The organism is Ancylobacter sp. (assembly GCF_965229075.1).
Taxonomy (GTDB): Bacteria; Pseudomonadota; Alphaproteobacteria; order Rhizobiales; family Xanthobacteraceae; genus Ancylobacter.
In genome coordinates, this window is the sequence record NZ_CBDDIO010000001.1 from 834,058 (window position 1) to 890,680 (window position 56,623).

Genomic DNA, 56,623 nt, shown 5'->3' on the forward strand with positions numbered 1-56,623 from the left:
GGTGAGGCCGGCCGAAGCGACTGACCGATGAGGACGATGAGGTGGAGTGTGAGACCGACGAGACCGATCAGGAGTTAAGACCGGTCAGGAGCCCTTGGCCGCCGGCAGCGCGTCCGTCCGGTGGCTCGGGGGCAGCGCCTCGCGCTCGGAATCGTTCGGATCGAATCCGTGCATGCGCACCGCCCACTGGAACCCGATCAGCGCCCCCTTCACGGGGGGCAGCAGCACCAGCGAGAGGATGAGGGTCAGCGGCAGCCACAGCACGAGGTGGATCCACACCGCCGGGTGCAGCGCCATTTCCACCGCCAGCAGCAGCGGCACGACGATGTGCCCGACAATGGTGATGACCATATAGGGAGGCGCGTCGTCGGCGCGGTGGTGCCACAGCTCCTCGCCGCATTCCGGGCAGTGCTCGTTCACCTTGAGATAGGAGCCGAACATCGCACCCTTGCCGCAGGCGGGGCAGCGCATGCGGAACCCGTTCATGATCGCGGGGCCGATCGGGCGGTCGGGCGGGGACTTCTGTGTCTGCATCGCGCTGCGCCTCCGGCGCTGTCTCTGAGGCGCCTGCGGCGCTGTCTCCATGCGCCTGTGGCGCACTCTCCGATGCGCCTCTCGGCGCTATCTCCGCTTGCCGAAGCGCTTGGGTCCGTGCGGACGCTCCGTGCTGCGGGCCGGTCGCCCGCGGCCGCCGGGGCGGCGCCGGTCGGGCGCTACGTAATTCCCCTCAGATAGTAGCTCGAAGCGCAGCGCGCCAGCCACGGGGGCGGCTTCGACAAGCTTCACTTCGACGCGGTCGCCGAGCCGGTGCATCTCGCCGCTGCGCTCGCCCACCAGCGCGTGGCGGGCCTCGTCATAGCGGTAATAGTCCTGCCCCAGCGTCACGGCAGGAATGAAACCGTCGGCCCCGGTCTCGTCGAGCGCGACGAAAAGCCCGGCCTTGGTCACGCCCGATATGCGGGCGCGGAAGGTGGCGCCGATCTGCACCGCCATGTGATGGGCGATCAGGCGGTCGATGGTTTCGCGCTCGGCGGCCATGGCCCGGCGCTCGCTGGCGGAAATGCGGGCGGCGATCTCGGCCAGCTGCTCGGGCGTCGTCGTCTCCGGCAGCCCGTCGGCGCCGAAACCCAGCCCGCGCACCAGTGCCCGGTGCACGATCAGATCGGCATAGCGGCGGATGGGCGAGGTGAAATGCGCGTAGCGGCGCAGATGCAGGCCGAAATGGCCGTAATTCTCATTGGCGTATTCCGCCTGCGCCTGGCTGCGCAGGATCACCTGATTGACCAGCGGCGCCATCTCCGTGCCCTCGACCCGGGCGAGGATGTCGTTGAACTGCGCCGGGCGCACGCTCTCGGTCTTCGGCAGCTTGATGTCGAGCGTCTGCAGGAACTCGCGCAGCGCCGACATCTTCTCCAGCGAGGGCTGGTCATGCACGCGGTAGATCAGCGGGATGCGCTTTTCCTCCAGCGTCTCGGCGGCGGCGACATTGGCGAGGATCATGAATTCCTCGATCAGCCGGTGCGCGTCGAGCCGCTCCGGCACCACCACCTTGTCCACCGTGCCGTCGGGCTTCAGCAGGATCTTGCGCTCGGGCAGATCGAGGTCGAGCGGGGCGCGGGCATCGCGTGCCTTCTTCACCGCGCCATAGGCGGCCCAGAGCGGGCGCAGGACGCCTTCCAGCAACGGATCGGTGACATCGTCCGCCCGGCCGTCGACCGCCGCCTGCGCCTGCGCGTAAGCAAGCTTGGCGGCGGAGCGCATCATGATGCGGTGGAAGCTGTGGCGCTTCTTGCGGCCATTGGCGCCCACCACCATGCGCACGGCGAGCGCCGGCCGGTCTTCCAGCGGGCGCAGCGAGCACAGATCGTTGGAAATGCGCTCGGGCAGCATCGGCACCACCCGGTCGGGGAAATACACCGAATTGCCGCGCGCCAGTGCCTCGCGGTCCAGCGCCGAGTTCGGCCGCACATAGGCGGCGACATCGGCGATGGCGACGGTGAGGATGAAGCCGCCCTCATTGTCGGGGTCGAGGTCCGGCGTCGCGTGCACCGCGTCGTCATGGTCCTTGGCGTCCGGCGGGTCGATGGTGACCAGCGGCAGATCGCGCCAATCTTCGCGCCCGCGCAGCGAGGCCGGCTGGGCTTCTTCCGCCTCCGCCAACGCCTCGCGGCGGAAGACGCTGGGAATGCCGTGGGCGTGGATGGCGATGAGGCTGATCGCCTTCTCCGTCGCCACCGAACCCAGGCGCTCCTTCACCTTGGCGGTGGGCAGGCCATAGGCGTGGTGGCGGATGATCTCGACCGAGACCAGATCGCCGTCCTGCGCCTCGCCGGTGAAATCCGCCGGGATGGCGAGCTCGCGCCCCATATTGCGCTTGTCGATCGGGGTGAGCCGCCCGCCGCCGGTCTGCAGGTCGCGGCGGAAAATGCCGAGCGTGAGCGCGCGGGCCTTTTCGATCACCTTGAGCACGGTGCCGTTATGGCGGATGCGTCCGTCGGCTTCCGGGATTTCCTCGGTCTTGAGCAGCACCCGGTCGCCGACCGTCGGCGCCGGGCCGGCGAGGCGGCCGCGCCGGGCGAGACGCACGAGAATGCGCGGCGCTTCCCCGCTCTCCTCCTCGTCCCAGTCCACCGGCGTGGCGATGAGTTCGCCGTCCTCGTCGCGCTCCACCACTTCCGACAGCACGACGGCGGGCAGCGCGCCGGGCAGATGCAGCTTGCGCCGCTTGCGCCCGAGCAGTCCCTCGTCCGCCAGTTCGCGCAGCAGCTCCTTCAGCGCGATGCGGTCGCTGCCGTCGAGGCCGAAAGCGCGCGAAATCTCCCGCTTGCCGACATCCCCGCCCTGCGAGGCAATGAAGGCGATCAATTCCTCGCGACCGGGCAGACCCTTGGTCAGGCCGGCGGGAAGGGCAGGGCGGGCGGGCTTGCGGCCCTTCGGCTTGATAGGTTTACGCACGATTCACCGCGTTTGGAGGGCTGTGCTGACGCTATCGCCTCCGGCGCGCCACGTCGACCGGGCGAGGGGGCTGACGTTGCGGCACGGGCGGCCGTTCGCTTGCAATTGACCGCCAACAGGCGGAATTTGCCGCGCTTTCGCGGCGCGCTTTTGGCGCCGAGCTGGATTCGTATCATGGATGCCCGCACGCCGGAGGCGACCGACGCGTCGCTGTCCCATAGCGAGATTCGCGTCATCGTCACCGGCGTGATGGTGGCGATGTTCCTCAGCGCCCTCGACCAGACCATCATCGCCACCGCCCTGCCGACCATTGGCGGCAGTTTCGGCGATCTGGAAAACCTCACCTGGGTGGTGACCGCCTATCTGCTCACCGGCACGGCCATCACGCCGCTGGTGGGCAAGTTCGCCGATATTCACGGCCCGCGCCCGGTGCTGCTGGCCTCCATCGGCACCTTCCTCATCGGCTCGGTGCTGTGCGCCACCGCGCAGAACATGCCGTGGCTGATCGTGGCGCGCGCCGTGCAGGGGCTGGGCGGCGGCGGGCTGATCGCGCTGGCGCAGACCATTATCGGCCTGCTCATCGCCCCGCGTGAACGCGGGCGCTACCAGGGCTATTTCGCCATCGTCTTCATCACCTCCAGCATTGCCGGGCCGATCCTCGGCGGCTTCTTCGCCGAGCATCTGCACTGGTCGCTGATCTTCTGGATCAACGTGCCGCTCGGCCTCATCGCGGCGCTGATGAGCGACCGCTCGCTGCGGCGCCTGCCGGCGCATCATCACCCGCACCGGCTCGATATTCTCGGCGCCTTCCTCATGTGCGCCGGCACGGTGGCGCTGCTGATGGCGCTGAGCTGGGGCGGCACCGAGTTCCGCTGGTTCTCGCTGCCCATTCTCGGACTGCTGGCGCTGGCGGTGCTGCTCTGGGTCGGCTTCGCCTTGAGGGTCGCCACCGCGGCCGAGCCGCTGGTGCCGCTCGCCGTGCTGTCCAACAAGGTGGTGCGCACGGGCGTGCCCGCCGCCGCCTTCGCCATGGGCACGCTGGTGGGCCTGTCGATCCAGATGCCGCTCTATCTTGAAGGGGTGATGGGGCTCACCGCCTCCGAATCCGGGCTGGCGCTGATACCGCTCATGGCGGGCGTGGTGGTGGGGGCGACCGGCGCCGGGCGGGTGATGGGCCATATCGTCCATTACAAGCGCCTGCCGATCCTCGGCCTGCTCGCCAGTATCGCCGCGCTCGGCGCGCTGGCGCTGTGGCCGCTCGGCCTGCCGATCGCGGTTGTGGGGGTGGCCATGGGCATTGCCGGCATGGGGCTCGGCACCGTGCTGCCGGTGACCACGGTGGCGGTGCAGAACGCCGTGCCGCTGCCGCAGATGGGCACCGCGACCGGGGTGGTGAACCTGTTCCGCTCGCTCGGCTCGGCGGTGCTCACCGCCGGCTTCGGCGCCATCGTCATCGGCCTGTCGGGCATCGAGACCAGCGCGCTGCTGGAGCGGCTGCTGGAAGGACGGGCGCAGGTGGCGCCGCTCGCCGGCGCCTTCCGCTGGGTGTTCGTGGCGGCGGCGGGGGCGCTGGGCGTGTCGCTGCTCGCCATGCTGGCGATGGAGGAGCGCCCGCTGCGCTCCGGCCATCCCCCCGCGCCGCTGCCGGAATAGGCGCCGGGGTCAGCCGGCTGCCGTCTTCTTCGCCGCCGCCTTCTTGGCGGGAGCCTTTTTCGCCGCCGGCTTCTTGGCGGTGGCGGCCTTCTTGGCCGGCGCCTTGTCAGTGGCGGGCTTCGCCGCCGCGCGGCGCGCGGGCTTGGCCGGGGCGGAGCCGGCCTTGGCGGTGATCAGCTCCACCGCCTGTTCCAGCGTCACCGCTTCCGGGTCCATGTCCTTGGGCAGGGTGGCGTTCACCTTGCCATGGTTGACATAGGCGCCGAAACGGCCCGGCCGCACGGTGATCGCCCCGCCGAGCGTGGGATGCTCGCCGAGCTCGCGCCCGCCGACCGCGCCGCGCCGGCCGGGGCCCTTGCTCTGCTTGTCGGCGATCAGCGCCACCGCCCGGTTGAGGCCGATGGCGAGAATGTCGTCGCCCGGCTCGATATTGGCGTAGGTCTTGCCGGTCTGGACATAGGGCCCGAACCGGCCGATGCCGGCGAGGATGGGTTCGCCGGTCTCGGGATGCAGGCCGATCTCGCGCGGCAGGGAGAGCAGCGCCAGCGCGGTGTCGAGATCGACATCGGCGGGCGCGAGGCCCTTGGGCAGGCTGGAGCGCTTGGGCTTCTCGCCGTCCTTGCCCTCGCCGAGCTGGAGATAGGTGCCGAAGCGCCCGGCGCGGATGGTCACTTCCAGCCCGCTCACCGGATCGGTGCCGAGCACGCGGGTGCCGTTGGCGTCGCCGCCATTGGCCTCGTCCGCCCCCTGCGCCGCCAGCGGGCGGGTGTACTTGCACTCGGGATAGTTCGAGCAGCCGATGAAGGCGCCGAACTTGCCGACCTTCAGCGACAGCCGGCCGGTGCCGCAGGTCGGGCAGATGCGCGGGTCGGAGCCGTCTTCCTTGGGCGGGAAGATGTGCGCGGTGAGCATGCCGTCGAGCGCGGAGATGACATCGGAGACGCGCAGCTCCTTGGTCTCGCCGACGGCGGCCATGAAGTCGCGCCAGAAGTCGCGCAGCACGTCCTTCCACTGCAACTCGCCATTGGAGATGCGGTCGAGCTTCTCCTCAAGGTCGGCGGTGAAGTCATATTCGACATAGCGGTCGAAGAAGCTCTCGAGGAAGGCGGTGACGAGACGGCCCTTGTCCTCGGGCACCAGGCGGCGCTTGTCGAGCTTCACATATTCGCGGTCGCGCAGCACGGCGAGCACGGAGGCATAGGTCGAGGGCCGGCCGATGCCCAGCTCTTCCATGCGCTTGACCAGCGACGCCTCGGAATAGCGCGGCGGCGGCTCGGTGAAGTGCTGGTCGGCCTTGATGCCCTTGCTGGCGAGCGCTTCGCCCGCCGCCATGGCCGGCAGGCGACGGCTCTCCTCGTCGTCCTCGTCGTCGTCGCTGCCCTCGCGGTAGAGGGTGAGGAAGCCGTCGAACTTGATGACCGTGCCGGTGGCGCGCAGTTCCAGCGCCCGGCCGCCGGCCTTGGCGTCGATATCAACCGTGGTGCGCTCCAGCTCGGCCGATTCCATCTGGCTGGCGATGGTGCGCAGCCAGATCAGCTCATAGAGCTTGGCCTGGTCGGGCTCCAGCTGGCGGATCACGTCCTTCGGCCGGCGCGACAGATCGGTCGGGCGGATCGCCTCATGGGCTTCCTGCGCGTTCTTCGCCTTGGCGGTGTATTTGCGCGGGGCGGAGGGCACATAGCGCTCGCCATAGTCGCGGGCGATCACCGAGCGGGCGCCGGCCACCGCTTCGGGGGCCATGTCGACGCCGTCGGTACGCATATAGGTGATGAGGCCGACGGTCTCGCCGCCGACATCGACGCCCTCATAGAGCCGCTGCGCGATGCGCATGGTGATGGCCGGGGCGAAGCCGAGCTTGCGGCTCGCCTCCTGCTGCAGCGTGGAGGTGGTGAAGGGCGGGGACGGGTTGCGGCGGGCCGGCTTGGCCTCCACCGAGCGCACCTTGAAATCCGCCTTTTCCAGCGCGGCGCGGAAATCGGCCGCCTCAGCCTCGGTGCCGACATCCAGACGGGTGATCTTCTTGCCGTCGGCGCCGACTAGGCGGGCCTCGAAGGTCTCCTGCCGGGGCGTCGCCAGCTGGGCGGCGATGGACCAGTATTCGCGCTTGACGAAGGTTTCGATCTCGCGCTCGCGGTCGCAGACGAGGCGCAGCGCCACCGACTGCACGCGCCCGGCCGAGCGGGCGCCGGGCAGCTTGCGCCACAGCACCGGCGAGAGGGTGAAGCCGACGAGATAATCCAGCGCGCGGCGGGCGAGATAGGCATCGACCAGCGCCGCGTCGATAACGCGCGGATGCTGCATCGCCTCCAGCACCGCCTGCTTGGTGATGGCGTTGAAGACGACGCGCGAGACCGGCTGCGCCTTCAGCGCGCGCTTTTCCTTCAGCACTTCCAGCACGTGCCAGGAAATCGCCTCGCCTTCGCGATCCGGGTCGGTGGCGAGAATGAGGCCGTCCGCCTCCTTCACCGCGCGGGCGATATCGGACAATCGCTTCTGCGCCTTGGGATCGACATCCCACAGCATGCGGAAATCGTCGTCGGGATTGACCGAGCCATCCTTCGCCGGAAGGTCGCGTACGTGCCCATACGAGGCGAATACCTCGTAGCCCGAGCCGAGATATTTGTTGATCGTCTTCGCCTTGGCAGGCGATTCGACGATGACGACCTGCATGTGCGCGCCACGTCCTTTGAGGGGTCCAGCCCCGAGAGGCCGGGAAAATGGGGTAGAGGCCCCGGTGTGTCAAATGCCAAGCACACGCCGTGCCGGAGACGGACGCGCGGGGCGCGGTTTAACCGTGGTTTCAGCCCGCCGTTCGGAGCCCTTGGCGGGGGCCTCGCGCCCTGCTCGGTAAGGTTGTGTAATATTCATGAATGCACGCATTTGGCGTGACAAGTCCCGGCGCTGTGGTACGGTGTTCCGTGCCGCCATCAGCAACGGGCGCCTGACGTGACCGACAATGTTCCTGCGCATCGGACGGTGAGGGAAGCGGCGGAGTACATCGCCGCCCTCTCACGGGAACTGGCGACCCTCGCCGCCCGCAACAAGCTGGACATGCTGTCTTATCTGCTTGAGATGGCCTATGCCGAGGCCCGTGACACGGCCCACCGCGAGACCGAGACGCGCCGGGTCGGGCGGCGAGGGGCAAGCTCCATCGAGGCACCCTAGAGCACGCTCCGATCTGATGGCGCCGCAATCAACTCGGTTAACGGTTCTCTGGGCATGACTTGGGGGCTGATTCACTGATCAGGGGGCTTCAACCTGGGCGGATAAGGCTTTAGGCGGGCGAGGGCGCGCAGGCCGCGGCTCAATTCAAAGCAGCAGCGAGACGCTGCCGTCGCGGTGGCGTTCCAGCCGGCCGGCGAGCTCCAGTTCCAGCAGCAGGATCTGCACCTCGCTGACCCGGGCGCCCGACAGCGCCACGAGATCGTCGACCGCCAGCGGCGAGGGGCCGAGCAGGCTCAAGATCCGCGAGCGCACGTCGTCGCTCGGCTCGGCCGCCTCCATGCCCGGCGTGTCTTCCTCCATATCCAGCACGGGCGGCCGGTCGCGCAGCGCGGCGAGCGCTTCCAGCACGTCTTCCGCCCCGGTGACCAGAGCGGCGCCCTGCCGGATCAGCGTATTGGTGCCGCCGGCGCGCGGATCGAGCGGCGAACCCGGCACGGCGAGCACCTCGCGCCCCTGCTCGGCGGCGAGGCGAGCGGTAATCAACGAGCCGGAGCGCTCTGCCGCCTCCACCACCACGACACCGAGCGAGAGGCCGGACACCAGCCGGTTGCGGCGGGGAAAATCGCGGGCACGCGGCTCCCAGCCCATCGGCATTTCCGTGAGGATCGCGCCTTCTTCGGCGATGCGCGCCATCAGCGGCTCGTTCTCGCGCGGATAGGGGCGGTCATGCCCGCCGGCGATGACGGCGATGGTGCCGGTGGCAAGGCTCGCCTCATGGGCGGCGGCGTCGATGCCGCGCGCCAGCCCGGAGGCGACGGCCCAGCCCGCCAGGCCGAGGCCGCGCGCCATGCGCGCCGTGATCATCCGGCCGGCGCCGGAGGCGTTGCGCGCCCCGACAATGGCGACGGTGGGCTGCGCCAGCACCTCCGCCCGGCCGCGCAGGGCGAGGAGCGGCGGCGCATCGTCGATAGTGCGCAGCAGGGCCGGGTATTCCGGCTCGCCCAGCGCGATGAAGCGCCCGCCCATCCGCGTCAGCGCCGCCATCTCCGCCTCAGCCTCGGCAATGGACGGCACGCGCGGGGGCAGCAGCCCGCCGCCGCGCCGGGCCAGGGCGGGCAGGGCGTCGAGTGCGGCGGCGGCGCCGCCGAAACGGTTGATCAGGCTGCGGAAGGCGCGGGGGCCGACATGCTCGGCGCGGATGAGGCGGAGCCAGTCGCGGCGCTGTTCAGGGTCGAGATGAACGCCGCGCCCGCTCACGCGCTACCCTTTCTTGCCGATGCGCCCTTCGGTGCCGTCGAGGAGGCGGCTTATGTTGGCCCGGTGCATGAACCACAGCAGCGCGGCGAGAAGGCTCAGCAGCACGCCGACCGGGGTGGAGGCGAGGAAGAACGCCGACAGCGCGGTGGCGACGCTCGCCACCAGCGCGGCGAGGGAGGAGTAGCGGGTGGCAAACGCCACGCCGAGCCACACGACCGCGAAGACCAGCGCCGCCGGCCAGGCCAGCGCCAGCGTCACGCCGAGAAAGGTGGCGACGCCCTTGCCGCCCTTGAACCCCAGCCAGACCGGGAAGAGATGGCCGAGAAAGGCGCCCAGCGCCGCCGCCAGCGCGGCCTCGGGGCCGAGCCACGCCAGCGCCAGCAGCACGGCCACGGTGCCCTTCAGCGCATCGCCCAGCAGCGTTGCCGCCGCCAGCCCCTTGCGGCCGGTGCGCAGCACATTGGTCGCGCCGATATTGCCGGAGCCGATGCTGCGAATGTCCTGCGTGCCGGCCATCCGGGTGAGCAGGAGGCCGAACGGGATCGAGCCGAGGGCGTAACCCAGCAGCAATGCGGCGAGGCTCGACAGAGCGGGCAGGGACGGGTTCATGCCTGCGACCTTACAGACTTCCGGGCGGTTGCACAGAGGGGCGCGGGCGCGCGGTGGCGCCCGTCACACATATTCATATACGGTGCGGCCGGCGACCAGCGTGCGCACCACCCGGCCTTCGAAACGCGCCTCGTCGAAGGGCGTGTTGCGGCAGCGCGATTTGAGCGTGAGCGGGTCGAGAATCCAGGCGTCGTCCAGCGCGAGCAGGGCGATATCCGCCCGCGCGCCGGGGCGCAGCGTGCCGGCGGGCAGGCCGAGGCGTTCCGCCGGCTTCGTCGACATGGCGCGGATCAGCGTCATCAGGTCGAGCCCGCCCGAGGTGACGAGGCGCAGGCCGGCCGCGAGCATGGTCTCCAGTCCCACCGCGCCGAAAGCGGCCTCGGAGAAGGGCAGGCGCTTCACCTCCACATCCTGCGGGTTGTGGTCGGAGACGATGATGTCGACCAGCCCCTCCGCCACCGCCTGCACCAGCGCGAGGCGGTCGTCCTCCGCGCGCAGCGGCGGGGTGAGCTTGAAGAAGGTGCGGTAGCCGACCACGTCGCGCTCGTTCAGCGTGAGGTGGTTGATGGAGGCCGAGGCGGTGACGTCGATGCCCGCATCCTTGGCCCGGCGCAGCACTTCCAGCGAATCGGCGCAGGTGAGCGAGGCGGCGTGGTAGCGCCCGCCGGTGATGGCGGCGAGCCGCACATCGCGCTCGAACACGATGGTCTCCGCCGCTTTGGAGAGGCCGGCGAGGCCGAGGCGCGAGGCGAGTTCGCCTTCATTCATAACGCCTTCGCCGGCGAGGCTGGCATCCTGGGTGTGATGGACGATGAGCGCGCCGAAATCGCGACCATAGGTCAGCGCGCGGCGCAGCACCTGCGCCGAGCCGATGGAACGGGTGCCGTCGGTGAAGGCCACCGCGCCGGCGGCACCGAGCAGGCCGATCTCCGTCATCTCCCGCCCTTCCAGCCCCTTGGTGAGGGCGGCCATGGGGTGGACATTGACGATGGCGGTGTCGCGCGCCCGGCGCAGGATGAAGTCGACGATGGCGGGATCGTCGATGACCGGATCGGTGTCGGGCTGGCAAATGATGGTGGTGACGCCGCCCGCCGCCGCCGCCTGGCTGGCGGAGGCGAGCGTCTCGCGGTGCTCGGCGCCGGGCTCGCCGATGAAGGCGCGCATGTCGACGAGGCCCGGCACGGCGACCAACCGGCGGCAGTCGACGATCTCCGTCTCCGGCGGCAGGCCGTCGGCGAGGTTCGGGGCGATGTCCTTGATCACGCCGTCGGCGATGAGGATGTCGCCGCGCGTGTCGAGGTCGCGCGAGGGGTCGATCAGGCGCGCCTTGGCGAGCAGGATGGGGCGAGGCTCATGCATTGGGCAAATTCCGCGACAGCGCGTCCAGCACGGCCATGCGGACGGCGACGCCCATCTCGACCTGCTCGCGGATGAGGGACTGGGCGCCGTCGGCCACCGCCGAATCGATCTCGACGCCGCGATTCATCGGGCCGGGATGCATCACCAGCGCGTCGGGCTTGGCGAAGCGCAGCTTGGCCTCGTCGAGGCCCCAAAAGTGGAAATATTCTTTCACCGAAGGCACATAGGAGCCGTTCATGCGTTCGCGCTGGAGGCGCAGCATCATCACGATGTCCACGCCGGCCAGCCCCTCGCGCATGTCGCGATAGACGGTGACGCCGAAGCGCTCGATGTCCTTGGGCAGCAGGGTCGGCGGCGCGATGACCCGCACCTGCGCACCGAGCGCCTGCAGCAGCAGCATGTTGGAGCGGGCGACGCGCGAATGGGTGATGTCGCCGCAGATGGCGACGGTCAGCCCTTCGATGCGGCCCTTGTTGCGGCGGATGGTGAGCGCGTCGAGCAGCGCCTGGGTCGGGTGCTCATGCGCGCCGTCGCCGGCATTGACCACGGCGCAGTCGACCTTGCGGGCGAGCAGTTCCACCGCGCCGGAGGCGCTGTGACGGACGATCAGCACATCCGGGTGCATGGCGTTGAGCGTCGCGGCGGTGTCGATGAGCGTCTCGCCCTTCTTCACCGAGGAGGTGGAGACCGACATGTTCATCACATCGGCACCAAGGCGCTTGCCGGCGATCTCGAACGAGGCCTGGGTGCGGGTCGAGGCCTCGAAGAACAGGTTGATCTGGGTGCGCCCGCGCAGGGTCGCCCGTTTCTTCTCCACCTGCCGGTTGAGAAGCACGAACTCTTCGGCAAGATCGAGCAGGCCGATGATCTCCTGGGGAGACAGGCCCTCGATGCCGAGCAGGTGGCGGCGCGGAAGGGTGAAGCTGGCAGTCGGGTTCGATGTCATATCGAAGTCGGCTGGATAGAGGCGGCGGGGGGCGACGGCAAGCAGTTTAGCGCCGCAGGGCGCATTTCTCCGCGCCTTTCCCTTAGAGATGAGCGACGGCGGCGATGACCAGCGGCATGGTGACGGCGGCGAGCAGCGTCTGCACGGTGAGGATTTCCGCCAGCAGCGGCGCGTCGCCGCCCATCTGCCGGGCCAGTACATAGCCGTTCGGCGCCGAGGGCACGGCGGTGCTCACCGCGACGACGAGCAGGTCGACCTCGCGCAGGCCGAGCATGAGGCCGATGGCCACGCCGAGGGCGGGCAGCACCGCCAGCTTGACGAGGCAGGTGAAGCCGGTGGCAAGGCGCGGGCGGCGTAGATTCTCCAGCCGCAGCCCGGCGCCGACGACCAGCAGGCCGAGCGCCAGCGAGGAACGGCCGAGAATGTCGCCGAAGGTCATCAGCACCGCCGGCACCGGCAGGTGCAGCGCGTTGATCAGCGCGCCGATGCCGCAGGACCAGATGAAGGGGTTGCGCAGGATCTGCAGAATCAGCGCGCGGTTGCTGGCGCCGCCGTTCTCGCCATGGCGCGCCAGCACGATGACGCTGAGCGTGTTGAGCACGGGAATCATCACCGCCAGCCCGACGGCGGCCACCGCCAGCCCGCGCGGGCCGGCGAGCGAGCCGGAAATGGCGAGGACGATATAGGTGTTCCAGCGCAGCGCGCCCTGGAACACCGAGGTGTAGCTCGGCCCGGCGAGGCCGAGCGCCCGGCAGAGGGTGGGGCGGGCCAGCGACAGCGCCACCCCGACGATGGCGATGGCGCCGAGCAGGGCGGTGGACACTTCCAGCACCGCCACCTCGCCAAGGTCCGCCCGGGCGATGCTGACCACGAGCAGCGCCGGGAACAGGATGAAATAGGTCAGCCGTTCCAGCGCGATCCAGTGCGAATCCTCGGGCAGCAGCCCGCGCTTGAGCACCGCCCCGAGCGCGATGATGAGGAACACCGGCACCAGCGCGCCGAGCACAGCGGACATGTCGGCGCAGCTCCCCTGAACGCCTCAGCCCGGACCGGCGAGGAAGCGCAGCCGGTCCAGCGCGCCCTGCAGGATGAAGGCGGCCGCCTGCTGGTCCACCACTTCGGCGCGGCGGGCGCGGCTCATATCCATGGCGATCATGTCGCGCTCGACGGCGGCGGTGGACAGCCGCTCGTCCCACAGGATGATCGGCAGCTCGGTCAGCCGGGCGAGGTTGCGGGCGAAGGCGCGGGAGGATTGCGCGCGCGGGCCTTCGCTGCCGTCCATGTTCACCGGCAGGCCGAGCACGATGCCCACTGCGCCCCGCGCGGCGCCGAGGGAAAGAATGCGCGCGGCATCGGGGGTGAATTGCTTGCGGGCGATGGTTTCCACCGGGGCGGCAAGGCGCCGGTCGGGATCGGACGAGGCGACGCCGATGGTCTTGGTGCCGAGGTCGAGCCCGATCAGCCCGCCACGGGGCGGCAGGAGCGGGGCGGCATCGGTGATGGTGAGGATCGGGGCGGCCATGGCGGCATCGCCTAGCATGGCCGCGCGCGCCGCGCCATCGCGGCCGGCGGCCCGGGCTTGTGCGGGCGGGTTCCTGCCCTATCTTCCCCGCGCTCCCTGCAATGAAAGAGGCACGGCGATGAAGATCACCTGGTTCGGCCACGCGGCGTTTCGGCTCGATTTCGCCGGCACCTCGGTTCTGATCGACCCCTTCCTGACCGGCAACCCGGTATTTACCGGCGATTTCGGCGCCGCCATCGCCGGTGTGTCGCATGTGCTGCTGACGCACGGCCATGGCGACCATGTCGGTGACACGGTGGCGATTGCCCGCACCAATGAGGCGACCGTGGTGGCGAATGCCGATCTCGCCAGCTGGCTTGGCCATCAGGGCGTCGCCAAGCTGGAGCCGATGAACACCGGCGACACGATCCATCAGGACGGCTTCACCGTGTCCATGGTGCGGGCCGATCATTCCTCGGGGATGATGGAGGAGGGGCGCACGGTCTATCTCGGCAACGCCAATGGCCTTATCGTCAAGGCGCCTGGCGAGCCCACCGTCTGGCACATGGGCGATACCGACATCTTCTCCGACATGGGTCTGATCGCCGAGCTGCACAAGCCGGATGTGGTGATCGTGCCGATCGGCGACCGCTTCACCATGGGGCCGGAACTCGCCGCCGTGGCGGTGTCGCGCTATCTCGGCGGGCTGACCATCATTCCCGCGCATTACGCCACGTTCGGCCTGCTGGAGCCGGGCGCCGAACGCTTCGTCTCGCTGGTGGGCGAAGAGGCGACCGTGGTGGTGCCGGACAAGGGCGTGCCGGTGACCCTGTCGCGGGGTTGAGCCGGCGTCAGGCGGCTTCGCGGCCGTCGAGGGCCGCGATGCCGGCGCGCACCGCCACCATCTGGCGGACCAGCGCGACGGCGATGAAGTGCTCCAGCGCGTCCATCAGTTTGGGTTCGGGCAGCACGCCCGGACCGCGCGCGCCTTGATCCTCCACGCGCCGCACCAGTTCCAGCGCGGTGGCTTCCTGCACGATACCGACGACATGCGAGCGGGAGATGCGGAAGGAGCGCGCCAGCTGCGAGATCGACAGCGGCGGGCCGTTGAGCCCGGTGCCGAACAGCGCCAGCGCGATCAGCAGCCCGCCATCGCGCTCGGCAAAATGGCCGATGGCGGGAATGTCGAGCGCCGGGCGCCAGCCCGCGCGCAGCGGCTGCAACAGGGTGCGCACGAACGGCACGAGGAAGACCGGGTCGTCGAGATGGCGCAGCCCGCGTTCGCCCTCTTCGGGCATGACGAGGGCGAGCGTCTTGAGCATGGTGCGCCAGCGCTCACGGTGGATCGCCATCAGCTTCTCGGTGACGACGAGCCGCCGCCGGCGCCCGTCCGCATCCGGCGCGGGGGCGATCATGCCGAACACCCGGAACGCCGCGAGGATGGCGCTGACGCGGCCGGGGCTGCACAGTTCGAGCGCCACCGCCTCGTTCTTCAGCCGGCCGGTGGTGAGGCCGGGCGCGCCGGGCTCCTCGAAATGCATGTCGAGAATCAGCAGTGCCAGCACGAATCGGCCGCGATCATTCAGCAGCCGGGTCAGCAGCACATTGCCGCGATAGGCATCGCTGAGCGAGACCGCCGCCTGCCGCGCGATCCAGGGAAAATCAGGGCGTGCCCTCAGCCGGGCGCGCTCCTGGACCTCGCCGGGCATCAGCGTCGCCCAACGGCAAACGGGGGAATCGACGGAGCGGGTCGTGGCCGAACTGCGCGCAACCATTCTTCTCCTCGTGGGCATTCGGTTCGACCAATAATCGACATTGCGGCAGGGCTCAAATGGACCAAAGTACCGTTCGGGTCTCCGGGCGAGATCCTGAACAGGATGTGATCATATGAGCCTCCCCTCTCGCTTCGTTCCGCTCGCGCGGCGCCTTGTGCCGGCTGCCTTCTGCGGCGGGTTGCTGGTCGCTCTCGCCGTGGGCGGTGCCGCCCCGGCCGAGGCTGCCGTCGTCTATTGCACTGGACCGGGCATCCCTGTGGGATGCGTGGTTCGTCCGACTCCTTATGCCGCGCCTGCGGCCCGCGCCGCCGTCGCCTGCACGCGCCCGGGATATCCCGTCGGTTGCACCGCCGGGGCGAATGTCAATGCGCGCGCTGTCGCCCGGCCGGGCCCGGGCGTCAACGTGAACGGCGGTGTCAACCGCGCGGGCGTGCGCTGATTATTAGTGTACCATGGAGACTGTCATGAAGCTTGCTTCCTTTGCGCGCCTCGGCGCGCTGTCCACCTCCGCCTGCGCCGCGCTCGTGCTGCTGGCCGGCGGCGTGGCCCAGGCCGACCAGGCCGCCGGCAATGCCTGCGCCGCCTCGCTGACCGCCGATGGCAAGGCGATCTATTCCGCTGTGATGGCGGCCGGCGACAGCGGTGACCTGCGCACCATCGTCACCGACACCACCAAGTCGCTCGCCATGTCCGGCCAGATCGACCGTGGCAATGCCCGCTCCAACGCGCAGGCGGCGGCGCAGTGCCTGGAGCAGGCGCGCTCCTGACGCCCGGCGTCACAGGCGAGGGCCGGTCGCCTCGCGCGGCCGGCCCTTTGCTTTGGCGGGCCGGATCGCCTGGTGTCCGAATCCCCACCGCTTGAGCGCGAGCGCAGTGCCGCGCGTTGCGGGGCGCGGTGCGTGCCTGCTATACGGCGCGCATCGGTTTCAGCGGATTGGGAATTCGGATGTCGGTCGATCAGGCGACGGTCCGGCGGGTGGCGCATCTGGCGCGCATCGCCGTGACAGAGGACGAGGTGGCCCACCTCCAGGGCGAGCTCAACGCCATCCTCGCCTTCGTGGAACAGCTCGGCGAAGTCGACACCGACGGCGTCGAGCCGATGACCAGCGTCATTCCCATGACCCTGCCGCTGCGGGCCGACGTGGTGAGCGACGGATTCTACGCCGAGCGCGTGCTCGCCAACGCGCCGGCGGCCGAGGATGGCTTCTTCGCCGTCCCGAAAGTGGTGGAGTGAGCCTCATGACCGATCTCACCCGCCTTTCCCTCACCGCCGCCCGCGAAGGGCTGGCCGAGGGCCATTTCACCGCCACCGAGCTGACGCAGGCCTATCTCGGCGCCATCGAGGCCGCCGGGGCGCTCAACGCCTATGTGCTGGCGACGCCGGAAAAGGCGCTCGCCATGGCCAAGGCCAGCGATGACCGCTACGCCAAGGGCGAGGCCGGGCCGCTCGACGGCCTGCCGCTCGGGGTGAAGGACAATTACGCGGTGGAGGGCGTGCGCACCACGGCCGGCTCCAACATCCTCAAGCACTTCGTCCCGCCCTATGAATCCACCGTCACCTCGCGGCTGTGGGGCGACGGCGCGGTGCTGCTGGGCAAGCTGAACCAGGACGAGTTCGCCATGGGCTCGTCCACCGAGACGAGCGCCTTCGGCCCGACGGTGAATCCGTGGCGGCGCGCCGGCTCGACCCAGCCCCTGGTGCCGGGCGGTTCGTCCGGCGGCTCGGCGGCGGCGGTGGCGGCGCATCTGTGCGCCGGCGCGGCGGGCACCGATACCGGCGGCTCGATCCGCCAGCCGGCGGCGTTCACCGGCACGGTGGGCATCAAGCCGACCTATGGCCGCTGCTCGCGCTGGGGCATCGTCGCCTATGCCTCCTCGCTCGACCAGGCCGGGCCGATCGCCCGCTCGGTCAACGACGCGGCGCTGCTGCTGCGCTCCATGGCCGGCCACGACCCGAAGGATTCGACCAGCGTCGACCAAGCGGTGCCGGACTATGAGGCGGCGGTGGGCGCCTCGGTGAAGGGCAAGCGCATCGGCATTCCGCGCGAATACCGCGTCGACGGCATGTCGCCGGAAATCGTCGCGCTGTGGGACAAGGGCGCCGACATGCTGCGCGCCGCCGGGGCCGAGATCGTCGACATCAGCCTGCCGCACACCAAATACGCGCTGCCCTCCTACTACATCGTCGCGCTGGCGGAGGCTTCCTCCAACCTCGCGCGCTATGACGGCGTGCGCTATGGCGAGCGCGTGCCCGGCCGCGACATTGTCGAGATGTATGAGAAGACCCGCGCCAGCGGCTTCGGCGCGGAAGTGCGCCGCCGCATCATGATCGGCACCTATGTGCTCTCGGCCGGCTATTACGACGCCTATTACCTCAAGGCGCAGAAGGTCCGCACGCTGATCAAGCGCGATTTCGAAACCGTCTTCGCCGATGGCATCGACGCCGTGCTGGCGCCGGCCACCCCGTCGCCGGCCTTCGGCATCGGCGAGAAATCCGGCGCCGACCCGGTGGCGATGTATCTGGAAGACGTGTTCACGGTGACGCTGAACATGGCCGGCCTGCCCGGCATCGCCGTGCCGGCGGGGCGCTCGGCCGAAGGGCTGCCGCTCGGCCTGCAACTGATCGGCCGGCCGTTCGGCGAGGAGACGTTGTTCTCGCTCGGCCAGGTGATCGAGGAGGCCGCCGGCCGCTTCGAGGTCTCCGACCGCTGGTGGGAGTGAGCCATGCCGCGCCTGCCCGCCAATGAGCGTTCGCTGGCGCCGTTCCGCGCCGAGATCGACGCCATCGACGCCGAGATCGTCGAGCTGCTCGCCCGGCGTCTGGAGGTGGTCAAGCACGTCATCGCGGTGAAGAAGGTGGAAGGCCTCGCCGCCTTCCTGCCCGAGCGGGTAGAGGACGTGATCGACAAGGTCAGCGCCCATGCCGAGACCAAGGGCGTGCCGCCCGAGCTGGTGGAAAAGCTCTGGCGGCAGCTGATCGAATGGGTGATCGCCTATGAGAATGAGCGGCTGGGCTGAGCCCCGCCGCTTACGCCTTCGCGCCCCGCCGCAGGCGCGGTGACGGCTTCAGCGGGCGAACAACCGGCGCAGCAGCGCCTCGCCGCGCATCAGGCGCTTGCGCCAGGACACGGTGAGCCGCCGGCGCAGCAGCGTGACATAGGCCTTGGAAAGGTCGGCGGTCGAGTTGCGCAGCCGCGCCAGTTCGGATTCCAGCGCGTTGCGCTCATTCACCAGCGCGCGCAGCGTCGCCACCGACATGTCCCCGCCGGCCGCCGTGGCGGCGCTGACCACCTGATCGCTCAGCGCCGCGCGGTCGATGAGGCTGTCCATGAGGCCGGCAAGCTCGGCATAGGGCTGGGGCACGGCGAGTTCCGGCCAGGCGAGCGCCCCGCGCCGCTCGGTGAACGGGCGGTGCCGGCTCTTCGCCGCCATGTCCGGCGGCAGATAGGCGTCCAGCACCGGCGCGTTGGCGCTGACATGAAAGCCCGGCTCCCGCTTCAGCGCGTTGACCGCGGCCACCGCCTGGCTGGCCATGTGGGCCTTGTAGTCGCTGCGGCTGCGCCAGCCGACATAATGCTTGAGGCATTTGCTGACGATCTGGTCGGGCGAGCGCACGGCGAAATGGGCGAGCTCGACGCCCGCGAGCCGCTGCACCGGCACGCTGGACCCGCCGAGCAGCAGGGCGTGGTTGCCCTCGACATAGGTGAGGGCCGGATCGGCGAACAGCGACGCGGGGGCGATGGCCTTGAAGATGTGGCCGGCCGGCGGTTCCAGCGCCGTGGTCAGCCGCACCAGCGGGTCGCGGATCGACATGTCGTCGGCGGGCGTCCAGCAATAGAACAGCGCGCCGACCCCGGCCGCGACCCCGTGCGGAACGGCGGACAGGCTGGCCTCGAAGGCGGCCCGGTCGGGCGCGCAGATCAGTTCATCGGCGTCGAGGGGCGCGATGAAGTCCCACCCACCCTGCGCCGCCACCTGATGCAGCAGGGCCGTGGTGCGGCGGCTCTGGTGAAAGCCGCCGGTCCAGCCATCATCGACCAGAGTGACGGTGGAGGATTCGGCCGCGAGGCGGCGCAGGATCTCGCTGGTAGTGTCGTTGGACCGATCGTCGACGACGAACATATGGTCGACGAAGTGAAGATTGTGCCGCACGAAGCCTTCGATGATGTCGGCTTCGTCCTTCACCAGCGAAATGGACGCAATACGCATTCGTGTCACCTCGGCCAACGGTATGCGGCCGGAGGCGACCCAATAGCAAGGTCACCGCGCGGGGTCGACCAGCGGCGTCGTCTTGGGGAGCTATTCGGCTTTCCAAAGATTGAACTGCGCGGCGTTGCGGCAGAAGCCGGGAACCGGCGCGGGCGCATCGTCCGATGCCGCCGCCTGCGTCTCGAACCAGCGGTGGCACTCCTCCGAATCGCGGCAGCCGAGGCAGCGCTGGGCGGCGGCCCGTACCTCCTGCGGCACGTCGGCGGACAGGGTCGCGAGGTCCACGCCGGCATGGCCGGCCATGGCGCGGAAGAGCGCCAGGCGCTCGTCAATCGTATCGACATCCATGGCATCTCTCCCTGTTGGCGGAGAGAGGGTGCCGGCGCGCGGGCGCGACGGCCTTGATTTCGCGCAAGGCGCGGTGCCGGAGCCGTGGCGCGGCTCCGGCACGGGCCCTCAGCGCCCGACCAGCGGGTCGGCGAGACCGACGACATAGAAGCCGAGCAGCAGCAGCGTGCCGGCGACGAGGAGATAGTACAGCGTCGGCAGGATGGTGATGCGCAGCGTCGCCCCCTCGCGGCCGAGCAGTCCGACGGTGGCCGAGGCGGCAACGACATTGTGGATGGCGATCATGTTGCCGGCGGCAGCGCCCACCGACTGGCCCGCCACCATCAGCGCCGAGGAGATGCCGAGCCCCTGCGCCACAGAGAACTGGAACTGGCTCAGCATGAGGTTGCTGACCGTGTTCGAGCCGGCGAGGAAGGCGCCGAGCGCGCCGATGGTGGGGGCGAAGAACGGGTAGACGGCGCCAACCTGCTCCGACACCCATTCGGCCACCAGCACCGGCATGCTGTCGAGATCATTGGCGTTGACGCCGGAATTGATCATCACCCGCACCATGGGCACGGTGAAGATCAGCACGAAGCCAGCGCCGATCAGCGTGCCGCTGCTCTCGCGCACCGCCGCGCCGAAGCCGGACAGCGACATGCGGTGCAGCACGACCGTAATCAGGCAGATGATGACGAGGAGCCCGCCGGGGGAGAACAGCAGCGGGAAATCGCCATTGATGCCCTGCTCACCGAACAGGTTGGTGAAGCTCAGCGTCGCGGATTTCAGCGCGTTGCCGACCGCCGGCACCATGCGGCTCACCACCAGCACCAGCGCCAGCAGCACATAGGGCGCCCAGGCCAGCGCGAGCGGTATGGTGCGCTTGGCGAGGCTGTCGAGGGTGATGTCGAGCTGGCCGAACCATTCCTTCGGCCATTCCGAGGCCGGCGCGAAGTCCCAGGAGGTCTTCGGCACCAGGAAGCCGGCGCGCGCCGCCAGCGTCATGATGGCGAGGCCGATGAGGCCGCCGAGCAGCGAGGGGAATTCCGCGCCGAGGAAGGTCGCCGCCAGCACATAGGGCACCGTCATGGCGAAGGCGCCGAGCAGGGCGAAGGGCAGGGCGGAGAGGCCCTCGGTCCAGGATTTGTTGCGGCCGAAGAAGCGGGTCATCACCATGATGAGGAACAGCGGCATCAGCGTGCCGCAAATGGCGTGGATGACCGCGACTTCCGTAGTGATGAGATGGAAGAAGGTCGCCCAGGTCGAGCCGGCCTGCGTCAGCTGCGCGGTGATCGCCGCCTGGTCGAGCCCGGTCTGCACGCCGACGATAAGCGGGGTGCCGACGGCGCCGAAGGACACGGGCGTCGACTGGATCATCATGCCGAACACCACCGCCGCCATGGCGGGGAAGCCCACCGCCACCATCAGCGGCGCCGCGACCGCCGCCGGGGTGCCGAAGCCCGAGGCGCCCTCGATGAAGGAGCCGAACAGCCAGGCGATAAGGATCACCTGCACGCGCCGGTCCGGGCTGATCGAGGTGAAGCCGGCGCGGATGGTGGAGATGGCGCCGGAGTGCTTCAGCGTGTTGAGCAGCAGGATGGCGCCGAAGATGATCCAGAGCAGCCCGGCGGTCTGCAGCAATCCCTGCAGCGTGGAAGCCATGACGCGGTTGGCGCTGACGCCCCAGAACAGCAACGCGATGACCACCGCCATCGCATAGGTGATCGGCATGACGATGCGGGCGGCGATGCGGAACCCGATGAGCAGGACGCCTGCCGAGAGAATCGGCAGAAAGGCAAGGAAAGCGAGCAGACCTGTCGACATCCCGGTGTTTCCTCCTGTGTCTCCCGCCTTTGCCGCCGGGAGTACGGACGGAACGGGGACGTTATTTGCTGGCGTTGCTCCTCCCGAGAGCGCTGGAACTGGTAAAATGTTCTTACCAGTGTCGCATTGCGGCCATGAATAAGCGAGACACATCGACGTGTCCTCTTGGTCATTGGTCTAGGAGGGGCGCAAAAACGTTGCGTCAGGTGGGGGCGGGTCGTTTGGCTCCGGCGCCCGGAGACAAGCGGCGAGGGACGGCGGCCGATGGCGGCAGCGCCGCCGCCGGGCCGCGTCATTGGCCGGACACGGCAGCGTGGCGCGCGAAACGGTTGTCAGGACCGGCAGGGGCGGGGTAGGGAACGCACACCGCGCTTTCGTGCCCGCGCACGCCAGAACAGGTCCGTCCGATGAACATGCATTCCCGCCCCGCCGACCCGAAGAAGCTGATCAAGGGTGCCACCGGCGACTGGGAGGTGGTGATCGGCATGGAAATCCATGCGCAGGTCACGTCGAACTCCAAACTGTTCTCCGGTTCCTCCACCGAGTTCGGCGGCGAGCCCAACAGCCATGTGTCGCTGGTCGACGCGGCGATGCCGGGCATGCTGCCGGTCATCAACGCCGAATGCGTGAAGCAGGCGGTGCGCACCGGGCTCGGCCTGAAGGCGCAGATCAACAACCGCTCGGTGTTCGACCGCAAGAACTACTTCTACCCGGACCTGCCGCAGGGCTACCAGATCAGCCAGTACAAGAGCCCCATCGTCGGTGAGGGCGTGGTGCTGGTCGACACCGCCGACGGGCAGATCGAGGTCGGGATCGAGCGCCTGCATCTGGAACAGGACGCGGGCAAGTCGATCCACGACCAGCACCCGACGCTCTCCCTGGTCGATCTCAACCGTTCGGGCGTCGCGCTGATGGAGATCGTCTCCAAGCCGGACCTGCGCTCCTCGGAAGAGGCGAAGGCCTATGTGACCAAGCTGCGCACCATTCTGCGCTATCTCGGCACCTGCGACGGCGACATGGAAAAGGGCTCGCTACGCGCCGACGTGAACGTCTCCGTGCGCAAGCCGGGCGAGGATTTCGGCACGCGCTGCGAGATCAAGAACGTCAACTCCATCCGCTTCATCGGCCAGGCGATCGAGACCGAGGCGCGCCGGCAGATCGGCATTCTGGAGGATGGCGGCAAGATCGACCAGGAGACTCGCCTGTTCGACCCCAACCGGGGCGAGACGCGCTCCATGCGCTCCAAGGAGGAAGCGCATGACTACCGCTACTTCCCCGACCCGGACCTGCTGCCGCTGGAATTCGACGACGCCTTCGTCGCCGAGCTGAAGGCGCATCTGCCCGAACTCCCCGACGAGAAGAAGGCCCGCTTCGTCTCCGCCTATGGCCTCTCCGCCTATGACGCCGACGTGCTCGTCGCCGAGAAGGAGACGGCGGCCTATTATGAGGAGGTCGCCAAGGGGCGCGACGCCAAGGCGGCGGCGAATTTCGTCATCAACGAGCTGTTCGGCCGGCTGAACAAGGAAGGCAAGGACATCGGCTCCTCGCCGGTCTCCGCCGCGCAGATCGGCGCCATTGTCGACCTGATCGCCGACGGCACCATCTCCGGCAAGATCGCCAAGGACCTGTTCGAGATCGTCTTCACCGAAGGCGGCGACCCGCGTGCGCTCGTCGAAGAGCGCGGCATGAAGCAGGTGACCGACACCGGCGCCATCGAGGCGGCGGTGGACGCCATCATCGCCGCCAACCCGGACAAGGTGGCGCAGGTGCAGGCCAAGCCGACCATGCTCGGCTGGTTCGTCGGCCAGGTGATGAAGCAGACCGGCGGCAAGGCCAACCCGCAGGCGGTCAACGACCTGCTGAAGGGCAAGCTCGGCATATGAGCGGCGCGGCGCCCGACGCTCCCGAGGCGGGCGCCGTCCGCATCGAAGAGGCGACGCGCGCCGACCTGCCGTCCATCGTCGGCATTCTCGCCCGCGAGACGCTGCTCGGCGTGCGCGACAGTGCCGACCCGGCCGACCTGCCGGATTATGAGCGCGCCTTCGCGGAGATCACCGCCGACCCGCGCGTCACCCTCTATGTGGCGCGGCTGGACGGGCGGGTGGTCGGCACCTTTCAGCTGGTGTTTTTCCGCGCGCTGCTGCGCCACGGCATGCTGCTCGCCCATGCCGAGGCGGTGCAGGTGGACCCGGAGGTGCGCGGCCGGGGCGTCGGCCGGGCGATGATGGATTTCGCCATCGCCGAGGCCCGGCGCCGGGGCGCCGGCTCGCTGCAGCTCGCCTCCAACAAGCAGCGCCTCGACGCGCACCGCTTCTATGAGCGCGCCGGCTTCGAGAAGCGGCTCGACGGCTTCAAGATCGACCTCTCCAACCACTGAGCGCGCGACGCCTCACGGCAGGCAGCGGGCCATGAACACGTGCCAGGCCTTGGCGCCGGTGAGGTTGTGCCGGGCCTTATAGGCCTGCCATTCGGCGTTGCAGCGGTTCAGCGCCTCGCGGTCGCTCTCCTGCGGCGCACGGGTGAGGGCGGGAGCGGGCTCGGGCGCCGGTGTCGCCGCCGGCCGCGGCACGGACGGCACCGAGGTTTTCGGCGGCGGATTTTGCGGCGCGGGGGGCGCGGCGGGCGCGGCTTCCTTCGGCGCGGGTGGCGGCTCCGCCGGCTTGCCGTCCAGCACGCCAGTGCCGGCGAGGCATTCCTGCGCGAATTCGCGATAGGTCTGCTTGCCGGTCTGGTTCTTCGCCTTCATCTCGTTCCACAGATCCGCGCACTGCTTGATCGAGGGCTGGGCGGCGGCGGCGGAGGCGCCGGTGGGGGTCGCGTTGCGCCGGGGCGCCGGCGCGGCAGCGGGCTCGCCCGCCGGCTTCGTCTCCGTGGCCGCCGGCTTAGTCTCTGGCTTGGCCTCGGGCGCGGCCGGCGCCGGGCTCGCGGCCGGCGCACCGCTCGCGGCCTCCTTCAGGCACTGGGCGGAGAACTCGCGAAAATTCTGCGCGCCGGTCTGGCCGGCTTCCTTCAGCGCGTTCCAGCGGTCGGCGCAGATTTTTGCCGGCGAGGGCGATTCCGGCGCCTGCGCACGCGCCGCGCCGGCGAACGAGGTGGCCAGGAGAACAGCGCCGAGCAGGCGGAACAGGACGGCTGGTTTCACGCGCACGGTCTCGCTTGGGGGAAGGCGCTCGGCGCCGGGCGGGCAAATCTAGCCGCATCCGCCGGATGAGGCGAGCGCCCGCCGCCGCGCAAGACCGTGCGCGGTGGAAAGGGCCGCCCTGCCGCGCTTGCCAGCGGTTCGGGGCGGCACTAGTTCTGGTGTCCTGCGCCCCATGGAGGGCGAAGGGGGAGCGCCTCATGTCCCAGCTGCAGACCCGCCCGATCCAGCTCTATTACTGGCCGACGCCGAATGGCTGGAAAATCTCCATCATGCTGGAGGAATGCGGGCTTCCCTATGAGGTGAACCCGGTCAATATCGGCCGTGGCGACCAGTTCAAGCCCGACTTTCTGGCGCTGTCGCCCAACAACAAGATACCGGCGATCCTCGACCCCGAAGGGCCGGACGGGGCGCCGCTCTCGGTGTTCGAATCGGGGGCGATCCTGCAATATCTCGGCCGCAAGACCGGGATGTTCTATCCCGCCGACGAGCGTGGGCGGGTGGAAGTGGACCAGTGGCTGTTCTGGCAGATGGCCGGGCTGGGGCCGATGGCAGGGCAGGCGCACCATTTCCGCATCTACGCGCCGGAGAAAATCCCCTACGCCATCGAGCGCTACACCAAGGAAGTGCACCGGCTCTACGGGGTGCTGAATGCGCGCCTCGCCGACCGACCGTTCCTCGCCGGCGATTATTCCATCGCCGACATCGCCTGCATCGGCTGGGCGAAGCTGTGGGAGCGGCAGGGGCAGGATATCAAGGAATTCCCGCATTTCGCCGGCTGGCTGGAGCGCGTGCTGGCTCGGCCGGCGGTGAAGCGGGGCCTCGCGCTGAACGCGGAGGACCGCACCAAGATCGACTTCGCCACCGACAAGCAGGCGCAGAGCGTGCTGTTCGGCCAGCGCCCGCCCGGCTGAGCGGCGCGCCCCCCGTGGCCGCGCGGGCCAAGGCCGTGTGCCAAGTCGGTGGTCCGGGTGCGTGGTCGGCTTCTGGGGGCTGCGCGGGCCTCCGCCTGGCATCGCCGCGCGCCAAGTCGGTGGATCGGATGCGTATTCGGCCTTGACCGGGGGGCGGTGGAAACCTAGACAGGTCGCCGGCTCGCAACGCGCCGCCGCAAGGCGACCTACGCAGCCGGCTGGAGACGTGGCCGAGAGGCTGAAGGCACTCGTTTGCTAAATGAGCAGGCCCCCAAAAGGGCCTCGAGGGTTCGAATCCCTCCGTCTCCGCCACCTATTTTTCAATCGAAATAACCAAGCAAAATCAATCAGTTGGCAGTTGCGCCAGCTTGTGTTGCCCCACACGCTACCCCACACATTTTACCCCACACGTTTGGGCTTGAGGTGCGGGGCATCGAGTGCGGCGCGCCGTCGCGGCTCTCGCTTGATGGCGTACGGGCGAGTCGCGGGGCCTCTGCCGTTCTCCACACCGCCGCTTGTTCTCTTTTCGTTCTCGTGTTTCGATCCGGGCACGAGGAGAGGCCGCCATGCAGACGAAACCCGACAGCACCCCCGAAGAGCAGCCTGACGCCCCCGAGGCGCCCGCCTTCGACATCTCCGAGGCGGACATAGACGAGGTGATAGCGACCTGCTCAGGGGACCCTAGGGCGGCCATACGCGCCCTTCTGATAGGCCAGCAGTTCCTAGAGGCAGCGCTTGAAGAGGCCCGCAAGGAGGCGTCTTGGGGCTACGTGAGGGGGCGCCCTTCGCGTTGGACGAAGGATGCGCCGGAAGGGTGAGCTAAGCCCCGGAATGATTCTCATGGGGCACCCGTGGTGCGTGGTGTTCCCCGAAGCGGAAGTGAACCACGACCACATGCGGGGCGCCGGGTTTTATCGCTCACATGCCGTTCGGAGCGTGGGGCGCACGAGGAATGGTGTGCGGGAGGTGCTCATATGCTTTGCTGACAGGGCCGATGCGGTGGCCTTTCAGCGGCACGCGGGCGGGGTTTTGGAGGGGGAGTGAATGGCTGAAGAAGAGAAGGGAGATATTTGGGCGAGGCGCGCACTCGATGGACATCGGGAGCGGAAGGAGAACCAGCTTCTGGCCGCAACAGAGTCTGCGAATATAGCCCTTAAAGGGCTTCTCTTGTTGAACGGAGGGGCTGCCATCGCGCTACTGGCGTTCCTCGCAAACGTCGTGAAGGAAGAGGCCACATCTGCCGCCGCTCAGAAGTTGGTCTTTTCGATACACGCTGCAATGGGTTCGCTGGCGTATGGAGCTGCGGCTGCAGTTGGCGCGGCAATGTTCGGTTACTTGACCAACAGAGCTTATGCCGAATGTATCGGTACGAAGCATGAAAGCTTAGAGCGCCCATATCTCAGGGAGACATGCGCCTCGAAATTATGGGGCGCGGTCGCGGGAACTCTGAACGTTTTGGGAGTCTTAAGCGCGGCAGCGTCTCTGTACTTCTTTGTCATTGGGGTATCTGGAGTTCAGATAAGGTAGCCGCGCCGTCGCCCTGACCTCCACGCCCGCCGTGTACACCCGAAACGGCACCGCTTACGCCTCCAGCCGAGACGTTGCGGCGTTCTTCGGAAAGCAGCACGGGCACGTCATTCGCGACATTGAGGCGCTCATCGCGGGTGCGCCCGCATGTGCCTCCAATTTTGGAGAGACATCGGAAACCGTTGCAATGCCTCGCGGCGGCACCCGCCAGTCCCGCACCTACGAGATGACCCGCGACGGCTTCACGCCCCTCGCGATGGGCTTCACCGGGAAGACGGCGCTCGCCTTCAAGGTCCGCTACATCGAAGAGTTCAACCGCATGGAGGCGCAGTTGAAGATGCCTCAGGCGCCCCAGCTCCCGAACTTCATGGACCCCGGAGAGGCGGCCACTTTGAGTTCACCCCTGCGTGGGCGAAACCATGGGTGGAGCCCACCACGGTAGACCAAGCGCGTGCGTCGCTTTGTCATTAACTCCCTCTTCAACGCAAACTAGCGCCTTTTCCTTTGCCTCTTCCAGTGAATTAAGCCAGCGCCCGAAGGGCGGGCTGTAGTCTTCTGCTCTAGTGCCATGCCGGCACCACAGAACCCATCGCCCTCGTGTCTGCGGAGCAATGTGAACGTACCAATCATCGACTTTGCTATACCACACTCCATTCGGCATTTGATGCCACTGTAAGTCGGCGTATTTTAGCTTCAAGCGCCTCCGCTGCCGCAAAAGCATTCCGACGATTGCCAGCAGTTCACCAGATACGCGGGTCTCTCCAGATAGAGCACGTTGAATGCCTCGGACAGTGGCGCTTATGTCGCGATGGTCGCCATGCTTCGCCATGTGGTTCGCCAGATCACCGGGCGTCATCCAAAGTTCTTTAAGAGCACCCCGGAATTGTTCGGTTATCGCCTCAGGCGTGGGCTTGGAGGCGAACAACCCCGGATCATCAGTGGTCTCAATCATATCATTCTCCATTTTGTCGCACACTGGACGACAGAATGTCGTGTGTAAAGTGTCGAAATGGCTGATGACCGACCCCATCACCCGCAACGGCAACGCAACGACCACCTACCGCATCCGCGCGGTCCCGCTGGAGGGGAACCCGTGGTTCGCTTTAGCTGATATCCGCCTTGTCCTCGGGCGGCAGCGGGGAGGAGATGAGACCGCCGCGCTCGGCGGCGACGAACAGCGGGTTGTCCGTGAGTTGAGCGGGGCTCCACTCAAAGGGCACGGGCTGAAGCTGGTATCCGAGAGCGGCCTCTACAAGCTCATCATGAGCAGCAAGAAGCCGGAGGCGCGCGCTCTTCAGGAATGGGTGACGCGCGAGGTTCTTCCGACCATCAGGAAGACGGGCGGCTACGTCCTTCAGGGCGCCGACCGGGCGACCGTTGGCGAGGGCACGGTGGCCGAGATGCCGGACGTTGGGGGAGAGCTTATGCCTCCTGTAGAGGGGGCGGGGGCCATTCCTGAGGGAGCGCCGCCGTCCCCTTCAAAGGCACCGAGACCCTCGCCATCGACCACCCGGAGAAGGGGGACCTGATGGCAGCACGCGACTTGCTGGAGCGTTGCGGCTACGACCTCACGGTGGCGAGCGCCACGAGCATACTCAACAAGCTCGGCGTGCCTGACGAGGCGCGCGTCCTTGTGAAGCGCTCTAACGTGGCCAATTGCCACCTTAGCCGCTTCCCCAATCGTGGCCTCATCTTCCTCACCCGCGCCGGCCGCAACCACGTTCTCATGGCATCCACAAAGCCGGAGGCGAAGGAGCTCCGTGAGTGGCTCGCCGGGGAAGTGGTGGTCTCTCCGCGCCGTCTTGACCGGGAATCTCCCACGGATTCATAAATCTGCGGCACACGTGGGGACCCGCTGACGGATGCCGAAGATTGCCACAAACGACCTCCTCAAATCGCTCTTCCAAATCCGCAATACGTTCCCCGAGATGCCGCTTCCGCTGGCGATAATGCTTCTCACCGTGGCCGAACATGAAGGCGCCACGGCTTCCGAAATCGGCAAGCTGGTGGGCGTCGGTCGGCAGCACTTCCGGCAACTTCTTCGGCTCGGCAAGGGGGACTTCAAAGGGCCGGGGCTGAACCTCGTAGCTCACTTGCCCCACGAGGACGGGCGGTCGGCGCGGATATACCTGACTAAGGCGGGCCGCCGCGTTGTTGCGGAACTTCGTGCCGGAGTGGCGCGGCAGGCAGAAGCGGCCGGGTGAAATCCATCACCACCGTGAATCCAAACGCCGAATGGATTCAAAAAACTCATTGGACGCTGGATTCATCGCTCCCTTACTCAGGTGCCCTCACCACCACCCAAAGAAAACTGAGGGCACCCGCCGTGGAATTCACGATCCGAGCTTTTGAACTCAGCATAACCCGCAGCTCCTTCTTCCTTGCCGCCCCGTTGTTTGGAGAGGTGTTCATCGAGCCCAACTATGCACGCCGCCCCGGCCGCCCGTGGATCGAATGGGAGAGAATCGGGAAGAGCGTCCAGATTTGGGCCGGGCGCGCTTATCTGTCATGGGGCCGGTGACATGGCGGCGCTTGAAGCCGAGGTAGAGCGCCGTCTTGCCCTTCGCCTCGCGTCCCTCGGAGCGTGACCCATGCGGGACCTCATGGAACGCCTCGGCTCCTTCGGGGCATGCGCCCTCGTGCTCGGCTACATCGCCAGCGCGCCCCTCGGGATGATCTATTGGGGCGCGAAGGGTTGGCTCTTGGGCGTCGTGCTTTCGCTCATCCTGCCGTGGTTCGGGGCCGTGAGCGTGCTGGTTCAAATCGTTCGCTGACAAGAGTTTGGGGCTAACCCCTCACTATCGCTATTACGGATCGTTCGCCCGCCTCGCCTGCCCAGTAGGGGCTAACCCCCCACTATCGCGAATACGGATCATTCGCCCGCCCTTCTGCCGAACCCTTCGGTGGTCGTGGCGGGCGTCTTCCGTTCTGGCGACAAGCCCAACCCCGGAGCGCGCGAATAGCCGCCCCGCTACCAGCACCCCCGCGTGAGGCCCTCACCATGACCACAACCATTGAACCCGTCATTGACCTCCCGTTCCTCGCCCGCGAGATCAATGATGCCCACCGGCAGGTACTCTTCCACGGCAAGTCCATGCTGATGGAGGCCAAGCGGGCCGGAGAGGCGTTGCTAGACGCCAAGAGGACGGTCGAGCACGGAAAGTTCAAGGCGTGGATCAAGGCGAACTGCGGATGCTCCTACGAGTCCGCAAAGGAGTACATGCGTGTCGCCAAGCACAGCAAAAGGGTGGACCTCCACCTTTTTGACGGCGGCATCCGCGCCTTCCTCGACGCCATTGCGGCCGAACGCCAGTCCGAGCCCTCCACCCCTCGCGAGTTCAGCCGAGAGGACGCCGAACGCGCCCTCAAATTCCACGCCCTCGCCACCCGAGGCGCCACGGAAGGGGAACAGGCGGCAGCCTCCAGCAAGCTCGCCAGCTTCGCCAAGGAGTTCGGGATGACCCCGGAAGCGGCGGTCGGTGAGCGTCCCTCCCATCGTCTCGTTACATACCCAAGAGAGGCATAACTATCTCGGCCAGCGTCTCGACCCTTTCATACAGGCGGTAGAGAACCCACGCCCTGTGACCCCAAACGAGGCACAGGTGGAGATAGCGAACGAGAGTCGGTTCACGAGGAGTGCAATTCCTCATGGCCAATTCTCCCACTTCGACCGGATTGAACCCCGGTGGCCCGTCTGTCGCAGAATTGCGCGACGGCATCTGGCGATGCCCGAAGGACTTCAGCCTTGATCGTGTGGGAGGGACACCCACGACATTTCAACACCAGCCTGAGGCCGCACTCAAGTAGCCCCCAACGATATCTGTCCGCACCCCCTCACGCCCCCGTTCAGCCCCCCTGAGCGGGGGCTTTTCTATGTCCGGCCGGTCCCCCTCGCGACCCGCCTAACGAGCCCCTGAACATCACCATGAGCAACGAACTCGCAGAAGCCATCCGCGCGTCCTCAAAGCGCCTCGGGGTGGACCCCATCCACCTCGCCACGGCCATGTCCTACGAGACGGGCGGCACCTTCGACCCTTGGAAGAAAGGCCCCACCACCAAGTGGGGCGAGCATCGCGGCCTCATCCAGTGGGGGGAGCCGCAGCGCGCCAAGTACGGCGTGACGCAGGATATGCCCATCACGGCACATGTTGAGGCCGCCGAGCGCTATCTCAGGGACGCCGGGGTGAAGCCCGGCATGGGCCTCCTCGACATCTACAGCGCCATCAACGCCGGCCGGGTGGGCCTCTATGACCGCTCGGACGCAGCCGCAGGCGGCGCTCCGGGCACCGTGAGGGACAAGGTGGAAACGCAGATGGCGGGTCATAAGGCCAAGGCTGCGGTCCTCTTGGGAGTGCCCGATATCGACAGCTCCGATTACGCACCCACGCGGCCTGTCCTCACTGCCACGCAGATGGCCCTTGAAGCCGCCCCCGGTCCCGGCATCGGGGAGACGATAGGCGCGGCGGTGCGGGAGCATTCCCTCACCGGGTGGCTCGTTACCAAACCGTGGCTTCTGCCTCGTGACCCGGAGTTCCGGCTCACCCCGGAACGCCTTGATGGCCTCATCAAGGGCATCCCTCAGGACCGTTGGGCGGCTTTCGAGAGCGCCTATTCTGATGCCGAGGCGGAATCCATCCGCCGCGAACTGCTCGCTCAGATGGACCGGCAGCGTACCCTCGCGGCGGCCGGCATCACGGGCACCCTCGCGTCCGTCACGGCGGCCATCGGGGACCCCATCGGCCTCGGTGTGGGGCTCGCATCGGGTGGCGTTGGCAGCGCCGTCCTTTGGGGCAGCAAGCTCACCCGTATGCAGCGCGTCCTCAGCGCAGCGGCCTCGGGGGCGGCGATCAATACCGGCCTCACGGCGGCGGAAGAGAGCCTCAAGCCAAACCCGGAATGGGACGCCTTGCTCTACTCGGCAGCCGGTGGTGCGGCCGTGGGGGCTCTCTTCGGGGCGCTCTCCAAGATGCCGCATATGAAGGAGGAGGCGGCCCTCATCGGGCGCCGCGCGAAGCAGGACGTGGAAGGCGTGGAGGCCGCCTATGGTGTTGTCCCGGTGCGCCCGAGGGACACGTCGGTAGGCGCCGCTCAGGGCATTGAGCATGTCCCGCTGCGGCAGGACGCGAACGACTTCATCCGCCTCGCTGATGGGGAGAATGCGCCGAAGACGGCCATGTCCGCGCTGCGTATCGACAGCACGGCGGCCACCAAGTCCTCCGAGAACCAGCTCACCCGGATGCTCGGCAACGCCCTCGGGGAGGACGGTACGGGCAATCTGGACCGTGACATTCCCGCGTTCTGGACGGCCTCGCAGGAGCAGGCCCGCCTTCAGCAGGTCATGGACACCCGCCGCGCCCTCGCCATTGAGCCCCACTTCAATGCCTGGGCGGAAGCTCGGGGCCTTGGCCGTGTCGCCAAAGAGCGGCGCCGGGCGGAATTTCAGGTTGAGGTGTCGCGTGCCCGGCGCAACCTCGACCCCACGCGGAGCTTCGACCCGAACGCGATGGCAGCGGTCAAAGAGGTGGATGCGTGGTTCAAGGACTACCATACCCTCGCGACCGACCCCGGCCGTGGCATCGGTCTCTCAGGCCAGCGCCTCCCGGTCCCCGGCTTCAGCCCCACGGTGCCGGCGCTGCCGAACTACCTGCCCCGCATCGTCTCCCACACCAAGCTCAACGCGGCCCTGCGTCGCCTTGGGCACAACGGTGTGGCCGATGTCATCGCCGCAGCGGCCCGGCAGATGCACCCGGACATGGACCCGAGGGCCCTTCAAGCCTTCAGCCGGGGGTATGTCAGGGTTCAGCGGGAAGCGAGCCGCAAGCTCAACACCCGTGCGGCAGACGGCCTCTTCTCCAATGACCTTGAGGGACTTCGGGGGCTGCTTCAGGACCTTCCGGGCATGGACCCGGAGGCGGTGGAGAATGTCATGGCGCAGCTCACCCGGCCGGTGGACAAGGGCTCCGTCACCCGCGCCAAGCACCGCGCCTTGCTGGACGAGAGCCTTCGCGTCCAGTTGCCGGACGGCACCGTGACCACGCTTGCCGAGCTGCTCCTTGAGGAGGACATCGGCAAGCTCATGGCCTCCTATAACCGCACCATGTCGGGACAGGTGGCGCTCGCTCAGGTGCGGGTGGAGAAGGTCGTGGAAGGGCAGCGGCACGTGCTCATTGACGGCCTCGCGGGGCCGGGGGCGCTGGAGAACCAGCTCCAGAAGATGGCGGCGGTCGCGGATGAAATCGACCAGCCGCAGGCTGCGCTCATGAAGGACCAGCGGCACATTGAGGCGCTCCACAAGGGCACCGCAGGCGTGCCGCTATACGATGAGAGCACGGCCTTTGCGCAATGGCTTCGCCTCCTTCGGGAGTACGGCCTTGCGCGCGTCGGTGGGCAGCTCGGTTTCGCCCAAATCCCCGAGATTGGGGCCATCTTCACGGCCGGCTTCAAGGCCGCGATGGCGGGCATGCCGAGCTATCGGGCGTTCGTGCGCGATGCCCGCACGGGGAAGCTGAAGGACGGCTTTGCGGCGGAGATTGAGTCCGTCTTCGGTCGCGGTGCCGAGCGCATCCGCACGGCCGGAGACTGGCGCCTGTCCACGGAGGGAGAATGGGGGACGGCCTTCGAGATGAGCCCCCGCATGCGGAAGGTTGAGACGGCCCTCGGTGTCGCCAAGCGCGTCACCATGGAGATATCCGGCCTCAACGCCCTGAACACCCTCCTTCACCGCTGGTCCACCTCAGCAGTCCTGCACTGGTTCTCTCGCTCCGCCTCGGGGGAAGCCACGACCTCCGTTCAGCGGCTCCGCAACATGGGCCTTACGGACGCCATGGCGGAACGTGTGTTCGCTCAGATGCGCAAGTATCGGACGCTGAAGGAGGGCTCCACGTTCAAGCTGGAGCGGCTGAACCTCGACCAGTGGGACGACCTTGAGGCCCTCGCTCACTTTGAGCACGCGGTGCATGTGCGGGGCAGCCGCATGGTGCAATCGAACAGCCCCGGCCTCTTTGCGCCGTGGATGTCTCACCCGGTGGCGAAGACGGTGCTCCAGTTCCGCACCTTCGTCATCGGCGCCCACTCGAAGCAGATGCTCCACAACATCCACATGTGGGACCGGGAAAGCCTCACCAACTTCCTCGGCTCCATGGTGGCGGGGCAGCTCGGTCATATCGCGCAGACGGTGGCGAATGCTCCGATGCTCTCCGAGAAGCAGCTTGAGGAACGCCTGTCGCTTCAGGGCATCGCCATGGGCGGCTTCCAGCGCGTCGGCATGGTGGCGCTTCTGCCGCTGATGGTGGACACGGTGGCGCGGGTCTTCGGACAGGGCGTCTTCAACAGCCGCTCCACCGACCAGACCTCAGACCTGTGGTTCGGCAACCCCACCACGGGGCTCGGGGATGACATTCCGAAGGCCCTGCACGCCATCACCGCGCCGTTCTCGGATGGGCGGCCGATGTCGCGCGGGGAGATGCGGGCCATCCTTCGCCCGCTCATCTGGCAGAACACGCTCCCCATGACGACGCTCTTCGGCCTGATGTCGCAGGGGCGGCCCGATACGGCACGCTCTTCCGCCCCCTGAACACACTTCCCGCGACGGCTTGCGAGCCGCCTCGGTCACTCTCCCCGCCCATCTCGCGCCCTCGTTCGGACCACCCTTGCATGCCGCAAGGGCGGCACTGAGCGGGGGCGTTTCCTTTTCTCGCGCCGCGCCCTGAGGGGCGCCCAAGGAACATGACCATGGCACAGAAACTCTCCGGCCTGTCCCCGGTGAACGAAGACCCCATCAACGCCGTCAAACGCCTCCCGCGTGCTCCGCGCCGGGTAGCTCCCGAGATTGTCGAAGCGCGGCCCCTGCGGCCCACGGCAGCCCCGGTGAACACCTATGTCCGCCCCTCCGAAGTCCCCCGTAGCAACGACTTGCTGGATGTGGCGGCGGCCCTGCAATCTTTCTCCCCGGTGCTCTCCGAGGCGTTCGCGAACATGGAGGCCAAGCAGGCTGCCAGTGCGGAGGCCGCTGTTGCTCAGTCCACAATGGAGGAGCTTCAGGCCCATGTTCGGGCCGGCACGTCTCCCATCTCCTCCAGCCCCATCGCCGCCAAGGCATACGCCAAGAGCGCCGCTCAGCAGCTCGCGGTACGGCGCCTCTCCGAGGCCCAAGCGGCGTGGGATAGCGGCGACTTCGACCGGGACAATGGCGACTTTGACGCCTTCCTCGCTGAGGCCGCGCGCGGGGACCTTGAGGGCATCACTGACGAGGACGCGAAGAACGCCTATGGCGGCGTCTTCAACAAGTTCTCCCCGCGCCTTCGCGCTCAGGCCACCGAGTACAAGGTCAAGCGAGAGAAGGACGCCGCGCTCACGGCGGTGGGCGACACGTGGTTCGCGGCGGTGAGCGCCGGCATCACCGAGGGCAAGACCCCGGCCGAGCTTCAGGCCGCTCTCCGGGGCCAGTATGGGCAGTACAAGGACACCATGGGGCTCCAGCCTCAGGAGCTTGATGCCGTGGTCTTGGGCGTAACCCGGCGCCTCGCAGAGAACCCGAACAACGAGGCGTATGTCGAGCACTTCCTGAACGACACGCGCGGCGGCGTGGGCTCCATCGCTGCCAAGCAGGACACGGGGCCTGCCGCTCAGGTCATCATCAATCGGGCTCAGGCGTCCACGGCGGCCTACCAGAAGGAGCAGCTCCGGCTCCAGAACAAGGCCGCTGCGGATGCCGATCAAGCGCGCGTTCAGGCGTCCCTTGAGGTGGCAGCCGAGAACGGCACGCTGGCCTTTATGACCCCCGTGGACGTGCGGACGGAGAGCGGCGACACCAAGACGGTTACGGCCGATGAGCAGCAGAAGCAGGGCGTGGAGCTAATCCGCAAGAAGGCCGAAACGATGGCCGCTCAGGGTGACGCCGAGGGCGGCATGAACTTCCGCCTCGGGGCACTGATGAAGAACGGCCTCGTGGATCCTCAGTTCAAGTCCATCCTCAAGGCAGGGGTGTCGTCGGCGTCTCAGGAGGCGCTTGCCAAGGGGGACGTGCCGGCTGCCCTGAAGGCCGGGGCGGGCCTCTACGAGACGCTCTATGCCCGCAATCCGCGCCTCCTCGCGCAGACCGTGGGGGACTCGGAGCAGTTCTTCTATGAGGCGTATCGGGTGGCCCGGCAGGACATGGGATATGACGAGCACGCCGCGTTCCAGACTGCCACCCGCTTCACCGACACGGCCAATCCCGAGGCGGTGCCTGCGAGCTTGAAGCCGAACCTCACCAAGGTCCGGGAGAAGCTCGGGGAGCTTCAGACGGGGACGTGGGAATGGCTCTCCCCCTCGACATGGCCCCTGCCGTTCAGGTCAGGCAATGGCGTCGGTGCCATCACCATGACGGACGACGTGGCCCGCAAGCTGGAGCAGTGGGGGGAGTTCTACGTCCGCCTCGGCAAGTCCCCGGACGATGCCGTTGAGCTGGCGAAGGAGCGCATTCAGGCCGGCCACGCCATCGTCAACGGCAACCCTGTCCCGACCACCGATAGGGCCGTGCCGGAGAACTTCCGGGCCATTGCCGAGCACAAGCTCAAACAGTGGGCGGACACCTACGGGGCCAGGTACGGCTATGAGGCCGGGGATTTGACCGTGGAGCCTGCCGGGGACGGTCAACAGGGCGTCTGGACCATCGTCCGCGCCCATGGGGATGGCCCGGTGCTGTTGGAGGAAGAGGACGCACGGAGTGCCCTCAACTTCTCCCTCAGGGCGGCCAAGGTGGAGCAGGAAGCCGCCGCGAAGGCCGCCATCGTGGAAGCGCAGCACGCCAAGCAGCAGCGCCGAAATGCCCCCGCCAATGCCGGCCGGGTGCGCCGGAACGGGCCTCAGTAACCACGAACGACCGCACGAACGAACTCAGGGGCGGTGCTTCGGCGCCGTCCCTTCCGCATGCCCATATCACACCATCAGAAAGAGACCGACGACATGAACACCACCACCCTGCCGACCCTTCCGAAGGCCGCGCGCACGGACTTCTTCGACGCCGATATGATCGCCAAGGCAATGAACTACGATTTCCCGTGGAAGGTTCGCGCCCTCATCAAGCGCAACATTCCCACGCTGCGGACCCTTGGTCCCGTCATCACCCGCAGGGTCCATGTGACAGCCGAGGACGGCAGCGTATGGGAGGTTGACGACTACGAAATCAACCGCACTCAGGCCGCCGTGATCGGGGCGCTTGTGCCGACCCCGAAGGGGACCCTGTCCGGGGCCTACATGGCCGAACTGGAGGAGCTCTTCCACGCGGGGCACCTCGTGGTGGCGGACACCCCGGAGGCCAAGGAAGCGGTGCAGCGGGCCGCCGAGCGGCACCGGGAGCGGCAGCGCGCGGCCATGGGCGGGGTGCGGTGAGACCATGACCGACATCACCAGCGCGCCCCCGGAAACCGTCCTCCCGGTCACGGAGGAGACCACCATGCAGGACCTCCAGCTTGCCAGGGTTCTTGGCTACAAACGCCTGACCAACATCCGCAACCTCATAGGCCGCCACCGCGCCAGTCTGGAGGCCATCGGATCATTGCTTCAGCGTGAAGCGATGATCGAGACCGGCAAGGGGGCGTCCCGTGAGGTGACGGAATTCCACCTCACGAAAGCTCAGGCGACCTTCCTCATTGCCAAGGCGGGGACGAAGGAGGCCGATAGCGCCCTTATCCTCGTGTCCGAAGCCTTCGCCATGCTCATGGAAGGCAAGCTGGTGGCGGTGGATGAAGCCGCTCAAGCCGAGCTGGACGCCGCTGCGGAGCGCGCTGCCGAGAGGCGCCGCCTGATGCGGGAGGAGAAGGACGACTTTTCCCGCATCCTGAAGGGCTTCAGCAAGTCGCCCTCGCGCTCCGTCATTGGCCACAAGCCGGACGGTACGCCCATCCTCCGGGAGCTGACGCCCTTCGAGAAGCAGCGGGAGGAGAGGCAAGCCGCGCAGAAGCGTCGGTCTCGCTGGGCGGCGCAGGGCCGTAAGAGCCGGAACCCCGGCGACCCTCTCTAGGGTCCCGTTTGGGGCTGCCGATCATTGCGCCATAGTGGCGCGAAGATGGGGGGACCATTGCTGCGTTGTGAAGCGATGGTCCCGCCTTTCCGTGGAGGGACCCGGATAAAAATACCGGAAAAATTCGTGCGCCCATCTGAATTAGAACAAAGCCGCGATTCCCCCCTCGGGGGCCTCCAGTCTCGCATTCCGACCCCTTCAGGGGCGCCCCTGCGAGGCCCCCACACGGGCGCTCAGTCCCGCCGCTCCACACCCTGCCGGACGCCGCAGCCGGCCGCTGGTGAGTCAATCTGACTCGCCCTGAGCGCCTTCCTCGGTGCCGCCTCGCGCGGCATCCTCGTGGGCATCATGACACCCGACACGCCCGACGAACCACAGCCCCAACGCTCACCCACCGAGCCCACCCCCGAGCAGCGCGAGGCGTTCCTCGACCAGCTCCGCACCTACCTCGCGGCGATGTACCCCTCAGCGGGCTACAGGACCCGCCGCAGGCTGCTCAGACGCGCCCACAACAAGGGGCATTACGGCCGCCTCGGGGAAGTCGCGGGCATCCTCGTGAGCAACTATGTCCGGCATGAATGCACGGACTACGAGCGCCTCTTGCGGGTCAACGGCGGCAATGAGGGGCTGACGCGGGAGGGGGCCCGCATGGTCGTAGCGCAAGAGGTGGAAGACATGGCGAACCGCTGGCGGCAAGGCTCGGCTGAGACCGATGAGGGCTATGTCCAGCTCCGCAGGCAGCTCAGGGGGCGGCGCCGCAAGAAGGGCAAGCGCAAGGATAATGCGGGCGTCATCGCCACGCAGAACGCCGCCATTGCCGAGTATCTCAGGGGATGGCTGGAGCGGCAGAAGCCGGCCTAGGTTCATTTCAGGCCGGGTTGTGGGCGTGGGTAATAGACCTCGGCAAACCGCGAGGCCACCACCTTGAGCAACTCAACGAGACCCGAAACAGACATCACTCATAACCCGCCGATTTCTCATCGGAAGTTATGCCTCCTATAGATGGAGCAGAGCCGTCCCTAGAGAGAGCCCTTCCGCGTCCCCGGAGCAAGGGCGTATGGGTCCCGCGTCGGGGAGAGGTTCACGCCTATGGAGCGCTGATGCCATTCGGGGAGGGGTTCTCGGAGGCGGCCTCCACCATCAACCCCACCTCAGAGACCCCACGCCTCCAGCGCCTTCGCCTGTCCGGTCGGGTCGTCCTTGATCCGGTAGACCGTCTGGCGCGTGAGGCCGGTGTGCTTCGACACGTCGCTCACGCCCGCGCCCTGTGCCAGCATCTCAGCCACGCGGGTGAACTGCTCCCGGCTGAAGGTCGGCTTGCGCCCCTTGTACTTCGTCGCCCCCTCAGCGGCCTTGGCATGGGCGATACCGGCCTTCTGCGCTTCCTTGGTCGCCTCTGCCTGAGCCTGAGCGGTGGCCGCCATGAAGCCGATGAGGGCGTCTCTCACGGCCATCTGCACGGGGTCCTTCGTGGCCCCGTCGAAGGTCATGGCGTTGATGATGGTCTTCACCACCACGCCCCGCCGCATGAACTCGCGGATGGTCTCAGTGACATCGGCGTAGTTGCGGCCTAGGCGGTCCACCCAGCGGACCACGAGGGTGTCCCCTGAGCGCAGCACGTCGAACAACCTGCGGCCCTCGGGGCGGTCCCTGAGGGACACGGAGACGCCCGACACGCCGTCATCGGCAATCACCATGTCGAAGCTGTAGCCGGCCGCTTCGGCCTGCGTGCGCTGGTGGGCGAGGGTCTGGTCGGCAGTCGAGACGCGGGCGTAGAGGATGGTGGACATCGGCCTCTCCGGTGTCGGCAAGGATGGTGTCCGCAGATAAGATGTACGCAGAGCCGATGTCAACCCTAGCGTACAAGGTTTCTGGTGTCGCCAGAGATGTACGCTAGGGCATACCTATGAGGACGCATGCTTCTGGAGGACCTCCGCCGCCCTTGCCGCGTAGGCATCAGGATAGAAGTTCGCCATCCACATGTTGCAAACCCGCGCGAACTGCTGACGTGCTGCGCTCCCGTGCTGCCAGTCTGTCGGATAGAAAGGCACAATGCAGTTGCCGACTTGAACCGCCAAGCGGCCAAGTTCAGAAACCACCGCTTCAAGCGTCAGTGCCGACATGAAAGGTCCGCTCACAGCGTCAGCCTCGGGCGCTGGTCGCAGCATTAGATGGCTGGTCATGTTTGGGTGGCCGGCTAGATCACAAAACAGGTCGTATGCCTGCCGACGTTTTTGGCTGGTGAAGCCGTCCCTCTTGTCGAGCGCCTCTCTTACTGCGGCGGGCTTAAAATGCTTCCAGCGTTCGGCCTTTGGAGCGTTCCGCCATGCAGTTATGAGAAGCTGCTCGCCGGCAAATAAATCGACCAGAAACACCGTCTCCAGTATGTCCCGCATAACGAGCGCTGCTGTTTGCGAATAGCCGGACAGTGATAGCTTCAATGATGTTCCAAGCGCATTGAACATGCGGATGGACATTATTTGAACAACCTTAAGGTCCTCGTCGTCGGTAATATGCTGCCGAAAAACGTCACAGACATTCATGGCCTGCTCAGTGATTTGAAGCTGGAGCAGTAGACCCTGATTTGCAGCGATAATCTCTAACGCTCGCGCGCGTAAAACCTCCTCTTGGTGGTGGAGGCTAGTCAGATTCTCGGGAAATTCTGATAGCGCCATTTCTTTCAGTCCCCCGGCCATGAAATCTGCTGTGGCCTCTCTTCAGTCTAACTTCACTCAGGAAGCAACGCATCATGACCGATGCCACCCCTACGCACGCCCCAACGTCCCCCATCCTCGCCAAGCTACGCTTCGGTGAGAAGACCATCCGCGCCGCCCGGCACCCCGCCCATGGCCGCATGCTGATGGCCCACGATGTCCTCCTTGCCATCGGCTACACCCCGAAGCCCCCGCACGGCGCCCGGCCCATCCTTGCGGGCCTGAAGGTCTCCGATGCGAACCGCGTCACGCTCACCCGCGAAGACTTCGACACCACCGAGGGCCGCCCGGAGCCGACCTTCTCCAAGGCCACCTTCCTCACCCGCGCCGGGCTGGACGAACTGGTGGTGGGGGCCGCCGCGAAGAAGGTGAAGACCTTTGGCCCGTGGATGGTGGACGTGATGGAGAACGGCGCCCCGAAGCGTAAGCCCAAGGCGGTGCCCGAAACGGCCCCGGAAGTGCCGGCTGAAGGGCTGCCTTGGGAGGAGTGACAGGCCCGGTGCGATGCCCGGCCAACCCCTCACACTATAGGAAGCCCCCAGCGGCCTCAGGGCGCCGCGTGGAGGGCCGCTAAGCCCCCACTATAGGAAGAGCTGAGGTCAGCGCGGGGGGCGCTCCCGCCGCTCTTAGGCGTCCCCCCTCCTCGCGCGTTCATCCCCGATCACATCCACACCCCGAAGAGCCTCCTGTGGATATCTCGGTGTGGGCGTGTGAGGGGGCGTCTATCCCCTTTGCGGCCCCCTTCACACCCCCGAAACGCCCCTTGAACGCGGACTCCGGTGCCGCAGAGAGTCCCCATGAACAAGCATTCCCAACCCCCAGAGCGGCACCGCTGGTTTGACGACTGGCGCGGCGCAAAAGGTCCGGCCCTCCGCAAGCTGGTGGCGGACATCACGGCTGAGGTGGAGGCGTTGGAGCGGGCCACGGGTGCGCGCAAGCGGTCCCGGAAGGCAGTTGACCAGCGGCATTTCGAGGTGGCCGTGGAGGTGGTCGTGAGCAACCTCGCGCATGAGGTGCTGGTGCCGAGCGAGACCGGGCGGCTCGCCATCCTCACGGGCAACGGCCCCAAGGGCGCCACCCGTTACGACAACAGGGCGCTTGGAGAGCCGCTCAGGAATCTCCTCGGCAGCCTTCAGGAACTTGGGCTAGTTGACTGGCAGTGGACCGGCGAGCGCGGCGTTGCCTCGTCTCTGGCGCCTACAGCAGCGCTCAGCGGGCGGGTGCGTGAAGCGGGCATCTCCATGTCCACCTTCGGCCGCATCGCTGGGGAGGAGACCATCATCCTCTCCACCAAGTTGCCGATAGGTGGGGAGGGTTCTGGTCTTCAGCGGCGCGAAAGGCTCGATTACCCCGACACGCCGGACACGATGGCGATGCGCGCTGCCGTGGAGGCCCTGAACGGCTTCCTTGCAGACGCCGACATCAGCTTCATCAAGGATGGTCTCCGTGACGTAGACACATCAGAGCGCAGGATGCGCCGGCACTTTGTGGTGAGGGCAGGGGCCAAGGGCGAGGCTCCTCCGGTCTCGTTCGACCGGGGCGGGCGGCTGTTCGGCGGCTTCTGGCAGAACCTTCCATCCTCGCGGCGCGGCGGCATACGGATCAACGACGAGCCCGTGGCGGAACTCGATTATGGACAGATGGCCGTCAGGCTCGCCTATGCAACCGTTGGGGCGCCACCTCCCGAGGGGGACATGTACGCCATTCCGGGGCTGGAGGGGCACCGGGCGGCGGTGAAGACAGCCTTCAACACGCTCCTCAATGCGGGGCCGAAGATGACCCGGTGGGGCTACGAGCGGGCAGGCAATGGTGAAGACGCGGACGCCAGCGAACGCCTTCCGGCAGGCTGGACCGTGAAGAGGACAAGGGCCGCTATCCTAGACCGTCACCCTGCGCTCGCCTCCTGCCTCGGGTCCGGCATCGGCCTCAAGCTCATGCACATGGAGAGCGAGATACTGGTGGCCGTGCTGATGGAAATGGTGCGGCGGGGCGTCGTTGGTCTCGGCATCCACGACGGCCTCCTGACGCAGGCCTCCAAGGCAGCCGAGGTGCGTCAGATCATGGAGAAGACGGCATTGGTGAAGGCCGGGGCCGAAATCCCGGTCTCCGTTGAGCCGTTCTCTCTATGTTGACCATGCTCCATCTATAGGAGGCATAACCCCGCCAGTAACGCCATGTTTCTACGCGGTCTCGCATGCGGCCTTAGCGTGCTTTAGGATTGCTTCCGCGACAGCCGTAAGCGGATCATCCGTGGTGTGATGAGAGGTTATGGCTTTTCCATCGCTTGGCAACGCTTGCAGCTTACCAAATGGTGCATGATGCCAGAGGCACTGTCGAGCAATAACCGGAAAAACAGTGGCTTCTTTATTTTCATGACGCTCCATTGCGCGAGTCATTTCTTTACTATAACAGTAATCAGAGTTTATAAAATCTACACTAATCAATAGAATAATTATATCTGCTGAATCTAGCTTGTCAGATATGGCGGCTTTCCACTCCGATCCGGGTTTTATTTGGCGGTCATCCCATATTTCAATGTATCCAAGTTGAGCTATGGGCGTGATGTGTTTAACAAGCTCTCTTTTGATATTTTCATCGGCGTGAGCGTACGAGATGAAGGCTTTGAGAGCTGTCGGCTTGATGGGTTGAGCCGGTGTCGGAGGTGCTTGAAGCTCGATCAAACGCACGGCCCCGCCGGGTCCTTGAGCCGGGCGAATCTTTCCTTTTCTAATCAGCGACGCCTTGGTTTTTTCATACCTGTCATCCTTCCAACCAAGCTCCTGCCTTAATGCTGGGTTGGAGATGGACCTGTCCTCGCCGGCGGTGAGCCTCTGAAGGCGCGCTATAAAACGGTCTTCAAAGGAGCCTACCTGTTTTTGGTTTCGTGCCATGCGGAATCCATTGGAAGGAAGCAGAATCAGGCTAACTGTTAACTTAATACGTCTGCAAAACAATGCATCAGATCAGTGTCGCGACTGCCCGCTTGCAGATGGTTCCCACAGGTGCTGATGTCCTTGCTGCACAGGCTTTCACGCTTGTTGGCAGTCGCCGGCAGGATGGCCGTTCGGCTCCTACCTATCCTCGCGGCTCGCACCGCTCTTGCCCTGTATTTTCCTTCGCCAACTCTAAGGATGGTAGCTTCACGGCTTCCACACAGGCCCTCATCTGGTCGGACGGAGAGGGGCCTCCCGAGTACCTGTCGAGCAAAAGGCTGCCACGCTTGTGGCCGATGACCGCTTCAATGACATGCGGGGACTGGCCGGCGCGCTCAGCCTTGGTGGCGAACCAGCGCCGGAAAGAATGGAAGTTCACCAGTGACCGGCGCTTTCCCGGCACCATCTCCTCCAAGCCCAAGTCGCGCAAATACCGCCCGAAGCGTTTGCTCACGGGCATGGAGCGTTCGCGTCCGCTCCCCTCGGGGGGCGTTGCCACATCGTCGAAGATGAAGTCGTCAGGCTGTTTGCCTTCAACCCGGCGCGCTACCAAGGCCGTCAGGTCCGAGTGGATGGGCACGACGCGCGCGCGCTTCTCGTTCTTCTGCGGTTTGAACCGGAAGTAGCCATCCATGCAGTCCTTCGCCCGAAGGCAGATAATCGGGTCAATCCGCGCACCGCTCAGCGCAGCAATGCGCATGGCATCAGCAAGGATGGGGGCGGCATCCCCCGCAAGCAGCTTCGCCAGTTCTACGTCCGTAAACGGGCGCTCTTCGGTCGCGTCCCCATCGCGATGAGAAGCCTTCGGCGCTGGCGGGGCCTGCTCCGACCAAGGGTTCTCGACTGTGATTTTCCCCTTGCGGCGCATCCAGCGCCAATAGGAGGAGAGGGCAGAAATGTATTTCACGACGGTGGCGTGGTCGCCGCTCCACGTTGCGTCCCGGCTCTCCATCATGAACGTGACGTACTCGCCCGCCTTGACGCGGTCTACGCTTTCGATGGTCCTGCAACCCCAATCCATCAGTCGGGCGATTGCGCGCCGTCTGTCCCCGGCCGTCCGGGGCTTGAACCGTTGCTCGGCAAGCCACGCGTCCAGATGGGTGTCCAGCGGCGTCTCTGCGCCCGTGGCAATGGCCGCATAGGCGAGGGCGTACTCATAGCCCTTCCGCTCTTCCAGCGCCTCCACATGGCGATAGAGGGCATAACGCGCGTCGTTCTCCTCCGTCCGGTCTCCAAGAATAGCCGTGCGGTGCCGCAGGGCCTCCTCCACCATGCTCGGGGTGGCGATAACGCCCTTCTTGGCGTCCTCAATGATCTTCTGGAGTTCCGCTACAACCGCCCAACGGCGCTCCCGTGCCGTCGCGAGGTCCCGCGTTTGCAGGGACCGTATGAGGCGCTTCTTGCCGACCTTCTCACGGAGGGAGGGGGCGACCTCGACAACGGCGTAGTAGGTTTGACGGCGACGTTCGATATAGCGAGGCATGGTCGGGCAGGCGGCTCCAAATCAGTGGATACCCCACACGCTACCCCACACGCTTTACCCTACACAAGCTCTTTCAGAGTGGCGGAATATATAGCGTTAAATGCTTTGAGGGGTGGGTGTCAGACACTCCCTCCGTCTCCGCCATTTCAGTCCCAAACTGGGCACGCCGAGCGTAGCCGATTTCCCTCCCGAGACGGCAGCCAGCGTTCGGAGCAGGTCTCCCTTCGATCCAATGATGCGAACTTCCTTGGCTCCGACCTCGACTCGCTGGGCCAGGGCACGCAAATGATCGCGTCGATAGCCACCGCCTTCGATGCGCATGCGCTTGCGGGCAGTGTCGGCGAAACGCGCCACCATGGCCGGCGTGACAGTGTCCTCGCCTGAGGTGGCGAGAGACGTTTGTGCGCGGGCAACATCGGCCTGGGCTTGGTCCCGGATCGACTTGAGACCGTCGATGCGATCCTTCAGCGCCGGATCGGTGATGTCGGCGACGCCTGATTCGATGGCGTCATAGAGCCGACGCAGCCTCTGATCCGCCTCTGTCCCGCGCTTGTTGAGCTCAGCCATGTGCTCGCGGCGGCGCTCAAGCCGCTCCTGGCGGTGCGTGAGCATGGAAGCGAGGATTTCTTGTAGCCGCTCGGGCTGAAGGAGGCGCTGCTCGATATGGCTCGCCACAAGCGTGTCGAGCGTCTCCATCGGAATGGCGCGGCCGGAACAGCCGGTCTCGCCCTGCCGAGCCTTGATCGAGCAGGCATAGTAGCGGTAGCGCCCGCTCTTGCCGGTACGGATGGTCATGGCCCCGCCGCACTGCGCGCAATAGCAGATGCCGGTGAGCAGCGTCGGACCGCTTACCACGCGCGGCGGGATGATCTTGGGATTGCGCGCCTGAAGCTGCTCCTGCACGGCGTTGAAGACCTTCGTGTCGATGAGCGGCGGCACGGCGACGACCACCACCTCGCTCTCGGGCTTCTTCTGCTTGCTCTTGGAGCGGCTGTTGAACTGGTGCTCGCCGACATAGGTCCGGCGGGTCAGCACCCGGTGAAGCTGGCCGATGCCCCAGCGGCCGCTTTCGCGGGTGTAGATCCGATTGCGGTTGAGATGACTGACGATCGCCTTCACGCCCATCGGGCCGGAGCGGCCGTCGCCATTGAGGGCGAGGTCGAAGATCAGCCGCACCGTGTCGGCGTGTAGCGGATCGATCTCCAGCTTCTTCTTCACCTTGGCGCCGCGCTGTTCGGCCTCGACCACGCGATAGCCGATCGGCGGGCGAGCACCGTTCCAGAAGCCCTGCCGGGCATTCTCCTTCTGGGCCCGCAGAACGTGCTTGGCGTTTTCCTTGGACTGGTACTCGTCGAACAGCGCCATGATCTGCCGCATCATGACGTGCATCGGGTCGTCGCCCATCTCCTGGGTGATCGACACCAGCCGCACCCCATTGCGGGCAAGCTTCCGGACATAGAATTCCAGCTCGAAGTGATCGCGGAAGAAGCGCGAGAAGCTGTGCACCACCACGACATCGAACGGCGCGGGCTTCAGCGTGCCCGCTTCGATCATCCGCTGGAATTCGGGCCGGCGGTCATTGGTCGCCGAAGATCCCGGCTCGACATAGGTCTCGACCAGCTGATAGCCGCGCGCCTGGCAATATGCCTCGCCCTGCCGGCGCTGGTCGGGGATGGAGACATCGTGCTCAGCTTGCCGGGCTGTGGAGACGCGCAAATACAGGGCGGCACGCAGCGGAGCGGTCATGTCGGAGCCTTTCGTGTCAGGCGATCATTCCCCTTGGATCAATTCCTCCAGAATATCCCCGAACCATGCCTCGAAAACAGCAATCTCCGCTTCTGTCACCGGAATGTATTCCGGCCAGTCATCAGTGACGGTCATCGGGGCGGGAACTGGCGATGGCCGCGTCCTGCGGCAGGGCGGCGGCGTGTCGGCGTAGGTGTAGAGGTTGCCCGGCAAGCGGCTCGGCGCCAATCGATAGGCCGGGTATCGAGTGGGGGAATGTGAGCGTCTGGTCATTCCTAACACTGACGCGACGGCGACGGATGCCCAACAGCCGATCTATGACCGGAAATACGCAAAGCTTCCTTGATCCGAAGCGGTTACCTCGGCACGCCCATGCGAACGGCGGCTTTGCGCCGCCGAAGCGGACATTCCAATTGAACCGACGAATGCATGAAAAGGCCGTTCACGGTCTACAGCACGGCGCCCCAGTCTTCCTCGACGACCTGCTTGTCTTTGAGGAGATAGCCGGAGCGGTCCACGGCATACTCGCCCAGGTTGTGTTCCGTCGTTAAGGCCTCGGCTGCCTCGCGTGGGGCGCCGCTCATAGATCGTCCCAATCATCTTCGACCGGCGCCGTGGCCGGCGCCGGTCGGCGCGAGCGCACCAATGGCGGTATGCTTCCCTCCCCGGGGGTGAAGTGATTGCTATAGGCGTCGATCAAGCTTTTCTCGCCCGTATCGACACAGGCTTTCCACACGTCCAAGGGGCCGCGAAGGTCGATCGTGTAGCGGCTGGGTTTGATCGCCGCTTTGGCGTTTTTGAACAGTGCGAGCATCTCTTCGCTGATCGGAGCGCTTGTCCAGAATTCAAAGTGAGCGGGCAGATTTTGCCATTCCGGGTGCTGGCGAATATAGGCGTAGGCAGTCGGTACATTGTGCTGGAGCCAACGCTTGAACAGATCGTCCGGGATGATAGCATGCGGGCTGTAGCCCTTGCACTCTATCGCGAAGACCTTCTGGTTCTGCTGGATGGTAAGGACGTCGATTTCCGCTTTACCCTTATCAGGTACCTTGAAGACACGGTTCGTCGTGACGTCGCCGAGGTTCGAGCGTTTCACGATGTCGGCGACCATATACTCGAACAGGGCGCCCCGCAGTTGGTTGGTCGCTCCACTAATTTTGCCCAGCGTACGGAAGAGGTGACCGAACTGCTCCGGATCGAAGGTGGAATAGGCCGCGCTCGTCAGGACGCTGGTCAGTTCACGCAAGGCGTCCGCGATGTCCTGCCCGAAGAGCGACTTTGGCGTGGCAGCGATGATGCCGGCACTGCGCAGCGCTAAAAAGGCGTCCTTCTGGAAGCGGTCGGCGACCAAGAGCTGAATGCAGGAGCCGACATTGCGCAGGGCGCGCAGGGTCGCGCACTTGCGGATGAAAGGTGCGGCGCCGTCGAGCGTAATGTCGGAGGCGAGGTTGACATCGCAGGCGACAAAGCCCGGCTTGGGCTCGCCCTCGCGCGTAAAGCGAACGACTGCACCTAGATAGGAGGGGGCACTTAGGTCCCAAACAAAGGTGCCGACCTGCGGCAATTTCTGATCGGTACGGGTGCTTACCAAGTTGTAGCTCGCGATCCCCAGCTTGCGCAGCCAGTCACGAACTGCGGAGAGAAGAATCTCCTCTGTGATGAGGCGGGCACGCATCTCGGCGGTGCCGACAGCGTAATATTTCTCCTCCTGTACGAGCGCCACGCACTCGCCGATACCAGGTACGGCTACGGTCCTGACCAGGCCCGCCTCGGTCAAGCGCTGGAGCACTGTCTCGGCAGCAAGATGCTTGAGTTGGCGGACGGGAGACCCGCTGATGATCGGGAATTGCCGGGCTGGCACCATGCCGCCGTGCTGGCGGAGCGCCGCAATCGCGTAACCCAGTGCTGAATTATTCGCGGTCAAGGCGTTGGCGAGCCGGTGCCAGTATTCCGCAGATCCGAACTGCTTCTCCAGATACATGAAGCGCGCGTTTCGTGGGAACGGAATGCCGGACAGCCGTCGGACATTGCCGCGCGCGCGCGAAAGGCGTTGGCGTGCAGCGACCGACGAAATCTTCAGACGGTCAGCAACCACGGCAGCAAGCTCACTGGAGAGCGAGGGGCCGAGTTTGGCCAGGATTTGTTCAATCGGGTCAGCCATCGAGCGCCTATGTCACACTGCGCATTTAATACCATGAGTACATGGTCAGGGGCATCATTTTGCGAGGCGTGCTCTAGCCTTTGAATCGCTTGGAGAATTTTTGATCTAAAGCACGTCGATCAGGCCGCTATGTCACAGTCGCACGTCACGCAGGTTTAAAATCGGTGTATGGAGCGCTGTCTGTTTTTTTAGTGGCCATGCTATCAACGCGACAAACGCTGCCCGAAGCACCTGCTTGGACTGTAGGGCTTATACTTGGGACATTGACGCGTCTGCCAAGCCAACCCGTTGGAAACCGGCAGTTTGGAGTTCAGGTTCGAGCTCCGCCAGACAGGCTTCGGGAACCGCCAGCACAAAGATGTCACGTGCCCTTGTCAGCGCGACATACCCAATCCGGCCTTCCTCCGTCGACGGACCGTCGAGGAGGGCGCGAACATGCGGTTTCTTAGCGACATAGAGAACCGCGTCGATGCTTTCGCCCTTCACTTTGTGGACCGTCGATGTTCGGAAGTTGAATTCTGGGTCGGCGGCTAGGTCGGAAATTTCCAAAAGCGGCCGTGCTTCCAGCTTCTTCTTCGACAGGCGCTGGCCAAGATTGTCGGCGACTTCCAGTCCAAACTCACTCGCGAGCCTGCCAGCCAGCGCTTCCGCTCGGGACCGGAGCAGCGGGTGCCAAGCGGTGTCCGCAATAAGCGTCGATACGGGAAGGCCTTCCGCAGGATCGCGCACGAACGACCAAATGATCCTGCGAAGCCGGCGCCCCTTCTCATCCGCGCGCCGGTCGAGCTGCGACAACAGCGCCCCGTCGCGTGCTGCCAGGAGGCCGGCAAGACCGATGCAGGCCTGCTTGAAGGCCTGGTGATAGTCCTTGCGTTGGTCCCGGCTGAGTGCCGCATCGGCAAAGCAGCGGACCACGCCGGCGCCCTGGCCGTCCATTTCGCCGCTCCACTCCGCGGTCCAGTCCGAGGACCGGAACAGAACCACGCCCTTCGATGGTTCGATATCGGCGGCAGCGAGCAGGCTGCGAAACGAGCCTAGCGCCTTGTCCCGCTCGGTCGCCTTGAACGGCATATAGTAGCAGACCGGCCGCCCATCCTTGGCCGACCGCTTGGCGGTATCGGACTGGCCGGTGAGCTTATTCGCGAGCGCGACAATGCCCGGCAGCGAGCGGTAATTGACTGTTAGCCGGTGCGGGGAGGTGCCGGAGCGTGTGGAATAGTTTTTGAGGAAAGCACCGTCGGCGCGAGCGAACTCATAGATTCCCTGATTGGGATCGCCGATCAGTGACAACTGCGTTCCGGCGCCGATCAGTAGTTCCAGGATAGCCTGGTGCTCGGGTCCGATGTCCTGCGCCTCGTCGACCATGATATGCGGATAGCGCCGTGCCATCGCCCGTAGCACGAACGGCTTTTCACGAAGTACGCGTAGCGCCCAATAACGGCCGGCCGAGTGGCTATATGCGCCGACGGCACCCAGCTTGGCCAGCGCCGGGTGGGCCCATTTCGTAGGAATGTCGGTATGGGCGCGGCCGATCGTATAGTGGAACCCATTGCCGTCGAATAGAATTTCGATATTTGTGGTTGGCTGCGATTTTTTGCCATCAAAGACGGTGAAGCCGCTCAGGAAGCCCTCGCGCCCTTCGACCAGAAACGGCGTGCGCGGGCATTCCATCACCCTGTGGCCGTGCGGCCGCATGATGTTAGCGGTGATGAAACCGTCCATCGTGTCTATCTCGACACGCGACGAGCGGCCCATCGTCGGCAAACTGCGCAGCAGTATTGCATATTCTTTCTTAAACGTTTCGACCGCCACGTTGGAGAAGGATAGCAGTCCGATCAGGCCGGGCCCGTCGTAGCGCTGGCGCATCGACAGCAGCCTATGTACCGCGGTTCTCGTCTTGCCGCTGCCGGCGCACGCCATCACCGCCAGCGGCGCGAGCGGCAATGCGACGATATCGCGTTGTTCCTTCGACAACTCGACGGTCATGCGCAAACGTGCCTGATCGCATCGAGGATATAGCCGGGCGCTGCGATCTCGGCATTGTTGTCCTCGATCTGCGATGCCAGCGCCTGGGCGAACCTTCCCTTTGAGACGTTGGCGCTCTTGCGTTCGAACATGCCGCGAAACAACGTCTCGGCCTTGGCCTGGTCGCCGGCAGCGGCGGCGACAGCGGTCGTCAGTTCTGCGCCGATATTGGGATGGATATCCTTGAGGGCCGCCAGCATCGTCGCCCGGTTTTTCGCGATCAACGCAAGGTCATATTCGAAGGTCTTCTGGCCGAGGAACACCTTCACCAGATCGTCCTCGCGCTTGATCATCGCCTTGGCAGTGTCGGACGGATCGACGGTGTCGCCGGTCGCGGGATAGATACCGACCGTCTTTCCGTCGATCTTGGTGGTCGGATCAGCGTCGGTGATGATCGCGACCGGCACGGTGATCGCCTTCTTCCCAAACAGCGGCATGAAACAGTCGAAGTTGAGGCCTTCTACGCTGATCAGGCTGACACCGTGGTCGCGCAGATCATAACCGTGCTTTTTGGCCAGCACGCTGACCATCAGCATCTCGGCGGCGCCCTCGACGAAAAGCGCGCGCCGCGCGAAGAACAGTTCGGCGCGGGTGACATCGAGATAGCGCGCCAGCTTCTGGCGCTTTCCCTTATCGAATTCGACTGAGCGCGGATGAAAGGCCACCGCTTCATGCCCGGCGTCGAGCAGGCAGACAATCGAATCTAGGTCCGCGATGCTGGCGAAGTTCGGGGAATGGCTGGTGACAAACACCTGCACCGGCTTCTCGCCGGGCTCGCCTTCATCGATACTCGACAGATAGCGCAGCAGCACCGCTTGGAGCTGGGGGTGAAGATGCGCCTCGGGTTCCTCGACGATCAGACTGCGATAGGCAGCATCGGCATTTTTGGCGAGTTCGCTCAGCACCACTGCCATGAAGATCAGGTTGTTGTAGCCCGAGCCATTGCGCTCGATATCGAACGCATCGACGATGATCGACAGCCGTGCCGCCAGCTTGCCGAAGTCCGTGCCGGCGAGGCCCACGTCGAGCGCCTGGGCCAGCTTTGGGCCGAGCATGCTGCTGTGCCGACCCGAGATCGCATCGTGCGTATCCTTGATCGGTTTGTGCGCCTTAAGTTCGCTATCGAGCTTGCGCAGCGCCTCGGCGATTTTGTCCTTTCCGTCGTCGTCTGAGAGCAGGTGCAGCAGCCGCGACAATTGGCTGTTCCGGCTTGGGCGAAGACCCTGCTCGGCGTCGCGCAGCGGCTGGAGATAGACGCTGCGCAGATTCTCGAGCATCGACGATGTCATCGAGATTTCGTCGAAATCGCCGCACCAGCGCCGCGGCTTGAGCCGCTTTGATTTGTCCGGGTCGCCATAGGTCACGCCCATGACCGCCTCGATCTTACCGTCGTCGCCATCGCGAAGTGCGTGGAGGAACTCGGCTTCGTCGTCGTGGCTGAGCCCCTGGAAAACATATTCGAACCGGATTTCTCCGGTCGCGGTGCCGCCGGCCGGCATATGGATGTCGTCGCAGGTAAAGCGCGGATAGGGATCGTCGGCGCCCGCCAATAACGCGCGCAGCGCATCTACCACTGCTGTCTTGCCGATATTGTTCGGGCCAACGACAACGTCCAGGCCGGGCCGGAATTTCAGCATGGCGTCCGAGATTCGCCGGAAGTTTCTGATCCTGAGTTCCGCCAAATGCACGTCCACCACCCCCTTGTTAATGGTCTCTTCTTACCGCGTGTTCGGCTGTGCCGAAAGCGGAGCGCTCCGCTCGCATTCAAAACGGGGGCCTTGCGAAGATACTTTTTGATGTAGGCGAGGCTCCGTGCTGCGCCTAAAGCGACCGGGCGGCTAGTGGTCCAGTTGTAGCCAGCGCATTACCGCCCACAGCGATATCCGCTTTGCGCGGGTCGTTCGCCAAAACCCGCCAGTCCGCAAGCGGCCCCAAACTAGCCTTTCGTGGGCCCGCAGCGAGCTTCCGCTTCCGGCGTGCCCCAACCGTCGGCGCCTCCCACTCGGGGAGCAAGTCGCTCACACTCCGCCTTACGCGATGGCTAGCCCCAGCCGGTCCGTCGCGACTGGGTCAAGGCCGTAGCCGCGTGAGCGGTGGCGCGAAGCGCCAGCCTTGATGTGGCTGCGGCGGACCGGCCTACTGGTTCTTCGCGGAAGTTCTTTTCTTGTGAATGGCTTTGGTCGGCAGGCGGGGATGTCATCGATCGGCGATAGATTGCAGGCTTCCCGTTGACGTTGCCCGCATATCCGCATGGTTGCCCATATCACCCGCCGAGAGATGTACGATCTCGTTTGGGCCGAGCCGCTTGAGGCCGTCGCCGGCAAGCTCGGCATCTCGCATTGGCGGCTGCGGGACTTATGTGTCCAGCATCGCGTGCCGCTGCCGACAGCGGCCTATTGGCGTGACCGAGCGGCCGGCAAGAAGCCTAGGCAGACAATCTTTGCCTCCTCGGTTGATCCTGCTGTCGAACTCATCAGCCTCGATCCGACGAGCCCGTCAGATCCCGTCATCGAGGAGCGCCTCGAAAGCGCGCGCAAGGCAGCGATCGCACCGCGCCGGCTGATGAAGCCACGAGAGCCGAACACACGGACGATCGAGTGGAGCCGGATCGACAAACCCCACACGGCCGTATCGCTGACCGCCCATACGCTGCGCCGCGCCAAGCCGGATCATGACGGCATCATCGCGATTAGCGGGGAAGGCCTGCTGTCTATGCGACTGGGAGCCGGTTCGGTCGAGAGGGCGATCTTCATTCTCGACAGCATCGCGCGCGGGATGGAGGCGCGGGAAATTTACTGCACCCTCGCGGGCAAGCACGTCGAAGTGCGCCGGGGCGTCGACAAGGTTCCCTTCATCCTGGCGGAGACGATAAAGCGCCGAAAGCACGATCCGACGGTCGATGAGTTGAAGGCGGAGGAACGATATCGGCGCTCGGCTCGCTACCGTGATTGGGATTTCACCTACGAACGCCAATATCCCGAGTTCGATTATATCCCGACCGGTGAGCTGACGATCTCCATTGAAGCCTGGAGCATGGACCAGCGCCGACGCAACTGGCGGGACAACAGCCGTGCGACCCTGGAGGCCCAACTCGACTCTATCATCGAGGAACTCCATGGCTGGATCGATTACCGGCGTGATGACCGCCTCAAAGATGAGCGCAACGCACGCCTCCGCCGCCGCGCGGAGGAAAACCGGACGCGTACAGAGGCGCGCACGAAGCGCGAGGAGGAACGCGACGAACTGCTCGACGAGATCGTCGAGATGGGCCGCAAGGCCGAACAACTGCGCTCCTGGATCGCGTGGGCGGCGAATATCGAGGATGCCGAGACGCGGCGCATGCTGAGTTGGGCGCGCCAGCGCCTTAGCGAACTGGAGCGTGCGCTCGATCCCGCCTCGTTTGGCGATTGGCTGCGCGAGCGCAAGCTGTTCCCAGAGACCGATCCCTTCGCGCCGCTGCCGGCCGACCCCGATCTGGAGACACCGCCACCGCCGGGCAGCGAGGCCTAAAGCCCCAGGCCGCGATTGCGGCCAAGGCTCCACTCAACACCACCATCGCGAGAGACACCGGAGATGTGCCGGCCGATCTGTTTCTCCAGCACAGGCTGCCAGGGCACGAGCTGGAAGCCGAGCCCGTCGTCGATCATGGCGAAGCGCCCGCTGACCAGATTGACCGAGCCGGCGAGCCGGCCGGACACATATTCGCCCGGCTGGCTCGGGGTGTAGGCAAGGCCGCGCTCTGCCGCCATGGCACGGCCGACGCGGCCCACCTCGATGGCCTCAAGGCGGGCGAGGATGTCACGTGGCGCCCGGACGTTGCCGTTTTCCAGTCGAACGGCATGACCCTGATCGACCAGGCTCTGGCGGCGGCGCTCCAGCGCCGCGCTGACTTCGCCGCCAAAGCCGGCGTCGGAAAGCTCGGTGCGTTGGCGCGAGGCCAGTTCTCGGTCGAGCCAGGTGGCGCCATCACTGCCCACCTGCTGGTCAAGATCGACGGCAGAGAGCGTGCGCACCGCGAAGTCCTTCCTCGCGGTTCGTGCATCATGGGCAATGCCGCGCTCAGGCAGGTCCTCTGGGATCTTCCAATGGTCGGCGTCGATGCGCTCGACATGGCCGGCCCGGCGCAGCGCTTCCAGCCGCCGCACATGGGCGCGGAGGAAGGCATCTGGATCGCCGCGCTGCTGCTCGATCGCCGGGCGGGCCAGCTCCAGATGCTCGCTCGGCCGATATATGCCACCGCTCCTCTCGGCCATGGTGGCGATGTTGAGGTCCGCCGGACGTGGGTCTGATCCTGTCGGCAGCGGGTCGAGCGCGACGATGTGCCCTCGCTTGATATCGTCCAGCCGGGAGGAGTCGCTGGTCTCGACATGATGGGTGCGTCCGTCCACGCCATCGATGACCAGATAGAACCGCTCGCCCATCTCATCGCCCGCCAATCCCTTGTCGAGCACGCGGCCGACGAGGGCATGCGAGATGCGGCTGCCATGGGTGACGTACTGCGCGGCGCCGCGCTCTTCCGCGAGCCCGTGATCGGCCAGCGCGCGGTGCATAGTGCGCAGGACGTCTTCGCGCTCGCCCATGGCCCGGAGGGTGCTCTCGGCCCGCTCGGCAATGCTCCAGCGGCCCGGCTCGATCTCCTCGGCAATGCCGAAGCCCTCCAGCCGCTTTACCCGGTCGATGAGAACATGCCGGTTGGTTCGCACCAGGTAGGTCTCGCCAGCGTCCGGCCGCAGATCGAGGACACCATGCTCACGCTGCTCGGCGATCATCATTCGGTCCAGTCGGGTGAGACGGTCGGCGTCCACCTCATGGCGCAGCTTGTTCTGCAGTTCGACCTCGGTCTGCGGGCCGAGCTGCAGCGTCATCAGCTCGCTCGCCCGATGTCGTATGCCGTGGGCGATGTAGTCACCGGCGATGTTGAGGATGCGGCCATCGTCGAGCACGCCGCGCACGAGGATATGGCTGTGCGGGTGACCGGTGTTGTGATGATCGACAGCGATCCAGTCGAGCCTGGTTCCGAGGTCACTCTCCATGCGTTGCATCAGATCACGGGTGAAGCGCTTCAGGTCGCCGAGCTCGGCTGCATCCTCCGGCGCTACGATGAAGCGGAACTGGTGGCGATCCTCGCCACTCCGCTCGACGAAGGCCTTGGCGTCGACCTCGTCACCGAGGGCTGAGTATGCCCGGCCCTTCTCACCGTCGTGGGTTACACCGTCACGTTCGAGGTAGCGCAGATGCGCGCCCACTGCGCCGACCGACACCGCGCCGCGCAGCTTCGGGCCGCGACCGCCTTCCACCTTCCCGGCAAGCTTCACCACCCGTGCCTTGACCACGACGCGGCGCGAGCGGAACCGGCCTGACGCACCGCTCTGCCAGCCGCCGCTATCGCGCGGCAGCGA

The 56,623-nt window shown here is 66.2% G+C and carries 51 protein-coding genes and 1 tRNA gene (1 of these 52 cut by a window edge); 28 read left to right on the forward strand and 24 right to left on the reverse strand.

Annotated elements, in window-relative coordinates:
* Positions 1-84: 84 nt before the first annotated feature.
* The gene (locus ACO07Z_RS04185) at positions 85-585 is read right to left on the reverse strand and encodes a DUF983 domain-containing protein (protein WP_421697514.1); all 501 of its coding nucleotides are present in this window, start codon (positions 583-585) and stop codon (positions 85-87) included.
* Between the two features lie 36 nt (positions 586-621).
* Positions 622-2,895 (reverse strand): ribonuclease R, encoded by a 2,274-nt coding sequence (rnr, locus tag ACO07Z_RS04190; RefSeq protein ID WP_421697882.1) that lies wholly within the window; start codon positions 2,893-2,895, stop codon positions 622-624.
* Between the two features lie 234 nt (positions 2,896-3,129).
* On the opposite strand from rnr, the gene ACO07Z_RS04195 reads away from it, so the two are divergent.
* Entirely contained in the window at positions 3,130-4,608 is a 1,479-nt protein-coding gene (locus ACO07Z_RS04195) for an MDR family MFS transporter (RefSeq protein ID WP_421697515.1), read from the forward strand.
* Positions 4,609-4,617: 9 nt separating this feature from the next.
* Here the strand turns inward: ACO07Z_RS04195 and topA are convergent, their stop codons facing one another.
* Positions 4,618-7,278, reverse strand: a complete 2,661-nt coding sequence (gene topA / locus ACO07Z_RS04200) for a type I DNA topoisomerase (RefSeq protein ID WP_421697516.1) — start codon at positions 7,276-7,278, stop codon at positions 4,618-4,620.
* A gap of 276 nt (positions 7,279-7,554) precedes the next feature.
* On the opposite strand from topA, the gene ACO07Z_RS04205 reads away from it, so the two are divergent.
* Entirely contained in the window at positions 7,555-7,773 is a 219-nt protein-coding gene (locus ACO07Z_RS04205; protein ID WP_421697517.1) for a hypothetical protein, read from the forward strand.
* 144 nt (positions 7,774-7,917) lie between these two features.
* Here ACO07Z_RS04205 and dprA read toward each other — a convergent pair whose 3' ends face one another.
* From dprA to ruvX, 6 genes are all read right to left on the reverse strand, one after another.
* Positions 7,918-9,030, reverse strand: coding sequence for a DNA-processing protein DprA (gene dprA, locus ACO07Z_RS04210; RefSeq protein WP_421697518.1), 1,113 nt, complete (start codon positions 9,028-9,030; stop codon positions 7,918-7,920).
* Positions 9,031-9,033: 3 nt separating this feature from the next.
* The gene (gene plsY, locus ACO07Z_RS04215; protein WP_421697519.1) at positions 9,034-9,639 is read right to left on the reverse strand and encodes a glycerol-3-phosphate 1-O-acyltransferase PlsY; all 606 of its coding nucleotides are present in this window, start codon (positions 9,637-9,639) and stop codon (positions 9,034-9,036) included.
* A gap of 63 nt (positions 9,640-9,702) precedes the next feature.
* The gene (locus ACO07Z_RS04220; RefSeq protein ID WP_421697520.1) at positions 9,703-10,998 is read right to left on the reverse strand and encodes a dihydroorotase; all 1,296 of its coding nucleotides are present in this window, start codon (positions 10,996-10,998) and stop codon (positions 9,703-9,705) included.
* A complete protein-coding gene (locus ACO07Z_RS04225) occupies positions 10,991-11,944 on the reverse strand; it encodes an aspartate carbamoyltransferase catalytic subunit (protein WP_421697521.1) in 954 nt (317 codons plus the stop codon). The genes ACO07Z_RS04220 and ACO07Z_RS04225 overlap by 8 nt, the downstream gene beginning before the upstream one ends.
* 82 nt (positions 11,945-12,026) lie before the next feature.
* Positions 12,027-12,959 (reverse strand): AEC family transporter, encoded by a 933-nt coding sequence (locus ACO07Z_RS04230; protein ID WP_421697522.1) that lies wholly within the window; start codon positions 12,957-12,959, stop codon positions 12,027-12,029.
* A 24-nt stretch (positions 12,960-12,983) separates the two neighbouring features.
* Entirely contained in the window at positions 12,984-13,466 is a 483-nt protein-coding gene (ruvX, locus tag ACO07Z_RS04235) for a Holliday junction resolvase RuvX (protein ID WP_244376862.1), read from the reverse strand.
* A 118-nt stretch (positions 13,467-13,584) separates the two neighbouring features.
* Between ruvX and ACO07Z_RS04240 the strand changes: the two genes are divergently transcribed.
* Positions 13,585-14,289, forward strand: a complete 705-nt coding sequence (locus ACO07Z_RS04240) for a metal-dependent hydrolase (RefSeq protein ID WP_421697523.1) — start codon at positions 13,585-13,587, stop codon at positions 14,287-14,289.
* Between the two features lie 7 nt (positions 14,290-14,296).
* Here ACO07Z_RS04240 and ACO07Z_RS04245 read toward each other — a convergent pair whose 3' ends face one another.
* Entirely contained in the window at positions 14,297-15,154 is an 858-nt protein-coding gene (locus tag ACO07Z_RS04245) for a MarR family transcriptional regulator (RefSeq protein ID WP_421697524.1), read from the reverse strand.
* A 530-nt stretch (positions 15,155-15,684) separates the two neighbouring features.
* Between ACO07Z_RS04245 and ACO07Z_RS04250 the strand changes: the two genes are divergently transcribed.
* The 4 genes from ACO07Z_RS04250 (at position 15,685) to ACO07Z_RS04265 (ending at position 18,238) form a co-directional block, all read left to right on the forward strand.
* A complete protein-coding gene (locus tag ACO07Z_RS04250; protein ID WP_421697525.1) occupies positions 15,685-15,987 on the forward strand; it encodes a hypothetical protein in 303 nt (100 codons plus the stop codon).
* Positions 15,988-16,166: 179 nt separating this feature from the next.
* Entirely contained in the window at positions 16,167-16,454 is a 288-nt protein-coding gene (gene gatC, locus ACO07Z_RS04255; RefSeq protein WP_371345920.1) for an Asp-tRNA(Asn)/Glu-tRNA(Gln) amidotransferase subunit GatC, read from the forward strand.
* 5 nt (positions 16,455-16,459) lie between these two features.
* Positions 16,460-17,941 carry an Asp-tRNA(Asn)/Glu-tRNA(Gln) amidotransferase subunit GatA gene (gene gatA / locus ACO07Z_RS04260; protein WP_421697526.1) on the forward strand — a complete coding sequence of 494 codons (1,482 nt, stop codon included), beginning with the start codon at positions 16,460-16,462 and terminating at the stop codon, positions 17,939-17,941.
* A gap of 3 nt (positions 17,942-17,944) precedes the next feature.
* Positions 17,945-18,238 carry a chorismate mutase gene (locus ACO07Z_RS04265; RefSeq protein ID WP_244376855.1) on the forward strand — a complete coding sequence of 98 codons (294 nt, stop codon included), beginning with the start codon at positions 17,945-17,947 and terminating at the stop codon, positions 18,236-18,238.
* A 48-nt stretch (positions 18,239-18,286) separates the two neighbouring features.
* On the opposite strand, the gene ACO07Z_RS04270 is transcribed toward ACO07Z_RS04265, so the two are convergent.
* The 3 genes from ACO07Z_RS04270 to ACO07Z_RS04280 all read right to left on the reverse strand — a co-directional run bounded on the left by ACO07Z_RS04270 (position 18,287) and on the right by ACO07Z_RS04280 (position 21,580).
* The gene (locus ACO07Z_RS04270) at positions 18,287-19,429 is read right to left on the reverse strand and encodes a glycosyltransferase family 2 protein (protein ID WP_421697527.1); all 1,143 of its coding nucleotides are present in this window, start codon (positions 19,427-19,429) and stop codon (positions 18,287-18,289) included.
* A gap of 90 nt (positions 19,430-19,519) precedes the next feature.
* A complete protein-coding gene (locus ACO07Z_RS04275) occupies positions 19,520-19,777 on the reverse strand; it encodes a DUF6455 family protein (RefSeq protein ID WP_421697528.1) in 258 nt (85 codons plus the stop codon).
* A gap of 108 nt (positions 19,778-19,885) precedes the next feature.
* A complete protein-coding gene (locus ACO07Z_RS04280) occupies positions 19,886-21,580 on the reverse strand; it encodes an L-lactate permease (RefSeq protein WP_421697529.1) in 1,695 nt (564 codons plus the stop codon).
* A gap of 407 nt (positions 21,581-21,987) precedes the next feature.
* Between ACO07Z_RS04280 and gatB the strand changes: the two genes are divergently transcribed.
* Together gatB and ACO07Z_RS04290 are read left to right on the forward strand one after the other, a co-directional pair.
* Positions 21,988-23,463 (forward strand): Asp-tRNA(Asn)/Glu-tRNA(Gln) amidotransferase subunit GatB, encoded by a 1,476-nt coding sequence (gatB, locus tag ACO07Z_RS04285; protein ID WP_421697530.1) that lies wholly within the window; start codon positions 21,988-21,990, stop codon positions 23,461-23,463.
* The gene (locus tag ACO07Z_RS04290; protein ID WP_421697531.1) at positions 23,460-23,957 is read left to right on the forward strand and encodes a GNAT family N-acetyltransferase; all 498 of its coding nucleotides are present in this window, start codon (positions 23,460-23,462) and stop codon (positions 23,955-23,957) included. Before gatB ends, ACO07Z_RS04290 begins: the two co-directional genes overlap by 4 nt.
* A gap of 12 nt (positions 23,958-23,969) precedes the next feature.
* On the opposite strand, the gene ACO07Z_RS04295 is transcribed toward ACO07Z_RS04290, so the two are convergent.
* Positions 23,970-24,722, reverse strand: a complete 753-nt coding sequence (locus ACO07Z_RS04295; RefSeq protein ID WP_421697532.1) for a hypothetical protein — start codon at positions 24,720-24,722, stop codon at positions 23,970-23,972.
* 197 nt (positions 24,723-24,919) lie between these two features.
* Between ACO07Z_RS04295 and ACO07Z_RS04300 the strand changes: the two genes are divergently transcribed.
* The 16 genes from ACO07Z_RS04300 to ACO07Z_RS04375 all read left to right on the forward strand — a co-directional run bounded on the left by ACO07Z_RS04300 (position 24,920) and on the right by ACO07Z_RS04375 (position 39,023).
* Positions 24,920-25,633, forward strand: coding sequence for a glutathione S-transferase N-terminal domain-containing protein (locus tag ACO07Z_RS04300; protein ID WP_421697533.1), 714 nt, complete (start codon positions 24,920-24,922; stop codon positions 25,631-25,633).
* A 220-nt stretch (positions 25,634-25,853) separates the two neighbouring features.
* A tRNA-Ser gene (locus tag ACO07Z_RS04305) sits at positions 25,854-25,945 on the forward strand.
* A 254-nt stretch (positions 25,946-26,199) separates the two neighbouring features.
* On the forward strand, positions 26,200-26,451 hold the full coding sequence (locus ACO07Z_RS04310; protein WP_421697534.1) for a hypothetical protein: 252 nt from the start codon (positions 26,200-26,202) through the stop codon (positions 26,449-26,451).
* Between the two features lie 226 nt (positions 26,452-26,677).
* Positions 26,678-27,160, forward strand: coding sequence for a hypothetical protein (locus ACO07Z_RS04315; RefSeq protein WP_421697535.1), 483 nt, complete (start codon positions 26,678-26,680; stop codon positions 27,158-27,160).
* 31 nt (positions 27,161-27,191) lie between these two features.
* Positions 27,192-27,602, forward strand: coding sequence for a Rha family transcriptional regulator (locus ACO07Z_RS04320; RefSeq protein ID WP_421697536.1), 411 nt, complete (start codon positions 27,192-27,194; stop codon positions 27,600-27,602).
* Positions 27,603-28,176: 574 nt separating this feature from the next.
* Positions 28,177-28,689, forward strand: coding sequence for a Bro-N domain-containing protein (locus ACO07Z_RS04325; RefSeq protein WP_421697537.1), 513 nt, complete (start codon positions 28,177-28,179; stop codon positions 28,687-28,689).
* Positions 28,689-28,991 (forward strand): Bro-N domain-containing protein, encoded by a 303-nt coding sequence (locus ACO07Z_RS04330; RefSeq protein ID WP_421697538.1) that lies wholly within the window; start codon positions 28,689-28,691, stop codon positions 28,989-28,991. Before ACO07Z_RS04325 ends, ACO07Z_RS04330 begins: the two co-directional genes overlap by 1 nt.
* 31 nt (positions 28,992-29,022) lie before the next feature.
* On the forward strand, positions 29,023-29,364 hold the full coding sequence (locus ACO07Z_RS04335; protein WP_421697539.1) for a hypothetical protein: 342 nt from the start codon (positions 29,023-29,025) through the stop codon (positions 29,362-29,364).
* Positions 29,361-29,681 carry a hypothetical protein gene (locus tag ACO07Z_RS04340; RefSeq protein ID WP_421697540.1) on the forward strand — a complete coding sequence of 107 codons (321 nt, stop codon included), beginning with the start codon at positions 29,361-29,363 and terminating at the stop codon, positions 29,679-29,681. Before ACO07Z_RS04335 ends, ACO07Z_RS04340 begins: the two co-directional genes overlap by 4 nt.
* 70 nt (positions 29,682-29,751) lie before the next feature.
* Positions 29,752-29,934, forward strand: a complete 183-nt coding sequence (locus ACO07Z_RS04345; protein WP_421697541.1) for a hypothetical protein — start codon at positions 29,752-29,754, stop codon at positions 29,932-29,934.
* A 227-nt stretch (positions 29,935-30,161) separates the two neighbouring features.
* A complete protein-coding gene (locus ACO07Z_RS04350) occupies positions 30,162-30,686 on the forward strand; it encodes a DUF3102 domain-containing protein (RefSeq protein ID WP_421697542.1) in 525 nt (174 codons plus the stop codon).
* A 399-nt stretch (positions 30,687-31,085) separates the two neighbouring features.
* Positions 31,086-34,733 (forward strand): hypothetical protein, encoded by a 3,648-nt coding sequence (locus ACO07Z_RS04355; protein ID WP_421697543.1) that lies wholly within the window; start codon positions 31,086-31,088, stop codon positions 34,731-34,733.
* A 158-nt stretch (positions 34,734-34,891) separates the two neighbouring features.
* Positions 34,892-37,012 (forward strand): hypothetical protein, encoded by a 2,121-nt coding sequence (locus ACO07Z_RS04360; protein WP_421697544.1) that lies wholly within the window; start codon positions 34,892-34,894, stop codon positions 37,010-37,012.
* 93 nt (positions 37,013-37,105) lie between these two features.
* Positions 37,106-37,531 carry a hypothetical protein gene (locus ACO07Z_RS04365; protein WP_421697545.1) on the forward strand — a complete coding sequence of 142 codons (426 nt, stop codon included), beginning with the start codon at positions 37,106-37,108 and terminating at the stop codon, positions 37,529-37,531.
* A gap of 4 nt (positions 37,532-37,535) precedes the next feature.
* Complete coding sequence (locus ACO07Z_RS04370; RefSeq protein ID WP_421697546.1) at positions 37,536-38,162, forward strand: hypothetical protein; 627 nt, start codon at positions 37,536-37,538, stop codon at positions 38,160-38,162.
* Between the two features lie 348 nt (positions 38,163-38,510).
* The gene (locus ACO07Z_RS04375; RefSeq protein ID WP_421697547.1) at positions 38,511-39,023 is read left to right on the forward strand and encodes a DUF2293 domain-containing protein; all 513 of its coding nucleotides are present in this window, start codon (positions 38,511-38,513) and stop codon (positions 39,021-39,023) included.
* Positions 39,024-39,313: 290 nt separating this feature from the next.
* On the opposite strand, the gene ACO07Z_RS04380 is transcribed toward ACO07Z_RS04375, so the two are convergent.
* Both ACO07Z_RS04380 and ACO07Z_RS04385 read right to left on the reverse strand, forming a co-directional pair.
* Complete coding sequence (locus ACO07Z_RS04380) at positions 39,314-39,952, reverse strand: recombinase family protein (protein WP_421697548.1); 639 nt, start codon at positions 39,950-39,952, stop codon at positions 39,314-39,316.
* A 114-nt stretch (positions 39,953-40,066) separates the two neighbouring features.
* Positions 40,067-40,858, reverse strand: coding sequence for a hypothetical protein (locus ACO07Z_RS04385; protein WP_421697549.1), 792 nt, complete (start codon positions 40,856-40,858; stop codon positions 40,067-40,069).
* Between the two features lie 53 nt (positions 40,859-40,911).
* Between ACO07Z_RS04385 and ACO07Z_RS04390 the strand changes: the two genes are divergently transcribed.
* Entirely contained in the window at positions 40,912-41,367 is a 456-nt protein-coding gene (locus tag ACO07Z_RS04390) for a hypothetical protein (protein WP_421697550.1), read from the forward strand.
* A gap of 306 nt (positions 41,368-41,673) precedes the next feature.
* The gene (locus ACO07Z_RS04395) at positions 41,674-43,008 is read left to right on the forward strand and encodes a hypothetical protein (RefSeq protein WP_421697551.1); all 1,335 of its coding nucleotides are present in this window, start codon (positions 41,674-41,676) and stop codon (positions 43,006-43,008) included.
* A 48-nt stretch (positions 43,009-43,056) separates the two neighbouring features.
* Here ACO07Z_RS04395 and ACO07Z_RS04400 read toward each other — a convergent pair whose 3' ends face one another.
* The 7 genes from ACO07Z_RS04400 to ACO07Z_RS04430 form a co-directional block, all read right to left on the reverse strand.
* On the reverse strand, positions 43,057-43,767 hold the full coding sequence (locus tag ACO07Z_RS04400) for a toll/interleukin-1 receptor domain-containing protein (protein WP_421697552.1): 711 nt from the start codon (positions 43,765-43,767) through the stop codon (positions 43,057-43,059).
* A gap of 184 nt (positions 43,768-43,951) precedes the next feature.
* Entirely contained in the window at positions 43,952-45,292 is a 1,341-nt protein-coding gene (locus tag ACO07Z_RS04405; protein ID WP_421697553.1) for a DUF6538 domain-containing protein, read from the reverse strand.
* Positions 45,293-45,388: 96 nt separating this feature from the next.
* Complete coding sequence (locus ACO07Z_RS04410; RefSeq protein WP_421697554.1) at positions 45,389-47,038, reverse strand: recombinase family protein; 1,650 nt, start codon at positions 47,036-47,038, stop codon at positions 45,389-45,391.
* 449 nt (positions 47,039-47,487) lie between these two features.
* The gene (locus tag ACO07Z_RS04415) at positions 47,488-47,622 is read right to left on the reverse strand and encodes a hypothetical protein (RefSeq protein ID WP_421697555.1); all 135 of its coding nucleotides are present in this window, start codon (positions 47,620-47,622) and stop codon (positions 47,488-47,490) included.
* Positions 47,619-49,199 carry a nuclease-related domain-containing protein gene (locus ACO07Z_RS04420; protein ID WP_421697556.1) on the reverse strand — a complete coding sequence of 527 codons (1,581 nt, stop codon included), beginning with the start codon at positions 49,197-49,199 and terminating at the stop codon, positions 47,619-47,621. The genes ACO07Z_RS04415 and ACO07Z_RS04420 overlap by 4 nt, the downstream gene beginning before the upstream one ends.
* Before the next feature lie 249 nt (positions 49,200-49,448).
* Positions 49,449-51,185: a UvrD-helicase domain-containing protein gene (locus ACO07Z_RS04425; protein WP_421697557.1), complete on the reverse strand. Its 1,737-nt coding sequence runs from the start codon at positions 51,183-51,185 to the stop codon at positions 49,449-49,451.
* On the reverse strand, positions 51,182-52,918 hold the full coding sequence (locus ACO07Z_RS04430; protein ID WP_421697558.1) for an ATP-dependent nuclease: 1,737 nt from the start codon (positions 52,916-52,918) through the stop codon (positions 51,182-51,184). The genes ACO07Z_RS04425 and ACO07Z_RS04430 overlap by 4 nt, the downstream gene beginning before the upstream one ends.
* A gap of 556 nt (positions 52,919-53,474) precedes the next feature.
* On the opposite strand from ACO07Z_RS04430, the gene ACO07Z_RS04435 reads away from it, so the two are divergent.
* On the forward strand, positions 53,475-54,734 hold the full coding sequence (locus ACO07Z_RS04435; protein ID WP_421697559.1) for a hypothetical protein: 1,260 nt from the start codon (positions 53,475-53,477) through the stop codon (positions 54,732-54,734).
* Here the strand turns inward: ACO07Z_RS04435 and ACO07Z_RS04440 are convergent.
* On the reverse strand, positions 54,731-56,623 hold the 3' portion of the coding sequence (locus ACO07Z_RS04440) for a DUF3363 domain-containing protein (RefSeq protein ID WP_421697560.1). It continues 216 nt past the right edge of the window; only the last 1,893 of its 2,109 coding nucleotides appear in the window; its start codon lies off the right edge, out of view; the stop codon is at positions 54,731-54,733. The two genes, ACO07Z_RS04435 and ACO07Z_RS04440, sit on opposite strands and share 4 nt — an antisense overlap.

Excerpts from the sequence above, each read along its gene's own strand:
- plsY (WP_421697519.1), bottom strand. The coding sequence starts at position 9,639 with ATGAACCCGTCCCTGCCCGCTCTGTCGAGCCTCGCCGCATTGCTGCTG.
- ACO07Z_RS04330 (WP_421697538.1), top strand. The coding sequence starts at position 28,689 with ATGGCAGCACGCGACTTGCTGGAGCGTTGCGGCTACGACCTCACGGTG.
- ACO07Z_RS04250 (WP_421697525.1), top strand. The coding sequence starts at position 15,685 with ATGAAGCTTGCTTCCTTTGCGCGCCTCGGCGCGCTGTCCACCTCCGCC.
- ACO07Z_RS04185 (WP_421697514.1), bottom strand. The coding sequence starts at position 585 with ATGGAGACAGCGCCGCAGGCGCCTCAGAGACAGCGCCGGAGGCGCAGC.
- ACO07Z_RS04390 (WP_421697550.1), top strand. The coding sequence starts at position 40,912 with ATGACCGATGCCACCCCTACGCACGCCCCAACGTCCCCCATCCTCGCC.
- ACO07Z_RS04315 (WP_421697535.1), top strand. The coding sequence starts at position 26,678 with ATGGCTGAAGAAGAGAAGGGAGATATTTGGGCGAGGCGCGCACTCGAT.
- ACO07Z_RS04400 (WP_421697552.1), bottom strand. The coding sequence starts at position 43,767 with ATGGCACGAAACCAAAAACAGGTAGGCTCCTTTGAAGACCGTTTTATA.
- ACO07Z_RS04350 (WP_421697542.1), top strand. The coding sequence starts at position 30,162 with ATGACCACAACCATTGAACCCGTCATTGACCTCCCGTTCCTCGCCCGC.
- ACO07Z_RS04365 (WP_421697545.1), top strand. The coding sequence starts at position 37,106 with ATGAACACCACCACCCTGCCGACCCTTCCGAAGGCCGCGCGCACGGAC.
- ACO07Z_RS04280 (WP_421697529.1), bottom strand. The coding sequence starts at position 21,580 with ATGTCGACAGGTCTGCTCGCTTTCCTTGCCTTTCTGCCGATTCTCTCG.
- ACO07Z_RS04420 (WP_421697556.1), bottom strand. The coding sequence starts at position 49,199 with ATGGCTGACCCGATTGAACAAATCCTGGCCAAACTCGGCCCCTCGCTC.
- ACO07Z_RS04300 (WP_421697533.1), top strand. The coding sequence starts at position 24,920 with ATGTCCCAGCTGCAGACCCGCCCGATCCAGCTCTATTACTGGCCGACG.
- ACO07Z_RS04385 (WP_421697549.1), bottom strand. The coding sequence starts at position 40,858 with ATGGCCGGGGGACTGAAAGAAATGGCGCTATCAGAATTTCCCGAGAAT.
- ACO07Z_RS04360 (WP_421697544.1), top strand. The coding sequence starts at position 34,892 with ATGGCACAGAAACTCTCCGGCCTGTCCCCGGTGAACGAAGACCCCATC.
- ACO07Z_RS04355 (WP_421697543.1), top strand. The coding sequence starts at position 31,086 with ATGAGCAACGAACTCGCAGAAGCCATCCGCGCGTCCTCAAAGCGCCTC.
- ACO07Z_RS04225 (WP_421697521.1), bottom strand. The coding sequence starts at position 11,944 with ATGACATCGAACCCGACTGCCAGCTTCACCCTTCCGCGCCGCCACCTG.
- gatC (WP_371345920.1), top strand. The coding sequence starts at position 16,167 with ATGTCGGTCGATCAGGCGACGGTCCGGCGGGTGGCGCATCTGGCGCGC.
- ACO07Z_RS04265 (WP_244376855.1), top strand. The coding sequence starts at position 17,945 with ATGCCGCGCCTGCCCGCCAATGAGCGTTCGCTGGCGCCGTTCCGCGCC.
- ACO07Z_RS04275 (WP_421697528.1), bottom strand. The coding sequence starts at position 19,777 with ATGGATGTCGATACGATTGACGAGCGCCTGGCGCTCTTCCGCGCCATG.
- ACO07Z_RS04240 (WP_421697523.1), top strand. The coding sequence starts at position 13,585 with ATGAAGATCACCTGGTTCGGCCACGCGGCGTTTCGGCTCGATTTCGCC.
- gatA (WP_421697526.1), top strand. The coding sequence starts at position 16,460 with ATGACCGATCTCACCCGCCTTTCCCTCACCGCCGCCCGCGAAGGGCTG.
- ACO07Z_RS04370 (WP_421697546.1), top strand. The coding sequence starts at position 37,536 with ATGACCGACATCACCAGCGCGCCCCCGGAAACCGTCCTCCCGGTCACG.
- ACO07Z_RS04220 (WP_421697520.1), bottom strand. The coding sequence starts at position 10,998 with ATGCATGAGCCTCGCCCCATCCTGCTCGCCAAGGCGCGCCTGATCGAC.
- ACO07Z_RS04325 (WP_421697537.1), top strand. The coding sequence starts at position 28,177 with ATGACCGACCCCATCACCCGCAACGGCAACGCAACGACCACCTACCGC.
- ACO07Z_RS04345 (WP_421697541.1), top strand. The coding sequence starts at position 29,752 with ATGCGGGACCTCATGGAACGCCTCGGCTCCTTCGGGGCATGCGCCCTC.
- ACO07Z_RS04230 (WP_421697522.1), bottom strand. The coding sequence starts at position 12,959 with ATGTCCGCTGTGCTCGGCGCGCTGGTGCCGGTGTTCCTCATCATCGCG.
- ACO07Z_RS04410 (WP_421697554.1), bottom strand. The coding sequence starts at position 47,038 with ATGACCGCTCCGCTGCGTGCCGCCCTGTATTTGCGCGTCTCCACAGCC.
- ACO07Z_RS04270 (WP_421697527.1), bottom strand. The coding sequence starts at position 19,429 with ATGCGTATTGCGTCCATTTCGCTGGTGAAGGACGAAGCCGACATCATC.
- ACO07Z_RS04375 (WP_421697547.1), top strand. The coding sequence starts at position 38,511 with ATGACACCCGACACGCCCGACGAACCACAGCCCCAACGCTCACCCACC.
- ACO07Z_RS04395 (WP_421697551.1), top strand. The coding sequence starts at position 41,674 with ATGAACAAGCATTCCCAACCCCCAGAGCGGCACCGCTGGTTTGACGAC.
- ACO07Z_RS04195 (WP_421697515.1), top strand. The coding sequence starts at position 3,130 with ATGGATGCCCGCACGCCGGAGGCGACCGACGCGTCGCTGTCCCATAGC.
- ACO07Z_RS04415 (WP_421697555.1), bottom strand. The coding sequence starts at position 47,622 with ATGAGCGGCGCCCCACGCGAGGCAGCCGAGGCCTTAACGACGGAACAC.
- ruvX (WP_244376862.1), bottom strand. The coding sequence starts at position 13,466 with ATGGCCGCCCCGATCCTCACCATCACCGATGCCGCCCCGCTCCTGCCG.
- ACO07Z_RS04335 (WP_421697539.1), top strand. The coding sequence starts at position 29,023 with ATGCCGAAGATTGCCACAAACGACCTCCTCAAATCGCTCTTCCAAATC.
- gatB (WP_421697530.1), top strand. The coding sequence starts at position 21,988 with ATGAACATGCATTCCCGCCCCGCCGACCCGAAGAAGCTGATCAAGGGT.
- ACO07Z_RS04245 (WP_421697524.1), bottom strand. The coding sequence starts at position 15,154 with ATGCCCGGCGAGGTCCAGGAGCGCGCCCGGCTGAGGGCACGCCCTGAT.
- ACO07Z_RS04405 (WP_421697553.1), bottom strand. The coding sequence starts at position 45,292 with ATGCCTCGCTATATCGAACGTCGCCGTCAAACCTACTACGCCGTTGTC.
- topA (WP_421697516.1), bottom strand. The coding sequence starts at position 7,278 with ATGCAGGTCGTCATCGTCGAATCGCCTGCCAAGGCGAAGACGATCAAC.
- ACO07Z_RS04290 (WP_421697531.1), top strand. The coding sequence starts at position 23,460 with ATGAGCGGCGCGGCGCCCGACGCTCCCGAGGCGGGCGCCGTCCGCATC.
- ACO07Z_RS04435 (WP_421697559.1), top strand. The coding sequence starts at position 53,475 with ATGGTTGCCCATATCACCCGCCGAGAGATGTACGATCTCGTTTGGGCC.
- ACO07Z_RS04425 (WP_421697557.1), bottom strand. The coding sequence starts at position 51,185 with ATGACCGTCGAGTTGTCGAAGGAACAACGCGATATCGTCGCATTGCCG.
- ACO07Z_RS04310 (WP_421697534.1), top strand. The coding sequence starts at position 26,200 with ATGCAGACGAAACCCGACAGCACCCCCGAAGAGCAGCCTGACGCCCCC.
- ACO07Z_RS04380 (WP_421697548.1), bottom strand. The coding sequence starts at position 39,952 with ATGTCCACCATCCTCTACGCCCGCGTCTCGACTGCCGACCAGACCCTC.